This window comes from Agromyces sp. NPDC029043, assembly GCF_055564615.1.
The window spans coordinates 1-56,212 of sequence record NZ_JBVHVX010000013.1 but is presented as its reverse complement, the minus strand read 5'-3'; the positions used below and the strand labels follow the sequence as shown (position 1 = coordinate 56,212).

Annotated in this window: 56 protein-coding genes, 1 tRNA gene and 1 riboswitch (1 of these 58 cut by a window edge); of the genes, 30 read left to right on the top strand and 27 right to left on the bottom strand. The window is 67.0% G+C overall.

The window, feature by feature from the left end; translation table 11 throughout:
• A protein-coding gene (locus ACZ4TW_RS15855) for a nuclear transport factor 2 family protein (RefSeq protein WP_465544083.1) crosses the window boundary here: on the top strand, positions 1-381 show its 3' portion. Its footprint begins 81 nt before the window's first position; only the last 381 of its 462 coding nucleotides appear in the window; the start codon falls outside the window, past its left edge; the stop codon is at positions 379-381.
• A gap of 1 nt (position 382) precedes the next feature.
• Here ACZ4TW_RS15855 and ACZ4TW_RS15850 read toward each other — a convergent pair whose 3' ends face one another.
• The 5 genes from ACZ4TW_RS15850 to ACZ4TW_RS15830 form a co-directional block, all read right to left on the bottom strand.
• The gene (locus tag ACZ4TW_RS15850) at positions 383-1,162 is read right to left on the bottom strand and encodes a hypothetical protein (RefSeq protein ID WP_465544081.1); all 780 of its coding nucleotides are present in this window, start codon (positions 1,160-1,162) and stop codon (positions 383-385) included.
• Positions 1,159-2,097, bottom strand: coding sequence for an ATP-binding cassette domain-containing protein (locus tag ACZ4TW_RS15845; protein ID WP_465544079.1), 939 nt, complete (start codon positions 2,095-2,097; stop codon positions 1,159-1,161). The genes ACZ4TW_RS15850 and ACZ4TW_RS15845 overlap by 4 nt, the downstream gene beginning before the upstream one ends.
• Positions 2,098-2,132: 35 nt before the next feature.
• On the bottom strand, positions 2,133-2,897 hold the full coding sequence (gene thiG / locus ACZ4TW_RS15840; RefSeq protein ID WP_465544077.1) for a thiazole synthase: 765 nt from the start codon (positions 2,895-2,897) through the stop codon (positions 2,133-2,135).
• Positions 2,890-3,087, bottom strand: coding sequence for a sulfur carrier protein ThiS (thiS, locus tag ACZ4TW_RS15835; RefSeq protein ID WP_465544075.1), 198 nt, complete (start codon positions 3,085-3,087; stop codon positions 2,890-2,892). Before thiS ends, thiG begins: the two co-directional genes overlap by 8 nt.
• Positions 3,084-4,196: an FAD-dependent oxidoreductase gene (locus ACZ4TW_RS15830; RefSeq protein WP_465544073.1), complete on the bottom strand. Its 1,113-nt coding sequence runs from the start codon at positions 4,194-4,196 to the stop codon at positions 3,084-3,086. Before ACZ4TW_RS15830 ends, thiS begins: the two co-directional genes overlap by 4 nt.
• A riboswitch (TPP riboswitch) is annotated at positions 4,194-4,302 on the bottom strand. (Overlaps the previous gene by 3 nt.)
• Positions 4,303-4,349: 47 nt before the next feature.
• Here ACZ4TW_RS15830 and thiE point away from each other — a divergent pair.
• From thiE to ACZ4TW_RS15800, 6 genes are all read left to right on the top strand, one after another.
• On the top strand, positions 4,350-5,027 hold the full coding sequence (gene thiE, locus ACZ4TW_RS15825) for a thiamine phosphate synthase (RefSeq protein WP_465544071.1): 678 nt from the start codon (positions 4,350-4,352) through the stop codon (positions 5,025-5,027).
• Between the two features lie 190 nt (positions 5,028-5,217).
• On the top strand, positions 5,218-5,715 hold the full coding sequence (locus ACZ4TW_RS15820; protein WP_465544069.1) for a hypothetical protein: 498 nt from the start codon (positions 5,218-5,220) through the stop codon (positions 5,713-5,715).
• 150 nt (positions 5,716-5,865) lie between these two features.
• Positions 5,866-6,342 carry an NUDIX hydrolase gene (locus ACZ4TW_RS15815; protein WP_465544067.1) on the top strand — a complete coding sequence of 159 codons (477 nt, stop codon included), beginning with the start codon at positions 5,866-5,868 and terminating at the stop codon, positions 6,340-6,342.
• Between the two features lie 237 nt (positions 6,343-6,579).
• Positions 6,580-7,935, top strand: coding sequence for a hypothetical protein (locus ACZ4TW_RS15810; RefSeq protein ID WP_465544065.1), 1,356 nt, complete (start codon positions 6,580-6,582; stop codon positions 7,933-7,935).
• A 29-nt stretch (positions 7,936-7,964) separates the two neighbouring features.
• A complete protein-coding gene (locus ACZ4TW_RS15805) occupies positions 7,965-8,912 on the top strand; it encodes a glutamate ABC transporter substrate-binding protein (RefSeq protein WP_465544063.1) in 948 nt (315 codons plus the stop codon).
• Between the two features lie 3 nt (positions 8,913-8,915).
• Complete coding sequence (locus ACZ4TW_RS15800; RefSeq protein ID WP_465544061.1) at positions 8,916-11,381, top strand: serine/threonine-protein kinase; 2,466 nt, start codon at positions 8,916-8,918, stop codon at positions 11,379-11,381.
• Between the two features lie 39 nt (positions 11,382-11,420).
• On the opposite strand, the gene ACZ4TW_RS15795 is transcribed toward ACZ4TW_RS15800, so the two are convergent.
• The 6 genes from ACZ4TW_RS15795 to fgd all read right to left on the bottom strand — a co-directional run bounded on the left by ACZ4TW_RS15795 (position 11,421) and on the right by fgd (position 19,929).
• Positions 11,421-13,025 carry an HNH endonuclease signature motif containing protein gene (locus ACZ4TW_RS15795; RefSeq protein WP_465544059.1) on the bottom strand — a complete coding sequence of 535 codons (1,605 nt, stop codon included), beginning with the start codon at positions 13,023-13,025 and terminating at the stop codon, positions 11,421-11,423.
• Between the two features lie 175 nt (positions 13,026-13,200).
• Positions 13,201-14,397: an acetate kinase gene (locus tag ACZ4TW_RS15790; protein WP_465544057.1), complete on the bottom strand. Its 1,197-nt coding sequence runs from the start codon at positions 14,395-14,397 to the stop codon at positions 13,201-13,203.
• Positions 14,394-16,568 (bottom strand): phosphate acetyltransferase, encoded by a 2,175-nt coding sequence (gene pta / locus ACZ4TW_RS15785; protein WP_465544055.1) that lies wholly within the window; start codon positions 16,566-16,568, stop codon positions 14,394-14,396. Before pta ends, ACZ4TW_RS15790 begins: the two co-directional genes overlap by 4 nt.
• A 51-nt stretch (positions 16,569-16,619) precedes the next feature.
• Entirely contained in the window at positions 16,620-18,275 is a 1,656-nt protein-coding gene (locus ACZ4TW_RS15780) for an FAD-binding oxidoreductase (protein ID WP_465544053.1), read from the bottom strand.
• 22 nt (positions 18,276-18,297) lie between these two features.
• Positions 18,298-18,843, bottom strand: a complete 546-nt coding sequence (locus ACZ4TW_RS15775) for a TetR/AcrR family transcriptional regulator (protein ID WP_465544052.1) — start codon at positions 18,841-18,843, stop codon at positions 18,298-18,300.
• Between the two features lie 69 nt (positions 18,844-18,912).
• Complete coding sequence (gene fgd, locus ACZ4TW_RS15770; RefSeq protein WP_465544051.1) at positions 18,913-19,929, bottom strand: glucose-6-phosphate dehydrogenase (coenzyme-F420); 1,017 nt, start codon at positions 19,927-19,929, stop codon at positions 18,913-18,915.
• Positions 19,930-20,048: 119 nt separating this feature from the next.
• Here fgd and ACZ4TW_RS15765 point away from each other — a divergent pair, with 119 nt between their 5' ends.
• Positions 20,049-20,687: a class I SAM-dependent DNA methyltransferase gene (locus tag ACZ4TW_RS15765; RefSeq protein WP_465544049.1), complete on the top strand. Its 639-nt coding sequence runs from the start codon at positions 20,049-20,051 to the stop codon at positions 20,685-20,687.
• A 146-nt stretch (positions 20,688-20,833) separates the two neighbouring features.
• Positions 20,834-22,765, top strand: coding sequence for an ABC transporter ATP-binding protein (locus ACZ4TW_RS15760; RefSeq protein WP_465544047.1), 1,932 nt, complete (start codon positions 20,834-20,836; stop codon positions 22,763-22,765).
• Between the two features lie 66 nt (positions 22,766-22,831).
• Here the strand turns inward: ACZ4TW_RS15760 and ACZ4TW_RS15755 are convergent, their stop codons facing one another.
• Genes ACZ4TW_RS15755 through ACZ4TW_RS15740 form a run of 4 tightly spaced genes read right to left on the bottom strand, consistent with a single transcriptional unit; the run spans position 22,832 to position 25,691 of the window.
• A complete protein-coding gene (locus tag ACZ4TW_RS15755) occupies positions 22,832-23,128 on the bottom strand; it encodes a hypothetical protein (protein WP_465544046.1) in 297 nt (98 codons plus the stop codon).
• Entirely contained in the window at positions 23,125-24,312 is a 1,188-nt protein-coding gene (locus ACZ4TW_RS15750) for an acyl-CoA dehydrogenase family protein (RefSeq protein WP_465544044.1), read from the bottom strand. Before ACZ4TW_RS15750 ends, ACZ4TW_RS15755 begins: the two co-directional genes overlap by 4 nt.
• Before the next feature lie 11 nt (positions 24,313-24,323).
• Positions 24,324-24,707: a YidH family protein gene (locus ACZ4TW_RS15745; RefSeq protein WP_465544042.1), complete on the bottom strand. Its 384-nt coding sequence runs from the start codon at positions 24,705-24,707 to the stop codon at positions 24,324-24,326.
• 9 nt (positions 24,708-24,716) lie between these two features.
• Positions 24,717-25,691, bottom strand: coding sequence for an alpha/beta hydrolase (locus ACZ4TW_RS15740; RefSeq protein ID WP_465544040.1), 975 nt, complete (start codon positions 25,689-25,691; stop codon positions 24,717-24,719).
• A gap of 228 nt (positions 25,692-25,919) precedes the next feature.
• Between ACZ4TW_RS15740 and ACZ4TW_RS15735 the strand changes: the two genes are divergently transcribed.
• Positions 25,920-29,897: a Pls/PosA family non-ribosomal peptide synthetase gene (locus ACZ4TW_RS15735; protein ID WP_465544038.1), complete on the top strand. Its 3,978-nt coding sequence runs from the start codon at positions 25,920-25,922 to the stop codon at positions 29,895-29,897.
• Between the two features lie 91 nt (positions 29,898-29,988).
• Here the strand turns inward: ACZ4TW_RS15735 and ACZ4TW_RS15730 are convergent, their stop codons facing one another.
• Entirely contained in the window at positions 29,989-30,414 is a 426-nt protein-coding gene (locus ACZ4TW_RS15730; RefSeq protein ID WP_465544036.1) for a DoxX family protein, read from the bottom strand.
• 255 nt (positions 30,415-30,669) lie between these two features.
• Between ACZ4TW_RS15730 and ACZ4TW_RS15725 the strand changes: the two genes are divergently transcribed.
• Both ACZ4TW_RS15725 and ACZ4TW_RS15720 read left to right on the top strand, forming a co-directional pair.
• Complete coding sequence (locus ACZ4TW_RS15725; protein ID WP_465544034.1) at positions 30,670-32,031, top strand: M1 family metallopeptidase; 1,362 nt, start codon at positions 30,670-30,672, stop codon at positions 32,029-32,031.
• A 21-nt stretch (positions 32,032-32,052) separates the two neighbouring features.
• On the top strand, positions 32,053-33,405 hold the full coding sequence (locus ACZ4TW_RS15720) for a lipopolysaccharide biosynthesis protein (RefSeq protein ID WP_465544033.1): 1,353 nt from the start codon (positions 32,053-32,055) through the stop codon (positions 33,403-33,405).
• Here the strand turns inward: ACZ4TW_RS15720 and ACZ4TW_RS15715 are convergent.
• Positions 33,357-34,205 (bottom strand): glycosyltransferase family 2 protein, encoded by an 849-nt coding sequence (locus ACZ4TW_RS15715; protein WP_465544031.1) that lies wholly within the window; start codon positions 34,203-34,205, stop codon positions 33,357-33,359. The genes ACZ4TW_RS15720 and ACZ4TW_RS15715 overlap by 49 nt on opposite strands.
• A gap of 71 nt (positions 34,206-34,276) precedes the next feature.
• Between ACZ4TW_RS15715 and ACZ4TW_RS15710 the strand changes: the two genes are divergently transcribed.
• Both ACZ4TW_RS15710 and ACZ4TW_RS15705 read left to right on the top strand, forming a co-directional pair.
• Entirely contained in the window at positions 34,277-35,014 is a 738-nt protein-coding gene (locus tag ACZ4TW_RS15710) for a glycosyltransferase family 2 protein (protein ID WP_465544029.1), read from the top strand.
• 7 nt (positions 35,015-35,021) lie between these two features.
• The gene (locus tag ACZ4TW_RS15705; RefSeq protein ID WP_465544027.1) at positions 35,022-35,375 is read left to right on the top strand and encodes a DUF2304 family protein; all 354 of its coding nucleotides are present in this window, start codon (positions 35,022-35,024) and stop codon (positions 35,373-35,375) included.
• A gap of 9 nt (positions 35,376-35,384) precedes the next feature.
• On the opposite strand, the gene ACZ4TW_RS15700 is transcribed toward ACZ4TW_RS15705, so the two are convergent.
• Positions 35,385-36,002: a dTDP-4-dehydrorhamnose 3,5-epimerase family protein gene (locus ACZ4TW_RS15700; RefSeq protein WP_465544025.1), complete on the bottom strand. Its 618-nt coding sequence runs from the start codon at positions 36,000-36,002 to the stop codon at positions 35,385-35,387.
• On the bottom strand, positions 36,002-36,877 hold the full coding sequence (rfbA, locus tag ACZ4TW_RS15695; RefSeq protein WP_465544023.1) for a glucose-1-phosphate thymidylyltransferase RfbA: 876 nt from the start codon (positions 36,875-36,877) through the stop codon (positions 36,002-36,004). Before rfbA ends, ACZ4TW_RS15700 begins: the two co-directional genes overlap by 1 nt.
• Before the next feature lie 97 nt (positions 36,878-36,974).
• Here rfbA and rfbB point away from each other — a divergent pair, with 97 nt between their 5' ends.
• Positions 36,975-37,979 carry a dTDP-glucose 4,6-dehydratase gene (rfbB, locus tag ACZ4TW_RS15690; protein ID WP_465544021.1) on the top strand — a complete coding sequence of 335 codons (1,005 nt, stop codon included), beginning with the start codon at positions 36,975-36,977 and terminating at the stop codon, positions 37,977-37,979.
• 54 nt (positions 37,980-38,033) lie between these two features.
• Here the strand turns inward: rfbB and ACZ4TW_RS15685 are convergent, their stop codons facing one another.
• Positions 38,034-38,930, bottom strand: a complete 897-nt coding sequence (locus ACZ4TW_RS15685; RefSeq protein WP_465544019.1) for an alpha/beta hydrolase — start codon at positions 38,928-38,930, stop codon at positions 38,034-38,036.
• A gap of 152 nt (positions 38,931-39,082) precedes the next feature.
• Between ACZ4TW_RS15685 and galE the strand changes: the two genes are divergently transcribed.
• Positions 39,083-40,102, top strand: coding sequence for a UDP-glucose 4-epimerase GalE (gene galE / locus ACZ4TW_RS15680; protein WP_465544017.1), 1,020 nt, complete (start codon positions 39,083-39,085; stop codon positions 40,100-40,102).
• A 33-nt stretch (positions 40,103-40,135) separates the two neighbouring features.
• Here the strand turns inward: galE and ACZ4TW_RS15675 are convergent, their stop codons facing one another.
• The 3 genes from ACZ4TW_RS15675 to ACZ4TW_RS15665 all read right to left on the bottom strand — a co-directional run bounded on the left by ACZ4TW_RS15675 (position 40,136) and on the right by ACZ4TW_RS15665 (position 44,317).
• Complete coding sequence (locus ACZ4TW_RS15675) at positions 40,136-42,292, bottom strand: DUF6541 family protein (RefSeq protein WP_465544015.1); 2,157 nt, start codon at positions 42,290-42,292, stop codon at positions 40,136-40,138.
• Between the two features lie 67 nt (positions 42,293-42,359).
• Positions 42,360-43,643, bottom strand: a complete 1,284-nt coding sequence (locus ACZ4TW_RS15670) for an MFS transporter (RefSeq protein ID WP_465544013.1) — start codon at positions 43,641-43,643, stop codon at positions 42,360-42,362.
• Positions 43,640-44,317 carry a GntR family transcriptional regulator gene (locus tag ACZ4TW_RS15665; protein ID WP_465544011.1) on the bottom strand — a complete coding sequence of 226 codons (678 nt, stop codon included), beginning with the start codon at positions 44,315-44,317 and terminating at the stop codon, positions 43,640-43,642. The genes ACZ4TW_RS15670 and ACZ4TW_RS15665 overlap by 4 nt, the downstream gene beginning before the upstream one ends.
• Positions 44,318-44,523: 206 nt before the next feature.
• Here ACZ4TW_RS15665 and ACZ4TW_RS15660 point away from each other — a divergent pair, with 206 nt between their 5' ends.
• Complete coding sequence (locus tag ACZ4TW_RS15660) at positions 44,524-45,702, top strand: NAD(P)-dependent malic enzyme (RefSeq protein ID WP_465544222.1); 1,179 nt, start codon at positions 44,524-44,526, stop codon at positions 45,700-45,702.
• Here the strand turns inward: ACZ4TW_RS15660 and ACZ4TW_RS15655 are convergent, their stop codons facing one another.
• Positions 45,703-46,371 (bottom strand): VOC family protein, encoded by a 669-nt coding sequence (locus ACZ4TW_RS15655; protein ID WP_465544009.1) that lies wholly within the window; start codon positions 46,369-46,371, stop codon positions 45,703-45,705.
• A gap of 64 nt (positions 46,372-46,435) precedes the next feature.
• Here ACZ4TW_RS15655 and ACZ4TW_RS15650 point away from each other — a divergent pair, with 64 nt between their 5' ends.
• On the top strand, positions 46,436-47,011 hold the full coding sequence (locus ACZ4TW_RS15650; RefSeq protein ID WP_465544007.1) for an ASCH domain-containing protein: 576 nt from the start codon (positions 46,436-46,438) through the stop codon (positions 47,009-47,011).
• 9 nt (positions 47,012-47,020) lie between these two features.
• On the opposite strand, the gene ACZ4TW_RS15645 is transcribed toward ACZ4TW_RS15650, so the two are convergent.
• Positions 47,021-47,434, bottom strand: coding sequence for a hypothetical protein (locus ACZ4TW_RS15645; protein ID WP_465544005.1), 414 nt, complete (start codon positions 47,432-47,434; stop codon positions 47,021-47,023).
• A 341-nt stretch (positions 47,435-47,775) separates the two neighbouring features.
• Between ACZ4TW_RS15645 and ACZ4TW_RS15640 the strand changes: the two genes are divergently transcribed.
• Positions 47,776-47,851: transfer RNA gene (locus tag ACZ4TW_RS15640), tRNA-Thr, on the top strand.
• Between the two features lie 107 nt (positions 47,852-47,958).
• On the opposite strand, the gene ACZ4TW_RS15635 is transcribed toward ACZ4TW_RS15640, so the two are convergent.
• Together ACZ4TW_RS15635 and ACZ4TW_RS15630 are read right to left on the bottom strand one after the other, a co-directional pair.
• Positions 47,959-49,137, bottom strand: a complete 1,179-nt coding sequence (locus ACZ4TW_RS15635; protein ID WP_465544004.1) for a tyrosine-type recombinase/integrase — start codon at positions 49,135-49,137, stop codon at positions 47,959-47,961.
• On the bottom strand, positions 49,130-49,483 hold the full coding sequence (locus tag ACZ4TW_RS15630) for a hypothetical protein (protein WP_465544002.1): 354 nt from the start codon (positions 49,481-49,483) through the stop codon (positions 49,130-49,132). Before ACZ4TW_RS15630 ends, ACZ4TW_RS15635 begins: the two co-directional genes overlap by 8 nt.
• Before the next feature lie 287 nt (positions 49,484-49,770).
• Between ACZ4TW_RS15630 and ACZ4TW_RS15625 the strand changes: the two genes are divergently transcribed.
• The 11 genes from ACZ4TW_RS15625 (at position 49,771) to ACZ4TW_RS15575 (ending at position 55,567) form a co-directional block, all read left to right on the top strand.
• A complete protein-coding gene (locus ACZ4TW_RS15625; protein ID WP_465544000.1) occupies positions 49,771-49,974 on the top strand; it encodes a DNA-binding protein in 204 nt (67 codons plus the stop codon).
• Entirely contained in the window at positions 49,971-50,399 is a 429-nt protein-coding gene (locus tag ACZ4TW_RS15620) for a hypothetical protein (protein ID WP_465543998.1), read from the top strand. Before ACZ4TW_RS15625 ends, ACZ4TW_RS15620 begins: the two co-directional genes overlap by 4 nt.
• A 96-nt stretch (positions 50,400-50,495) precedes the next feature.
• On the top strand, positions 50,496-50,930 hold the full coding sequence (locus ACZ4TW_RS15615) for a hypothetical protein (RefSeq protein ID WP_465543996.1): 435 nt from the start codon (positions 50,496-50,498) through the stop codon (positions 50,928-50,930).
• Between the two features lie 96 nt (positions 50,931-51,026).
• On the top strand, positions 51,027-51,401 hold the full coding sequence (locus tag ACZ4TW_RS15610; RefSeq protein WP_465543994.1) for a DUF2742 domain-containing protein: 375 nt from the start codon (positions 51,027-51,029) through the stop codon (positions 51,399-51,401).
• On the top strand, positions 51,398-52,378 hold the full coding sequence (locus ACZ4TW_RS15605; protein WP_465543992.1) for an AAA family ATPase: 981 nt from the start codon (positions 51,398-51,400) through the stop codon (positions 52,376-52,378). Before ACZ4TW_RS15610 ends, ACZ4TW_RS15605 begins: the two co-directional genes overlap by 4 nt.
• Positions 52,379-52,490: 112 nt before the next feature.
• The gene (locus tag ACZ4TW_RS15600) at positions 52,491-52,616 is read left to right on the top strand and encodes a hypothetical protein (protein WP_465543990.1); all 126 of its coding nucleotides are present in this window, start codon (positions 52,491-52,493) and stop codon (positions 52,614-52,616) included.
• A gap of 2 nt (positions 52,617-52,618) precedes the next feature.
• Positions 52,619-53,029, top strand: a complete 411-nt coding sequence (locus ACZ4TW_RS15595; RefSeq protein ID WP_465543988.1) for a hypothetical protein — start codon at positions 52,619-52,621, stop codon at positions 53,027-53,029.
• Positions 53,026-53,352, top strand: coding sequence for a hypothetical protein (locus tag ACZ4TW_RS15590; protein WP_465543986.1), 327 nt, complete (start codon positions 53,026-53,028; stop codon positions 53,350-53,352). Before ACZ4TW_RS15595 ends, ACZ4TW_RS15590 begins: the two co-directional genes overlap by 4 nt.
• Before the next feature lie 181 nt (positions 53,353-53,533).
• The gene (locus tag ACZ4TW_RS15585; RefSeq protein ID WP_465543984.1) at positions 53,534-53,758 is read left to right on the top strand and encodes a hypothetical protein; all 225 of its coding nucleotides are present in this window, start codon (positions 53,534-53,536) and stop codon (positions 53,756-53,758) included.
• Entirely contained in the window at positions 53,755-54,027 is a 273-nt protein-coding gene (locus ACZ4TW_RS15580) for a hypothetical protein (RefSeq protein WP_465543982.1), read from the top strand. The genes ACZ4TW_RS15585 and ACZ4TW_RS15580 overlap by 4 nt, the downstream gene beginning before the upstream one ends.
• Positions 54,028-54,343: 316 nt before the next feature.
• A complete protein-coding gene (locus tag ACZ4TW_RS15575) occupies positions 54,344-55,567 on the top strand; it encodes a phage major capsid protein (protein ID WP_465543980.1) in 1,224 nt (407 codons plus the stop codon).
• Positions 55,568-56,212 lie beyond the last annotated feature (645 nt).

The following is a 56,212-nucleotide window of genomic DNA, read 5'->3' as shown; positions in this document are numbered from 1 at the left end:
GAGGGCTTCGCACAGACCCTCACCCCGGATGTGACCGGCGACTACGGTGAGAGCCTCGCCTTCACCGACCGGGATACCCTGGTGGGCTTCATGAAGCGATCCGTCGGGCCGGGGGTGATCACCGAACACCGCGTCGCACATCCCGAGATCGAGATCGATGGCGACGTCGCAACGGGACGCTGGTACCTGCAGGACCGCGTCATCGTGACGGAGTTCTCGTTCCTGCTGTTCGGCTCGGCGTTCTACTCCGACAGCTACCGTCGCACCGACGACGGCTGGCGCATCAGCGGCACCGGCTATGACCGCACCTACGAGGCGACAGTGAATCTTGCCGACCTGCCCGGTTTCTCGCTGAAGGTGGGGCCGTCGGTCTCCCGGTAGTTCACGCGTCGCGCCGGCTGACGGCCGCCAAGCCGGCGCCGAACAGGAGAAGGGCGAACGCGGCGAAGTACACGGCCGAACCGATCGGACCCCAGTGGAAGTCGACGGAGGTCGGCGACGTCGGGTCCAGGAAGCGACCGGCATTCGCGAACGGCAGGAACGGTGCGATGTGGCTGCCGACCTTGGGCAACAGGCCGATCACCCCTTCGAGCACGAGCATCCAGAGCAGCAGGATCGCGATGGCTCCAGCGGTGTGGCGAAGCAGCATCGCGAGGGACAGGCCCACCACCACGCACAGCAGGGCGTCAATCGGCGTCGCGTAGAGCTGGCGGACCACGTCGGCATCGGTGAATGAGATCCCCAGCGATTGTCCGCCCAGTGCAATCGCGACGAGCAAGCACAGCGCGGTGAGCACGACGGTGAGGATCACCGTCATGGCGCCGTACACCAGTGCCTTGGCGATCATCACGACCTCACGACGGGGAACCGCGAGGAACGACGTGCGGATCGTGCCGAACCGATACTCGTTGGTCACGGCGAGCACCGCCATGATCATCAGCACGATGACACCGACCTGATTCAGCCCGGCCAGCACGACGCCGGCGATACCGTCTGTGCTGCCTACCTCGTCGACCTCACCGACCTCTCCGACGGAGTTGCCGGCAACCTGCCCGACCACGGCTGCCACGGCAAGCGAGAGGAGCACCACGATCCCCACACACCAGTAGGGCGAACGGGTGGAGGCGAGTTTGATTCGCTCAGCGTTGAGTGCGCCGATCATCGGGCATCTCCTGTTCCGCCGGTGTACTCGACGGCGCCGGCCGTCACCGACATGAACACGTCTTCCAGCGACGCGGACTGGGAGGTGAGTTCGTGCAGGGGCACGCCGTTGGCCGCGGCGATGTCACCGACCTGATCCGTCGACACGTCGTCGACGAGGAATGCGGGCCGGCCATCTGGGTCCGTTACCTGGACGACGGGGAGGCCCGCGCCGACCAGAGCCTGATGCAGCAGGTCCATCCGCGGGCTGCGGACGCGGGTGCGGTGGCGGGCGAGTGCCATGAACTCCCCCACCGAGCAGTCGGCGATGAGCCGGCCCTGCCCGATCACCACGAGATGATCGGCGGTCAGCGACATCTCGGTCAGCAGGTGGCTGGACACCAACACGGTGCGCCCCTCGGCAGCGAGGCTACGCATGAACCGTCGAATCCACACGATGCCCTCGGGGTCGAGACCATTGACCGGTTCGTCGAACAGCAGGATGCCCGGATCACCGAGCAGCGCGCCGGCCAGGCCGAGCCGCTGCGACATCCCCAGGGAGAAGCCGCCCGCCTTCTTGCCGGCGACGGCGGACAATCCGACGAGTTCGAGGACCTCGTCGGCACGGCGTGCGGGGATGCTGTTGCTGGCCGCCATCCACCGCAGATGTGAACGGGCACTGCGGTTGGGATGCACCCACCTGGCGTCGAGCAGCGCACCCACCTGACGCAGCGGATGGTCGAGGTCACGGTAGGCGCGGCCGTTGACCGTGGTCGTACCCGAACTCGGGCGGTCCAGCCCCAGCATCATCCGCATCGTGGTCGACTTTCCCGCGCCGTTGGGTCCGAGGAAACCGGTCACCACACCGGGCCGCACGCCGAAGGTCAGACTGTCCACGGCGCGTACCGTGCCGTAGTCCTTGGTCAGGTTTATCGCCTGCAGGGTGCCGTCAACCACACCCCGACCATAGACAGATCCGGTCTACCGCGCCGTCACGACTCGCGCTCGGGCGAGGACGCACGCGCCCAGAACCGTTTGGGTATCCGCCCCGCTCGAGCGGCGAGGCGCCCACCGATGACCGCATGCGCCATGGCTGCCGCCATGGCGACGGGATCGTCGGCGCGAGTGACCGCCGACGCGAGAAGCACTGCGTCGCAGCCGAGTTCCATCGCGAGCGCGGCGTCGCTGGCGGTGCCGATCCCTGCGTCGAGGACGACCGGGACACCGGCCGCCGCGACGATCATCTCGATGTTGTGCGGGTTGGCGATACCCAGCCCCGTCCCGATGGGTGAGCCGAGCGGCATCACCGCCGCGACGCCCACATCCTCGAGCCGGGCGGCGAGGACCGGGTCGTCGTTGGTGTAGGCGAGGACGACGAATCCGTCGGCCACCAGAGTCTGGGCGGCGTCGAGGAGTTCGATGGGGTCGGGCAGCAGCGTGCGATCGTCGGAGACGACCTCCAATTTCACCCAGTCGGTGCCTATCGCCTCGCGTGCGAGTTGCGCGGTCAACACGGCCTCCGCGGTGGTGTGACAACCCGCGGTGTTGGGCAGGATCGAGATGCCGAGACGAGTCAGCAGGTCGATCACCCCGGCGCCCGACGCCGCGCTCACTCGACGCATGGCCACGGTGGTCAACTCGGTTCCCGACGCCTGCAGAGCACGTTCGAGGACATCGTGATTCGACGCACCGCCGGTACCCATGATGAGGCGGGAACCGAGGTCGCGGTCGGCAATGCGCAGTAGGTCGTCAGCCACCCTGCACCGCCGTCACGATCTCCACCGCTGCGCCCGCGGTGATCGGCCGATGCCAGCTGCTGCGCGGCACCACCGCGCCGTCGACGGCCACCGCGACGCCCTGGTCCGGATAGCCGAAGGTGGCGAGCAGGTCGGCGATCGACAGGTCGTCGGCGGCCGTCTGCTGCTCGCCGTTGATGATGAGGGTCACGGTGCCACTCCTTGTTTCTCCGGATCGTGCTGCGTGTTCAGGTCGTGGGACTCGTGGTGGGCGACACCCTGGTCGAGGATCTCGACGACGCGGTGCGCGGTCCACGGAGCGAGCAGGATGCCGTTGCGGCCGTGCCCGGTGGCCACGACAATCCGTTCGTCGACGGCCCGCACGACGGGGACGCCGTCGGCACGGGTGGGCCGAAATCCTGCGGCCACCTCGACGAGGTCGTAGGTACTCAAGCCGGGCATCACCGCCACCGCGTCGGCGAGCAGGTCGGCGACCCCACCGGCCCGGGGATGACGGTCGGCGGCCTCGGCCGGCTCGTATTGTGTTGCGCCGACGACGATTCCGTCTTTGCGCGGAACCAGATACACCGATCGCCCGTCGAGGCGTGCGCGGACGACGTGTCTCGGCGGCGGCACGGACCAGGAGTTCGCGGCCAGCCGAAGGATCTCGCCTTTCGTCGCGTACAGGTCCAGGCCGTCGACGAGGGCCGACGATCCGAGTCCGGCGGCCACCAGCACCCGATCCCCCTCCAGCTCCGCGAGGTCATCGACGTGGCGTTCGGTGATGATCGCGCCATCGCGCAGCACAGTGGCGCGCAGGCTGCGTAGCAGGTGCCGGTTGTCCAGAGCGGCTTCGCCGGAGGCGAGATAACCTCCGATCAGTCGGGAACTCAACGCGTTCTCCAGCGAACGGATCTCGCGTGCGGCGACGGGACGCAGGTCGCTGCCGCCCTGGGTCCGGGCCTGGGTCGCCCACACGAACTCGGCCAGTTGACGCAGGTGCGCGGCGTCGGCGGCCGTGCTCGCGACGAACAGCGAGTCGGCGGCGGCCACGATCAGCGGATCATCGAGACGGTCGATCAGCGTCGGCCACCGACGCACCGAATCGGAGGTGATCCCGAACAGCTCCTCCTCCCCGGGATGCCCCTCGCCCAGGGAGCCGAGCATCCCGCCGGCGACCCAGCCCGCCTCCGCGCCGAACGGGTCGTCGACGATCGTGACACGCCATCCGACGTCGAGGGCGGCCAACGCACAGGTGAGTCCCACCACTCCGCCGCCCACGACGGTGAGGTCTCCGCGGTACGGATTCGAGGTCGGCATCGACTGCCACATCCTTCCTTCGCCGGCATTACCCGGATCAGGTCCAACGGTCTGCGGGAGCGGCCCGCACTCTCAGCCCGGCGTCCCCGGGCTCCCGTGTGCTCTGCCCTCCACCCTACGTCGTGCCTCCGTGGCGTCACTAGGCTGGCGACGGTGAGCACCTCTGACCTCCGCGAGCGACTGGCCGCAGCCCGCCTCTACCTCTGCATCGACGCAAGACGGGAGCGCGGTGATCTGCTCGACGTGGTGGCCGCAGCAGTCGAGGGTGGAGTTGACATCGTGCAGCTGCGCGACAAGGGGTCGGTCGGCGAAAGGCAGTTCGAGACACTCGAGGCGGTCGAAGAACTCGACATCCTCGGCGCCCTCGGCGAAGTGATCCGGGCCCGCGGGGCGCTGCTCTCGGTCAATGATCGTGCCGATCTCGCACGCCTCGCCGGCGCCGATGTCCTGCACGTCGGACAAGGCGATCTGACACCGGCGCAGGCCCGCAGCATCGTCGGACCGGACATGATCATCGGGATCTCCACCCACGACGAATCGCAGGCACGGGCCGCGTTCGCAGACGGCGACGTGGACTACTTCTGCACCGGTCCGTGCTGGTCCACGCCCACCAAACCCGGGCGCGCAGGCACCGGGCTGGACTTCGTGCGGGCCGTCGCCGCGCTGGACCCGACCACGCCATGGTTCGCCATCGGCGGGATCGACGCCGAGCGGCTACCTCAGGTCACCGCGGTCGGCGCGCGACGGGCCGTCGTCGTGCGCGCCATCACCGACGCCGACGACCCACGTGCGGCCGCCGCCGAACTTGCCGCGGGTTTGCGGCAGGCCTGACGCACCGCCAGGCCGTCGAACCCGGTTGCCGTGATTCCGAGGGCGGGTCTATGGTGGTCGAATCATGATGTGCATGAACAACGCGCTCGTAACCCGCCGCAGCGGGGTCTGACTCTGACCGACCCCCCGCTGCGGGTCGGTCGCGCGTTTCTGTCGGTCATCTTCTCTTCGACCGAAAAGACCACGCACGATGCACACCATTCACTCGACCCGGCCATCCTGGTGCGGTGACCAGCAGTTCACCACCACGTTCGACGACCCATGGACCGCGCATGCGCTCCCCGCGGGCATCCGTGCGGAGGCGACCGGCATGACCTGGCAGAACTTCACCGACACCTTCGCACCGACAGGGTCGATCCGGCTCGGCGCCTTCAGCGTCGCGCCCGCCCGCGGTGACCTTGTCGAATGCCAGGCGACGCTGGCCGTCGCCGACGAGATCATGTCCCTGCATGCCACGGCGTCCGGACCGATCGGCGCCATGACCTCGATGCTGTACGAGATCGGCGCGCCCGTCGCCATCGTCGCGCTGCACCAACGTCTGGCGGTCGACGGCCAGACCACGACCTACCTGCTCTGTGAAGACGACAATCGACAGTGCTGGGCGTACGGCACCGGCGACACCGGGGACATGGCCAATGTCAACGCCCTGATCGCAGGGGCGAACCGACTGCGACTCACACACACCTGAGCAGTATCCGACCGAATGCGGCTCCAGCCCGTCCAGCCCGTCCAGCCCGTCCAGCCCGTGCGATGTGTTACGCCCACCCCGGGGTCAGCTCTGGTCAACGCGCCCACAGGTCACATACGGTGGAGTTTCGGATGGAGTCGAGGAGGCGACGTGCGCGGAGACGGTGACGGGTGGGTTTTCGACCCGGACGGCGCGCGGTACTGGGGCCTGCACGGCGCCGCGGGCCTGTTGCTGCGCGCACCCCTCCACGACGAGTCGATGGGCGTACTGCTGCAGCACCGCGCGGCGTGGTCGCATCAGGGCGGGACGTGGGGGTTGCCCGGTGGTGCCCGTGACTCGCACGAGAGTGCGGTGGACACCGCGATCCGGGAAGCCGATGAGGAGGCCGGGATCGGAAGTGCCGAGTTGCGCGTCGTCGCCGCGCTCGTCACCCACTCGACCCCCAACGGTTGGACATATACGACGGTGATCGCGGAGACAGATGAGCCCGTCGCCACCATCGCCAATGGCGAATCCGCCGAGCTGCGGTGGGTACCCGAGGCTCAGGTCGAGACGCTACCGCTGCACCCGGCATTCGCCGAGGCGTGGCCGGGACTGCGTGAGCGCATCGTCACCCTCGACATATGACGCTGATTTCGCCGTCACCGATCCACTCGGGTCCGGATTCAACACGGTCGATGCTTCTGCGCGCCGGGCGTGACCGGTGGGACTACGCTGAGCCACAGAAGGCGGACACCGTCCGCATCAGTTCCACGGGGCGTTCAGGAGGAACCCGAGGTGACCGGCGGCCACGCATCCACCATGCGGACCGTACTCACCCGCGCCGGACGGGCTAACCCCGTCCCTCAGCTTCCGCTGCGCCGGATGCTGTCCGAACAGCGGGAACTCGCCGCCGAACGGGACCGGACCTCCCCCCTGGCGACACTGCGCCACTACGCGGTCACCACCCCCGGCAAACTGGTGCTGATCATGGTGGCTCTGGTCATCGCCTGCCTGTCCACCGGGTGGTACGCGTCGAGCGTGTTGGATCGTCGAACGCAGACCCTGCAGTTGATGGTCGACCGCGCCGAGCCCCTCGCCGAGGCCGCGCAGGTCCTCTACAGCTCTCTGTCGGTCGCCGACGCCTCCGCGAACTCCGCTTTCATCTCCGGCGGACTCGAGTCACCGGAACTGCGCACGCGCTACTCCGATGCCATCGCCACCGCATCGTCGTCGTTGATCATCGCCTCGGGCTCGCTGATGGCTGCCGACGCCGCGAATGACCAATCGTCGGTCGACGACGCGACACGGGCCGACGTCCAGACACTCGCCACCTCGATACCGGTGTACGCCGGACTCATCGAGACCGCGCGCACCAACAACCGGCTGGGTAATCCCGTCGGCTCGGCATATCTCGGCCAGGCGTCGACGTTGATGCAGGATCATCTGCTTCCGGCTGCACAACGCCTCTACGAGCAGCGGTCTGCGGCCATCGCGGATCCGCAGCGCACACTGACGGTTCCGCCATGGGGTGTGTACACGGCGCTGATCGTGCTGATCGTCGCGCTCGTGCTGACCTCCCGGTACCTCGCCAAGCGCGTCCGTCGCCGGTTCAACATCGGAGTGGTGGCGGCGCTGATCGCCGTCGTCGTCGGCACGGTGTGGCTGCTCGCGTCGGGGCTGATGTCTGTTGCGGCGACCAACAACGCAAAGGTGCAGGGCGCGGATCCGTTGCGCGACCTGACCTCTGCGCGCATCCTCACCCAGCAAGCCCGCTCGGCCGAAACCCTGTCGCTGGTACGCCGCGGCGATCAGACAAGTCTGGAACAGACCTTCACCCAATCGACCGACGAGATCGACAAGATCCTCGCGTCGCTACGCAGTTCCGCGGCCGCCGACGGCGGATCGTTGACGCAGACGCAGTTGACCGCAGCGGCCGATGCGCTCGGGCGATGGAAAGACGCCGATGCCGCGGTGCGCGCAGAGATCCAGTCCGGCGATTTCGCCACCGCGCGGATGCTCACCGTCGGCACCGACGCCATCAGTTCTGCGCGCAGTTTCGGCGAGGTCGACGCCGCGCTCGTCGACGGCATCACCACCACCCGCGCGGCGTTTCGCGACGACATCAACACCGCGCAGCGGGTGATCGGGTTCACCGGCACCGGCATCATGGTGCTGGCGGTGTTCGCCGCGCTCGCCCTCGCCGGCGGACTCATCCCCCGCATCCGGGAGTACCGATGACGATGCGTCGAGGTCTGTGCTGCGCCGTGATGGCCGCCGTCGTCGCGGTCACGGCATCGGCGTGTGCGGACTTCCCCGCCCCCAACTCACCGCCACCAAGCGCCACCGCCCTGGTCCCGACCCCGGCCGGGGCGTCGTTCGACGTGGCCCGCGAACCCGCCCCGAATTCCGAGACGTGCGATGCGACGACCAGTCTGCGCCCCGGCGAGATGCCCGAACCCGGCCAGATGCCCAACCGCACGACGATGGCCGACATCCTGTGGCGCGGCAGGCTCATCGTCGGCCTCGATACCGGCAGCAATCTCTTCAGCTTCCGTGATCCGGTCACCGGCGACATCCAGGGATTCGACGTCGATCTCGCCCGGGCCATCGCCCAGGCGATCTTCGACGACCCGTCGCATATCGAGTATCGCGTGCTCAGTTCAGGTGAGCGCGTCGACGCGCTCAAGAACCGCACCGTCGATGTCGTCGTGAAGACGATGAGCGTGACCTGCGACCGCCTGCATGATGTTGCGTTCTCGAGCCCGTACTATGTTGCTTCCCAACGCATTCTGGCGTTGCGCGGCTCCGGCAACACCGACGCCGCGGACCTCGCCGACAAGCGGGTCTGCGCCGCTCGCGGCGTGACGTCCATCGGCCGGTTGCAGTCGATTGCACCGCGGGTGAAGATGGTGACCACCAGTACCTGGGCCGATTGCCTGGTGATGATCCAACAGGGGCAGGTGGACGCCGTCAGCACCGACGACACGATTCTCGCCGGACTCGCCGAACAGGACCCGTGGGTGCAGGTGGTGGGGCCCAGCCTCGGCACGGAGTACTACGCCGTCGGGATCCCCAAGGGGCAGGATGACATGGTCCGCTTCGTCAACGGTGTCCTCGCCCAGGTACGTGCCGACGGACAGTGGCAGCAGTGGTACAACCGGTGGCTCTCGATCCTCGGTCCGGGCTATCCACCGCAGCCGGTATACCGGGATTAGGCGGTGAGCGACACGAACCCCGATACGCATGAGCCAACCGACGTCGATGCCGACGCCGGCGCCACCGACGAGTCCGATCAGCCGGTCGGTACTCAACGAGCGTCGCTCACCGATCTCGACATCGGGACGCAGCGCGCAGCGGCGGACGATCTCGATGTCGGCACGCAGGCCGTTACGTTCGATCCATTCGCCGACGATCACGAGGACTCGACCGACCCGGTCATCCGCCGGACCAGTACGACCTCGATCCCGACCGACAACCTGAACTCGGTCGGCCAGACCCGACGGCTGGTACCCCGCACCCGGTCTCAGGTGCACGATCTGCGACTGGGCAGCGGGCTGGTCGAACTGCCGAAGATCCACGACATCGAGCCGGCCGACGCCGTTCTGACGAGTCCGGTCATCGCGGAGAAGAAGCGCACGTGCTGGCGGTGCGGGCGGCCGGTTGGTCGCAGTTCCGGAAAGTACCGGGGAGACCTGACTGGCGAGTGCCCGAACTGTGGTGCGCGGTGCTCCTTTGTGCCCGGACTGGTGAGCGGCACCCTCGTCGCAGATCAGTACGAGATCGCCGGAGCCATCGCGCACGGCGGACTCGGCTGGATCTATCTCGCGGTGGACCGCAACGTGTCGGATCGTCCGGTGGTGCTCAAGGGCCTGCTCAATTCCTCGGACTCGGAGGCGCAGGAGGTGGCTCTGGCCGAGCGCCAGTTCCTCGCGTCGGTGAATCACCCAGGGATCGTGAAGATCTACAACTTCGTCGAGCACACCGACGATCGCGGGCAACGCATTGGCTACATCGTGATGGAGTACATCGGCGGTCGCACCCTCAAACAGATGACCTCCGAATCGGAGGCCGAGGGCGACCTGCTGTCCATCGAGCAGGCGATGGCCTACATTCTGGAAGTGCTTCCGGCCGTGGGATATCTCCACTCGGTCGGCCTGGTGTACAACGACGTCAAGCCGGAGAACATCATGGTCGGGAGCGACGAGGTGAAGCTCATCGACCTCGGCGCTGTCTCGGCGATCAACGGTTTCGGACACCTCTATGGGACGCCCGGTTTCCAGGCGCCGGAAATCGTGTCCACCGGCCCACAGATCGCCACCGACATCTACAGCATCGGGCGCACATTGGCCGTCCTGACGGTTCCGATGCCCATGCGCGACGGCCGGTACCTCGATGGTCTGCCGTCGGCGGAGGACACCCCGGTCTTCCGCGACAACCCGTCGTATCACCTTCTGCTGCAACGGGCGACGGCGGTTGATCCCGACGAGCGGTTCTCCTCGGCAGAGGAGATGACGACGCAGGTCCTCAACGTGCTACGTGAGGTTGTTGCCCTGCACACCGGCGTTCCGCGTCCGTCGTTGTCGACGGTGTTCACGCCACAGCGCTCGACCTTCGGCACCGAACTGCTGCTCGGCCCGGTCGATGGTTTCTTCAATCCCGACGAGGCAGCGTTCTACGATCCGGTCGACATTGCGCGGGCGCTCCCCGTGCCGCTGGTCGATCCGACGGATCCCGCTGCGGCAGTGCTGACCTCTGCCGCCCTCTCCGATCCACGACAGACGTTGGACTCGATCAGCGCGGCCCGCGCAAACGGATTCTCGTCGTTGCTCGGCACATCGGTCTCCGGCGATCACCCGTCGCTGGAAGTCGACCTCGCCGAGGCCCGCGCACACCTCGAACTCGACGACGTGGACACCGCGCTGGAGTTGCTGCGCGACATCTCGATTCACCACGGCGATTCGTGGCGGGTGCAGTGGTACATCGGGATCTGCGCGCTGATGAACAGCGAGCCCGAGCTGGCGTACATGCGGTTCGACGGCGTACTGCAGGCGATGCCCGGCGAGATCGCCCCCAAGTTGGCGGTGGCGGGCACTGCTGAGCTCATCGGCCGGTGGCTGGCCGACGAGGAACACAGCACCCCTGAGCACACCGCGAAGATCGCGGAGAGCGTCCAGGTCGCCGAGCATCTCTATCACGATCTGTGGCTCACCGACCACGGAATCGTCACGGCCGCCTTCGGCCTCGCGAGACTGCATGCGGCGCAAGGAAACATCGGACAGGCTATCGAACCGCTCGACGAGGTACCACCCACCAGTCGACACTTCAACACCGCCAGGGCGACCGCCGTCCTGGTTCTCGTTCACGGCCGACCACCCGCTCAGGTCAGCCGCGACCAGATCATTGAGGCCGCCGAACGACTCGACAGGATTCCCGACGAAGATCCCCGCAAAGCCCGACTGACACTGATCGTGCTCGGCACCGCGCTGGGCTGGATCGACGCACATCCCGATGCCGAACCACTACCCAACACCAAACTCCTCGGTTTCCCGTTCACCGAACTCGGCCTGCGACGCGGCACCGAGCAGTCGCTGCGGCAGTTGGCACGCCAGACCAGGACCAACCGTGATCACCGATTCATGCTGGTCGATCTCGCGAATTATGTTCGGCCCGAGACGTTGTTCTGACTCCGAGGTTGGTCGACGACACGCATGCCGACCACGCACTCAGTACGCATAGGTGGCGAGCGTCAGCTTGGTGATGGGGTCGTACCACGAGACGATGCGCTCCTCGAGAAGCGTGGGAATCAAGAGTCCCATGTGTTTTCGTTGATGATCCACGGGGCACAGCGGTATCAGATTGTCCGAGATGGACCATCCGCCGCGCCGCGGGTCGAGGTGATCGAACCGCACGACGTGATCGAGTTGGCAGTCGGCAACCCGTCGGTCGCACCACGGGTAGCGACAGATGTCATCGGTCGAGTAGACCTGCTCACGCACGGCTTTGGACGGATGGTATGTCAGCGCGCCGGGTGGTGGCGCGCTCAAACCCCCATGCCCGGAGGAATCGACGGCACGGGGTGGTCCGGCGCGTTGCCCGAGGAGTATCACCGTCGGTGTGCGCCGAGGTTGCTTGACGATGGTCACCTGTTCGGCTGCGAATGCATCCCCGGAGGTCAGCGCGACGGCGTGCGCCGGGTCGATGGGGCCGTAGCCGGACAGATCCGGTGCCAGGTCGCCGGCCGAGTCGGCAATGATCGTCAGACCGTGCCCGGTCGGAGCGGGATCGTGCCGGGTCTGAGCGGAGCCGTCGGTGTCGGTGTCGGTCTCGGTGACGACCGGATCGATGGCGTCCGGATCGATGGCGGCATCGCACTCGGCCAGTTCGGAGTCGTCCACATCGGGCTCGGTCGGCTCAGTCGGTACGGCCGGCTCGAAGGAATCGGCGGCCGGCGGAACGGCATCGGCGGGAGTCGCTGCAGGATTGGCACTTTCTGCTGCTGCGGGCTGAGCATCAACCGTGGGTTCAGCAGCGGATTCAGCAGCCGCCGGAACCTCGGGCTCGGCCGGACAGCTAGCGTCCCCGCACCGGCAGGCGAGGTGCGCGCCGGGAACCCCATTCACCTCGGCCAGAGCATCGGCACGCCGCTGCCCGAAGGTTCGTGGATCGCCTCCGCACAGGCGAGCGGTGATCAGAGCGGTGATCTGTTCGTCCAACCACACCCCGTGCTCGGCGGGGACGGTCGCCGAGATGCTCGTGTGTCCGTGGACCTCGTCGCGGATCACCACATTCGAGCGCTGCCGTGAGAACTCTTCGCGCGCTTGCGGCGCGCGCTCGGGGGCGCGGCTGAGTACGTAGTCGGCCAGTTGCCGGCGCAGTATCTTGTCTGTGGTGGCGCGGTCGACAAGCGTCAGCGCGTCGACTTCGCCGCCGGCACGCATCTCGTCCGGGAGAACGGCGAGTTCCTCGGCAACGATCCGTGCGCGATCGACCGAGAACCGTCCCTCCAGAAAAGCCATGCGGACGCGTGGAAGATCCTGCAGCTGAGCCCCGAGCCTCACCCACTTCCGGGCGATGGGGACGCTGACGCCCAGACGTCGCGACACCTGCCCGATGGCGGTCTTGTCGGGACCGTCCTTCACGCGACTCGCCGTCGGCGACTCCTGCATGTCTGCCGCGATAACGACGTGCGTTCGGTACGCGCACAGAACTTTTCGCGCGGCCGCCTGCTTCTCCAACCGCACCGCATCGTTGGCGGAGGCGATCAGCGCCAGATCATCCGACGTCGACAGGAGCCTGTCGTCGGCGGGTGAATCGGTGTAGCTGAACATGGTGCGCCCCGGTGCCATCGGTCGACGGTCGAGCCGCCATCGACACCATCGGCGATGTCGATACGGGCACCGTAATCGCGACAACCGCGTCCGAGCAGAATTCATCCACAGCCGGGTTCGCATCCCTCATCGGGCCGCGCCGCACCATCGGTCAGCGCACCATCGATCCAGCGCGTCAGCCGCCGATGACCGCGGCCGCCTGGCGGGCGATGGCGAGCTCCTCGTTGGTCGGCACAACGAGTACCTCGACAGCGCTGTCATCGGCCGATATCCGGCGGATCTCCTTGCTGCGCACAGCATTACGCTCCGCATCGATGACCATCCCGAACCCCTCCAGGCCCGCCAGAGCGTCCGCGCGGACCGACGCCGCGTTCTCACCGACGCCCGCGGTGAAGGTGATCACGTCCACCGATCCGAGTTCCACCATGTAGGCGCCGATGTAGTGCCGCAGTCGATGGATGTACACGTCATACGCGCGACGCGCTGACGTATCGCCGGCCTCGATCTTCGCGGTGATCGCCCGGAAGTCGTTCTCCCCGCAGAGCCCTTTGAGGCCCGACTGCTTGTTCAGCAGGGTGTCGATCTGATCGACGCTCAACTTGGCGACGCGGTTGAGGTGCAGGATCAGACCGGGATCGATGTCGCCGCTGCGGGTACCCATGACCAATCCCTCGAGCGGGGTCAGCCCCATCGAGGTATCGATCGGTGATCCGTGGTGCACCGCCGACGCCGACGCCCCGTTACCGAGGTGCAGGACGATCTGGTCGAGGTCCTCGCGTCCGAGGAACTCCGCGACCTTCCCGGACACGTACTCATGGCTGGTGCCGTGAAACCCGTAGCGCCGCAACGCATGGATGTCGGCCACACCCCTGTCGATCGCGTAGGTGTACGCCTCTTCGGGCAGGGAATGGAAGAAGGCCGTGTCGAACACCGCCACCGACGGCACGTCAGGTAGCAACTCCATGGCCGCGCGGATACCCACGAGATTCGCCGGATTGTGCAGTGGCGCAAGCGGAGAGATCCGTTCGATCTCCGCGATGACCTCGGCGTCGATGAGCGTCGGCTCGTAGAACGTGCGGCCGCCGTGCACCACCCGATGACCGACGGCGCTCAATCCCGCATCGACGAGCGACGTGCCGTTGGCGGCGAATAGTTCCGCCGCGCGCTCGATCGCCGCCTTGTGATCGGGCAGCGCCACCTGCTCGGTGATGACCTCCCCGTGCTGCTCGTGGGTCAGCGATGCTGCTTCCTCACCGATCCGTTCGGCGATACCCTGCGCGATGACGTCGCCGGAATCCGGCTGGACCAGTTGGTATTTCAACGACGACGACCCGGCGTTGAGCACCAGGACAGCTCCGGTCGCGGCGCTCATCCGGCCGTCTCCACGGAGTTCGCGGAGTTGGCAGAGTGAGCGGCGGCCGTCTCGGCACCGGCGACGTTCTGCGCCTGGATCGCGGTGATGGCCACCGTGTTCACGATGTCGGAGACGAGCGCTCCACGACTGAGGTCATTGATCGGCTTGTTCAGGCCCTGCAGCACCGGCCCGATCGCCACGGCGCCGGCACTGCGCTGCACCGCCTTGTAGGTGTTGTTGCCGGTGTTGAGGTCCGGGAACACCAGCACGGTCGCGTGGCCGGCAACTTTCGAATCGGGCATCTTCGTCTCCGCGACCGACGGTTCGACGGCGGCGTCGTACTGAATCGGCCCTTCCACCAACAGCTCCGGTGCCCGTTCGCGCACCAGATCGGTGGCGACGCGCACCTTGTCGACATCGGCACCCGACCCGGACGCGCCCGTCGAATACGACAGCATCGCCACCTTCGGATCGATATCGAACTGCGCCGCGGTGTCTGCCGATGAGATCGCGATGTCGGCGAGTTGTTCGGCGGTCGGGTCCGGCACGACGGCGCAGTCGCCGTAGGCGAGGACCTTGTCGGCGAGGCACATGAAGAACACCGACGACACCGTGGAGACGCCCGGTTTGGTCTTGATGATCTCGAACGACGGACGAATGGTGTGCGCGGTGGTGTGCGCCGCGCCAGAGACCATTCCGTCGGCGCGGCCGGTATGGACCATCATCGTGCCGAAGTAGGACACGTCACTCATGAGGTCACCGGCGGTCTCGAGATCGACGCCCTTGTGTTTGCGGAGTTCGTGATAGATCGCTGCGAACTCGTCGCGCAGCGGATCGGTCGCAGGATTGATGACGTCGGCCTCGGAGATGTCGATACCGAGTTCCTCGGCGCGTTTACGCACACCCGCCGGGTCGCCGAGCAGGGTCAACCTGACCACGCCGCGCCGCAGCAATTGGCCTGCGGCGCGCAGGATTCGGTCGTCGTTGCCTTCGGGCAGCACGATGTGTTTGAGGTCGCGACGGGCCCGCGCGATGAGCCCGTACTCGAACATCTGCGGTGTGACCACCTCGGGCACTGCCACATTCAGCGGTGCCATCAGTTCCACCGGATCGACGTGACGTTCCATGAGTGCGAATGCGGCGTCGATCTTGCGGGCCGATCCGAGCCCGACCCGGCCCCGTGTATGAGCGGCGGTGCGCGCCGTCTCGTAGGTTCCCTGCTCGCAGGTGATGATCGGCAAGGTCGGGCGCAGGCCCTTCACGAGCGCCTCGATCATCGGATGCGGGCGCAGCCCACCGTTGAGGATGATGCCCGACAGCCGCGGAAACCCCTGCGCGGAGTTCGCGTTCACCAGCGACAGCAGCACGTCCGAACGGTCGGCAGGCGTGATGACCACCGTCGAGTCGGTGAGACGTTCGAGGATGTGTTCGACCGTCATGCCGCCGACCATGACGCGCAGCGCCTCGCGGTCGAGGAGTTCGGGATCACCGCTGTAGAGCTCGGCGTCGAGCGCCTCGGCGAGCTCTGCCATCGTCGGGGCCACCAGAATCGGCTCCTCGGGCAACGCCCATGCGGGAACCCCGGTCTCGCGCAGAGCTATCCGGATCTGGGTGAGTTGCTGCGGGTCGCATCGGTTGGCGACGACGACGGCGGTCGTGGCGTGCGCGGAGGCGATCTCGGCGATGAGGAGTTCGGCGATGCCGCGGAGTTCGTCGGGAGTTCGGTCGACGGCCTTGATCGCCAGCACCACGGGCGCCGACAGGTTCGCCGCGATCCGCGCGTTGTAGTACAGCTCCGACGGGTTGCCCACGTCGGTGTAATCGGATCCGATGATCAGCACGGCGTCGCATCGGGATTCCACCGCGTGATAGCGGGCGACGATCTCCGCGATCGATCCCTCCGGGTCGGCGTGGACCTGCTCGTAGGTGACGCCGATGCTGTCCTCATACGAGATGTCCGCCGAGGAGTACTCGATCAGCAGGTCGAGGATGTAATCGCGTTCCCCGGCGGCTGCGCGGGAGATGGGTCGAAAGACTCCCACCCGGCCGCGGGTCGCCGACAGCAACGTCAGCATGCCCAGCGCGATGGAGGATTTCCCGGTGTCGCCCTCGGCCGAGGCGATGTAGATGCCGATGCCTCCGGGGGTCGTCGGACTCGATGGATGCTCGTCGTCGGGCGTCTGCGCCATGGCATCAACCCTAAACGGTCGATCCCTGCCGCGACGGCTGTCCGGCGCACTCTAGAGCAGAATCCCCGGATTGCAGACGCCGCCCGGATCGAGCGTCTTCTTGACCGACCGCAGCGCCTCGAGCGCCACCGGCCCGATCTCCGCGTGGTACGCGTCGCGGTGATCGCGTCCGACGGCATGGTGATGGGTGATCGACGCGCCCTGGGCGCGGATGGCGTCATTGGCTGCGGCCTTCGCCGCACCCCACTGTGCGAGCGGATCGTCGGCCTGCGGGCAGACGACTGTGAAGTAGAGCGACGCCCCGCTCGCGTACACGTGGCTGATGTGACACATGATCAACGGTGGCGTACCGGATGCCGCCAGCGAGGTCGTCAACGCGTCGGCGACCGCGGCCTTCAGGCCCGCGATGCCCGACCAGAACGTGACCGTCTCCAACGTCTCCACCAGGATTCCGGCGTCGAGCAGCGGGTCGCGCAGGTACGGCGCACCGAATCGGCCGGCGCGCCACGCCTCACCGGGCCCGTCGCCGACGGCGATGCCGCTACACGATTCGAGGATCTCGGTCACCGCGGAGCGTCGCCGGTCGACGTCGGCGGCGGTTCCCTCGTAGCCGACGACGGCCAGGCATCCTCCCGAGATCTCTACGGATTCCTCGAGCTGATCCGACCCGGCATCGTTCGACCCGCTCCCCCCACCGGACAGGTTGATCGACGTCTCGATCTCATCGGACAGGCGCAGCACCGTCGGCATCGGGCCATCCTGGGCGAGCAGGCGCAGCGCCGTCGACCCGGTGGCGAAGTCAGGAAAGCGGAACCCTTCGAAGACACGACGCTGCGGTCGCGGTCGAATGCGGACGGTCACGCTGGTGATGACTCCGAAGACACCTTCGGATCCCAGGATGAGCTGTCGGAGATCGGGTCCCGCCGCCGACCTCGGCGCGGTACCGACCTCGATGGTGCCCGCCGGCGTCGCCAACACGAGCCCCTCGACCATCTCGTCGAATCGGCCATAACCCGCCGACGACTGGCCCGCCGACCGGGTCGCCGCGTAGCCGCCGAGGCCCGCACCGGCGTAGGACTGTGGGAAGTGCCCGAGCGTGTAGCCGCGGTCTGCGAGGATCGCCTCGGCGGTCACCCCGCGGGTCCCTGCGCCGAACGTTGCGGTGCGGGAGATCTCGTCGATCGCGACGACGCCGTCGAGTCGTCGAAGGTCGAGGGAGATGACCCCGGCGAACGGCGCGGCGTCGTCGGTCAGATCAGGGGCGAGTCCGCCGACCACCGATGTGCCACCGGTGAACGGTACGACCGCGACGCGATAGGTGGTGCAGATCCGCAGCAGGGTGGCGACCTCGACATGATCGGCAGGCGCGACGACGAGATCGGGGGCATCGGCGACGTCGCCGGCGCGCATCCGGAGCAGATCCGGCATCGAGTATCCCCGGGTGTGCTGAGCGCGAGCCGACGGCGAATCATCGACATGGTCGACACCGACGAGTTCCTCGATCGCGGATCGCGCCGTGACCGACAGCCCCCGATCAGGGAAGGCGAGGATGTCGACGTCGAACTCGGGCGGAGCAGCGTCGGTGACACCGAGCAACGCGGTCGCGGCATCGGGCAGATGCGCCGACACTCCCGGGTCACCCCAGCGCGGACGCACCATGTCGATGAGCGGGAGGTCGGTTTCGCGCTCGTCGTCGGTGCCGGTCATCGTGTCATCGTGTCATGCGTCATCAGCGGACGATGGCACGGACGATGAGGTCGGCGACCTCATCGTCGGACATCGAACTCTCCGGGATCAGCATGATCGAGTAGATGACGCGCACCATGAACTCGGCCGCGGCCCGTGGATTCGGGTAGAGGTCGGCATTTGTCTCGGGTTCGACGTCGGGCAGCGTGACGTCGACGACCTGCCCGATCAACGTGGGAGTGCCCGCGTCGGTCGCGACGAGCGAACGCACGATCTCCTCGGGCTCGTGTCGCAGGATGTACTGCAGCGCCTCGTGCTCCCGAATGTAAGGGAGGACATGCAGCACCTGCGACCGGATCTTGGACGGGGTGTCGGGCGCCGCCTTACCCCACCCGATCAGCTTGCCCTGCAGGGTGGTGACCTCACGCTCGACGATGGCAGCGATCAACGCGTCCTTGCCGCCGAACATGCGGTACGCGGTGGCCCGTGCGACACCCGCGGTGCGGGCCACCGACGTCAGACTCAGAGCCTTCGCGCCGAAACGCGAGATGAGCGAGACGCCCACGTCCACCATCCGGTCACGATCCATGTCCGAAACGGTAGCCCACACGCGTCGTCCGTGCGGCAGGGTGTGTGCCGAGCTCCGTGCGGGTTCGGCTCAGACGCCGAGCGCGCGCAACCGGGGCGCGAGATCCTTCGAGAAGTTGTCGAGGAAACGACGCTGATCATGCCCCGGGGCGTGGAACACGAGGTGATTGAGACCGGCGTCGGTGTAGGCCTTCACCTGCTCGACGGCGTCGTCGGGATCCGAGGAGACGATCCAGCGTTTCGCGACCTGCTCGATCGGCAGTTCGTCGGCGAGGCGTTCCATCTCCGTAGAGCTGTTGACGCTGTGCTTCTGTTCCGGTGTCAGCGAGAGCGGCGCCCAGAAGCGTGTGTTCTCCAGTGCGAGTTCGGGATCCGGATCGTAGGAGATCTTGATCTCGATCATCCGGTCGATCTCGTCGTACTCCCGCCCGACCTTCTCCGCACCTTCCTTGACGGCGGGGATCAGCTTCTCGGTGTAGAGCTCCATACCCTTGCCCGAGGTACAGATGAACCCGTCGCCGGATCGCCCCGCATACCGCGCGACCACCGGTCCGCCGGCCGCCACGTACACCGGCACCGGCTTCTCCGGGACGTCGTACATGTAAGCGCCCTGCGTCTTGTAGTACTCGCCGTCGAAGTTCACCTCTTCACCCGTCCACAACTCGCGCATGAGCGCGATCGCTTCGCGCAGGCGGGCAAAGCGCTCCTTGAACTCCGGCCACTCGCCCTGGAATCCGGTGGCGTACTCGTTGAGGGCCTCACCGGTACCGACGCCGAGCATGATGCGTCCCGGGTACAGGCACGCCATGGTGGCGAAGGCCTGGGCGATGACGGCTGGGTTGTACCGGAAGGTCGGGGTCATGACCGACGTCCCGATCTGGACGCGCTCGGTGCGCTCGCCCACCGCGGCCATCCAGGCCAGCGAGAACGGCGCGTGGCCACCGTTGTGCCGCCACGGCTGGAAGTGGTCGCTGACGGCCACCGAATCCATGCCGTGCTCTTCGGCCGCGACGGCGATCTCGACGAGTTCACGCGGATCGAACTGCTCTGCCGATGCCTTGAATCCGAGCTTGAGTTGCTGTGCCACGTCGTCTCCTCTTCACGCGCGATGCGTACCGAACGATCACTCTGCTTCCCAACCTACCGATAGCGGCTGTTCCGGTGTCGGGTGGATCACAAGGACCCGGCGCATGGTTGTCTGGGCGCGTGACTCCCCCGCAGGATCAGCCCGGTTACGACGCCCTCGCAGACCTGTACGCCGACACGTTTCCGACGCCGTTTCAGAGCGATCTCGAACGCCACGTGGTCGACTGCTTCGTCGACATGGTGCAGGACCGGGAGATGGAATCGACGGTCGTCGACATCGGCTGCGGCCTCGGCCATGTGGCCGCCCACATCGCCACTCACGGATGTCGGGTCGTCGGCGTCGACCCGAGCCCGGCGATGCTCGCCCACGCACGACGGACGCACCCGACGCTCGAATTTCTCGACGACGACGCGCGCGCGGAGTCCGCACCGCTGGAGTCGTGCGCCGGAATCCTGGCACGCTTCAGCCTCATTCACATCGCGCCCGCGCTGGTGCCGGGCATCCTGTCCGGATGGCGTCGGCGGGTGCGGCCCGGCACGCTGCTGCTCGTCGCAGCCCAGTCGGCCGACGAGCGAGGCGCTCACGAATTCGATCACGTCGTCGCCAGGGCGTGGCGATGGCATCCCGACGCCCTGGCCGATGTCCTGCGCGCCAACGGCTTCGACGAGGCGTTCCGTACCCTGGCCCGCGCCGATCAGAGCAGTCGGTTCTCGACGGCACATCTCGTCGCCCGAGCCGGTGACCGGCCGCCCAGCTGAGGGAATCGCCGGTCGAATGACGTAGAGGTCGTAACTCACGGCGCCTCCCCTGTCTCCCGTGGCGCATCGGCCTGTCACACCCCTACGACTCGTCGTCGCCTGTTCGACTGGACTTCAACCTCACTTCAAGTTCTACCGTGGAGGTCATGAGTATGGAATCGGTCGCCTGGGACACCATCTACAAGGCGACGGCCTCGCCGACGGACCGGACGTTGCGCCACGACCGACGTACGACGATGAAGCGCATCTGGTCGTTCGCCCGACCGCATCGCGGACGGATCGCGGCCTTCCTCGTCCTCTCGGTCCTGACGGCGGTCCTCACCGTCGCCACACCGCTCCTCGCCGGGCGGGTGGTCAATCTGATCACCGAGGCCGACGCGCATCCCGCCGACGGCGTCGGCGGGCAGATCGTGGGACTCGCCGTCCTCATCGCGGTGATCGCGGTGATCGACGCGGCCGCCGGCCTGCTGATCCGCAAGTTGTCGGCGACCATCGGGGAGGGGCTGATTCTCGACCTGCGTCGCGCGGTGTTCGATCACGTCCAGACGATGCCGGTGGCCTTCTTCACCCGTACCCGTACCGGCGCCCTGGTGAGCCGGCTCAACAACGATGTCATCGGTGCGCAGCGGGCCTTCTCCGACACGCTGTCCGGAGTGGTCGCCAACATCGTGACGTTGCTGCTGACCCTCGTCGTGATGATCGCGATCAGCTGGCAGGTCACGCTGCTCGCGTTGATCCTGTTGCCCGCCTTCCTGATTCCCGCACGACGCATGGGCAGACGGATGGGCGCGCTGTCCCGCGAGGCGGCCGATCACAATGCCCGCATGTCCACCCAGATGACCGAACGGTTCTCCGCACCGGGCGCAACCCTGATCAAGCTCTTCGGTCGCCCCGACGTCGAGTCAGCCGAATTCGCCGGTCGCGCAACAGCTGTCCGCGACATCGGCATCTCCCGCGCAATGCTGCAGGCCTACTTCATGACCGCCCTCACGCTCGTCTCCGCGCTCGCCCTGGCCCTCGTCTACGGGCTCGGTGGATGGTTGGCGGTGACCGGAACACTGTCCGCCGGCGCGGTGGTCTCCCTCGCACTGCTGTTGACCCGGATGTACGCACCCCTGACCGCACTGGCCAACGCCCGCGTCGAGATCATGAGTGCGCTGGTCAGCTTCGAGCGGGTCTTCGAGGTACTCGACCTCGCGCCCCTCATCGCTGATGCGCCCGACGCCCGCGATGTCCCGCATACCGATTTCGGCGTCACCCTCCGGTTCGACGACGTCTCGTTCGCCTACCCGTCGGCCGACAAGGTGTCACTGGCGTCGCTGGAAGAGGTGGCGCAACTCGATTCGCGCGGAGGCGAATCCGTGTTGCATCACATCGATCTGGACGTCGCGGCCGGGTCGATGGTGGCACTCGTCGGCAGCTCCGGCGCGGGCAAATCGACGATCGCGAATCTGGCGACACGGCTCTACGACGCGGACTCCGGGTCGATCACCCTCAACGGCGTCGACCTGCGCGACCTGCGCGGCTCGTCGGTCCACCGCACCGTCGGCCTGGTCACCCAGGACGGCCACCTGTTCCACGACACCGTCCGTGCGAACCTCAGTCTCGCCGCGATGGACGCCACCGACGACGAGATCTGGAACGCATTACGACGGGCCCGCCTCGACGGCCTCGTCGCCTCGCTGCCCGACGGCCTCGATACCGTCGTCGGCGAGCGTGGTTACCGGCTTTCCGGCGGCGAGCGCCAACGGCTCACCATTGCACGCCTGCTGCTCGCCCAGCCCTCGGTGGTGATCCTGGATGAGGCCACCGCACACCTGGATTCGACGTCGGAGGCTGCCGTGCAGGATGCGTTGGCCGAAGCCCTCGAAGGCCGCACCTCCGTCGTCATCGCCCACCGACTCTCGACGATTCGCGCCGCGGACGAGATCGTCGTCCTCGAATCGGGGCGCATCGTCGAGCGCGGCGATCATGCGACGCTCCTCGCGCGAGGTGGACGCTACGCCGAGCTGTACCGAACGCAGTTCGCCGACGACACCACCGCCGATGGCGAGAAGTGCTGTGCGGCAACGTCCTGACCGACCGCATTCCCTGCCCGACCCCGGTAACCCCGCGAGTGACTGCCGGTCCCGTCCCGCGGGTGACTACTTCTTCGGATCGTCGAGGTCGTCGAAGGTGTCGATGATCTGCCAGCGGCGCTTGGGGTTGCCGGACTCGTCGGCCGGAGGTGTCGGCGCGAGCTTGCGCTTGCGGAACTGCAGGAAGATCAACGCGATGTTGACGACGATGATCGCGATCCCGACGACGACCCACAGCCACCGCTGCTCATTCCACCAGTTCACCGTCAGCAGGGTGACGCAGGCGATGAGGATGACCGAGCCGACCACGGTCATCCACTCCGAGAATCCCTGTGCGGTGCGCTGCATGTTGTTGAAGCTCATCGGAACGCGTCCATCCCGGTGAGTGCCTTGCCGATCATCAGCTGATGCATTTCGCTGGTGCCCTCGTAGGTCAACACCGATTCCAGGTTGTTGGCGTGCCGGATCACCGGATACTCCAGGGTGATGCCGTTGGCGCCCAACAGGGTTCGGGATTCACGGGCGATTGCGATGGCCTCGCGGACGTTGTTCAGCTTGCCCAGACTGATCTGCTCGGGCCGGATGCTCCCGGCGTCCTTACGGCGGCCGAGGTGGATCGCGAGCAGGAACGCCTTGCCCACCTCGAGCGCCATGTCGGCAATCTTCACCTGGGAGATCTGGTACCCGGAGAGCGGCTTGTCGAATACCTCGCGATCGGCGGCGTACGAGATCGCCGCCTGCAGCGAATCACGCGCTGCGCCAACAGCTCCGAACACGATCCCGAACCGCGCCTCGTTCAGGCAGCTCAGCGGCCCCTTGAGTCCTTCGACGCCGGGCAGCATCGCGTCGGCGGGCAGGCGCACATCGTCGAGTGAGAGCTCGGCGGTGACCGAGGCGCGTAGGGACATCTTGTGTTTGATCTCGTTGGCGGAGAAGCCGGGAGTATCGGTGGGCACCACGAAACCGCGCACCCCGCGCGAACCCTCACCGAGGTCCGTCTTGGCCCAGACCACCGCGACGTCGGCGACGCTGCCGTTGGTGATCCACATCTTGGAGCCGTTGAGGATCCAGTCGTCGCCGTCACGCTTGGCGGTGGTGCGCATGCCGGCCGGGTTGGAGCCGAAATCCGGCTCGGTCAGGCCGAAGCAGCCCAACGCCTCACCCTTGGCCATCCGCGGCAGCCACTCCTCGCGCTGCGCATCGCTACCGAAGGCGCGGATCGCGAACATCGAGAGCGAGCCCTGCACGGAGACGAAGCTGCGCAGGCCACTGTCCACGGCTTCGAGTTCCATGCATGCGAGCCCGTAGCTGGTGGCGGAGGTATTGGCGCAGCCGTAACCCTCCAGATGCATACCGAAGACACCGAGCTCACCGAGTTCGGCGGCCAGTTCACGCACCGGCAGTGTGCCGGACTCGAACCATTCGGCCACCTGCGGCCGGAGCCGTTTGGTACCGAAGTCGGCCACCGTCGACGCGATGGCCCGCTCCTCGTCGTCGAGGAGGTCGTCGAAGGCGAACAGTTCCGCGATGCTCTGTACCGAGCTCATAGTTCCTCTTCTCAGCTCTGCTGGATCAGGATGGCCATCACGATCATGACCGATAAGACCACTATGGCAGCGACGACGAACAGGACGGAGGACGGCCCCGGCATCTCGCCACCGGACCGCAACACCCGGGTCGTCCGGCGCCACCGCAGCCCGCCGGTGATGGCGATGGCACAGCCGAGTAACACCATCACCGCACCGAGCACGGCCTCCAGCCACGATTCGCGCAGGTCAGGGGCCACGTAGACGATCGCGACGCCGCCGGCGATGAAGCCCAGCGCCGTGCGAATCCAGGCCAGGACGGTGCGTTCGGCGGCCAGTGTGAATCGGGCGTCGACACCACCTGCGGGTACCGACGACGAGCCGGACGGTTCACCGCCGCGCGCGTCGCCGTGCATCGATTTCGGTCAGCCGGACTGGCGTCGGGAACGGGCCGATACGGAATGCTCGCCGTGCATGACGCGTTCGGCGAAGTCCGCGGTGACCTCGATGGCGTCGAGCGTCTCGGGATGATGCCCGGTCATGGCCGGGAAGGCGTGGACCTGCCACGCGTAGCTGTGCAGCACGGCCTCGACACCCGCCTCGTCGAGATTCTCGACGAGTTCGATGGCGTCGGGCTCGAGCATCTCGCCTTCGGCGGTGATGATGACCGTCGGCGGGAAGATCGTCGGATCGAGGTTCGGAATCCGTCGCGCACCGGGCAGCGGAGTCGGACCCTTGTCGAACTGCGGCGCGAGCTTGGCCATCTTGGCCTTGGGCAGGTACGCGTCGGACCTGCTGGATCGGTCCGGGTTGGTACCGAGGTCCAGATCCAACAGGGGCGAGAAGCCGATGTAGGCGGCCGGCCGGGCAAGCCCCGCCTGCGGCGCGAGTTCGGCCAGTTTGCCTGCGAGGAAACCGCCGGCGGAGTCGCCGGCGACGATGATGTGCCGGTACCCGCGCTCGTTCATCAGTTCGCGGTAGGCGTCGAGCGCGTCGGTCACCGAGGTTCCGACGCCCGCGGCAGGCAGCTGTCGGTACTCGAGCGAGAAAACCGGAAGTTCGACGGCCCTCGACAGTCGGGCGGCAACGCTGCGGTGGGTTCCGACGCCACAGACGACGAAAGCACCGCCGTGCAGGTAGAGCACCGCGGTATCGCTGTCTCGCCGGGTGGGTCCACTCGGCATGATCAGCTCGACCTTGCGACCGGCCAGGCTCATCTGTTCCCGTACGACGCCGCGCGGCTTCGGCCCGACGGAGGCGAGGCGGTCGATGAGGAAGAGCCCGGCGAGGCCGCTGCGGTTGATCGGCCACAGTGACAGCGTGGGCCGGATCAGGGCGCGGCACGCGAACCACAGGGGATACGAGCGCTTGCTGGGTTTGCGGTGATGCACGACCGGCATGTTCGATCCTCTCGCGGTACACGGGCACACGGGTACACGTTCGGCGGCGTCGTCCGAGACGAAACTACACCGCCGTCCTACACCTTGGCCGGATTTGTCGGCGATTCGTGGCAACCTCACCGAGTCGTGACCAACGAGACCCAACGCACTGCGGCGAAGAGGTGTTGTGGTCAACACCAGTTCACCACGTGGGGCTATATTCTTCGACGTGCCGACCAGCAGATACGCATGAGCGAGACCGGGCCCTCGACCCCGCCGCCCACACCCGCAGCCCACCGCATTCCGCCGCAGTATCTGTTGGCGGCGGAGGCCGCGGTGCCCCGCACCCTGTGCGACATCCTCGACGACACCGCCGGTCGATTCCCCGACGCCCCCGCCATCGACGACGGCGATCTGACGCTCACCTACGGCGAGCTGATCGCCGTGATCCGACGCGGCGCGGACCGTCTCGCCGAACTCGGCGTCCGACGCGGCAGCCGCGTCGGCATCCGGATGCCGTCGGGCTCGCGGGACCTGTACGTCGCGATCCTCTCCACGATTTATGCGGGCGCCGCCTATGTGCCCGTCGACGCCGACGATCCGGAGGAGCGCGCGACGCTCGTCTTCGGTGAGGCCGACGTCGACGCGGTCATCGGCGCCGACGGCATCGAGCCACGCAGGTCGTCGCGCGCCACTGTCGACGGCGTCATCGACGACAACATCGCACCCGGCGCGGCGGACCCCTCCGGCGATTCGGGTGGCACGACTGTCACGGGGCAACGCCCCACCGTCGACGACGACGCCTGGATCATCTTCACCTCGGGTTCCACCGGGACACCGAAGGGTGTCGCCGTGCGGCATCGCAATGCGGCGGCCTTCGTCGACGCCGAGGCCCGGATGTTCCTGCAGGCCGAGCCGATCGAACCCGGCGACCGTGTGCTCGCCGGGCTCTCCGTCGCCTTCGACGCGTCGTGTGAGGAGATGTGGCTCGCCTGGCGCAATGGCGCCTGTCTGGTGCCCGCGCCGCGGTCGCTGGTGCGCAGCGGCATGGATCTGGGTCCGTGGCTCGTCCAGCGCGACATCACCGTCGTCTCGACGGTGCCGACACTCGCGTCGTTGTGGCCGCCGGAGGCACTCGAGGCGGTGCGACTGCTGATCTTCGGCGGCGAGGCATGCCCACCGGAACTCGGTGAGCGCCTTGCCGTTCCCGGTCGCGAGGTGTGGAACACCTACGGCCCCACCGAGGCGACGGTCGTCGCGTGCGCCGCACCCCTGCACGGTCACGGGCCGGTACGAATCGGATTGCCGCTGCCCGGGTGGGATCTCGCCGTCGTCGACGCGGAATCTCAGCCCGTTGCCGAGGGCGAGATCGGCGAGCTGGTCATCGGCGGTGTCGGACTGGCACGGTACCTCGATCCGGCGAAAGACGCCGAGAAGTATGCGCCGATGCCCACGCTCGGCTGGGAAAGGGCCTATCGCAGTGGCGATCTCGTGCGCCTGGAACCCGAGGGCCTGCTGTTCCAGGGTCGTGCCGACGATCAGGTGAAGGTCGGCGGTCGACGCATCGAGCTCGGTGAGATCGACAACGCCCTGCAAAACCTCCCCGGAGTCGGTGGTGCGGCGGCCGCGGTCCGTAAGTCGGCTGCCGGCAACAGTGTGCTGGTCGGCTATCTCGTGTCGACGGATCCGGAGTTCGACGTCGCCGCCGCCCACGCCGCGCTCGTCGAGCAGCTGCCGGCGCCGATGGTCCCACGCCTCGCCCTCGTCGACGAGTTGCCCACGCGCACATCGGGAAAAGTGGATCGCAACGCGCTGCCGTGGCCACTGCCCAGTACCGACACCGACGCCGACACCTCCGATCTCACCGAGACCGAGGCGTGGCTCGCCGGACTGTGGACCGATGTCCTCGGGGTGAGTGTCTCGAGTCCGCACACCGATTTCTTCGCCGAGGGTGGCGGATCGCTCTCCGCCGCGCAGCTCGTCACCGCGATCCGTGCCCGGCATCCCGAGGTCACCGTCGCCGATCTCTATGATCACCCGCGCCTGGGTTCGCTGGCCGATCATCTCGGGGAGAACCTCCCCGAGCAGGCCATCGAGCCGCGCACCGTGATCCCCACCCCACGCAGCGCCGGTGTCGCGCAACTGCTCATGTCGATCCCGTTGACGACACTCACCGGTTTGCAGTGGGCGACGTGGCTCGGCGTCGTCAACAACATCGCCGCGCAGATCGCCGAACGGACCGGCCGGACCATCGAGTGGCTGGTTCCCATCAACTGGTGGATCCTGTTGGCCGCCTTCATCGTTTTCATCACCCCTCCCGGACGTATGGCGATCGCGGCACTCGGCGCGCGGCTGCTGCTGCGCGATGTGGCGCCGGGCAGCTATCCGCGCGGCGGGTCGATGCACATCCGGCTCTGGATCGCCGAGCGGCTGCTCGACGCGAGCGGTGCGGCAAACCTGTCGGGTGCGCCGTGGATGAGTTACCTGGCCCGCGCGATGGGCGCGTCCATCGGACACGGCGTCGACATGCACACCATCCCGCCGGTCACCGGCCTGCTCACCGTCGGTGAGGGCGCATCGGTGGAACCCGAGGTCGATCTGGCCGGCTGGTGGATCGACGGCGACGTCGTGCACATCGGTGAGATCGTCATCAAGCGGGGCGCGTCGATCGGCGCCCGGTCGACGGTGATGCCCGGCGCGGTCGTCGGCCGCGACGCCGAGGTCGCCGCGGGATCTGCGGTGTTCGGTCGGGTGAAGGCCGATCAGCACTGGGCAGGTTCACCGGCGGTCAAGGCCGGCAAGGCCGAGCATCCGTGGCCCGACCACCGACCTCCGCGCCCCACCCGCTGGGTACCGATCTACGGCGTGTCGTCGTTGGCCCTGGCGGCGGTTCCGCTGATCTCGCTGGCCGCCGGGCTCGCGGTCATCGGCTCCTGGGCCGTGTCCGCCGACCGGCTGCGCAACGTCGCGATGCGCGCGCTGATCCTGCTCCCCGCAGCGACCATCGTCAGCCTGCTGGTCTACGCGATCATCACCCTGGTGGCCGTACGACTACTGTCCATCGGCCTCACCAAGGGCTATCACCCGGTGCGCTCCCGGGTGGGCTGGCAGGTGTGGATGACCGAACGACTCCTCGACGCCGCTCGCACGTACCTCTTCCCGCTGTATGCGAGTCTGTTGACACCGATCTGGTTCCGTCTGCTCGGCGCGAACATCGGCAAGGGCACCGAGATCTCCACGGCTCTCGTCTTGCCGAAGTTCACCACGGTGGGCGACGGCGCATTCCTCGCCGACGACACGATGGTCGCCTCCTACGAACTCGGCGGCGGCTGGATGCACATCGACGACGCCAAGATCGGGAAGCGCTCGTTCCTGGGGAACTCCGGCATGACCGGTCCGGGCCGCAAGGTGCCCAAGAACAGCCTCGTCGCGGTGCTCTCCGCGACTCCGGAGCGGGCGAAGTCCGGATCGAGCTGGCTGGGTAGCCCGCCGGTCCGCCTGCGCCGCACCGCGGCCCGCGTCGACAGCTCCCGCACCTTCGATCCGCCCACGCGCCTGAAGGTGGCACGTGGCGTCGTCGAGACGTTGCGGATCGTCCCGGTGATGGTCTCGTTCGGCCTGGGCATCTTCATGCTCCTGGGCCTGCAGTACATCGCACTGCACACCAGGTGGTGGATCGCCGCACTGGTCAGCGGGCTAATGCTCCTGGTGGCCGGCGCTGCCGCGTGCGCGATCGCGGCCTGCGCGAAGTGGGTCGTCGTCGGACGTATCCCGGTGTCCGAGCACCCGCTGTGGAGCTCGTTCGTGTGGCGCAACGAACTCTCCGACGCCTTCGTCGAGACCGTCGCCGCACCCTGGTTCGCCAACGCCGCGACCGGTACACCGATCCTGAACTTCTGGCTCCGCCTGCTCGGCGCGAAGATCGGCCGCGGCGTGTGGTGCGAGACCTATTGGCTGCCCGAGGCCGATCTGGTGACCCTCGGCGACGGCGCGACGGTCCAGCGCGGCTGCGTGGTGCAGACCCACCTCTTCCACGACCGTGTCATGCAGATGGATCGCGTCACCCTCGAAGCGGGTTCCACCCTCGGACCACACTGCGTGGCCCTACCGGCCTCCGGCCTGGGTGAGTCGGCGACGGTCGGCCCGGCGTCGTTGGTGATGCGCGGCGACGTCGTCCCCGCCCACACCCGCTGGCAGGGAAACCCCATCGCACCCTGGACCACCTGACACCGAGTGGGCACAGATCCACGTCGAGTGGGCACGCGGCGCCCGCTCGACGCCAGACCGTGCCCGCTCGACGCCAGGCTGCGGTGAGGGATCAGGCGTACTCGTTGACCCGGTTGCGGCGTCGGAAGATGTAGCTGTCCGCGGCTGCGGCGCCGGCGACGGTGAAGCCCACGGCGAGAAGGCCGGCGATCAGCGCCAACGGCAACTCGTAGCCACCGTCGGTGCCCCAGAAGCCGGCGTCCCAGTGGACGTAGATGATCGCGCCGAGCATGTCGATGATCAGCAGCGTCGACACCAGCGGCAGCATCAGGCCGAGGATCAGGAGCACACCGCCCACCAGCTCGACCCAGGTGGCGAACTGCGCGGAGAACTGGGGTGCGGGCACGCCCATGGCCTCGAAGGCCTTACTGGTGGCGTCGATTCCGTTGGTGTTCAGCTTCTGCCAGCCGTGCATGATGAAGATGAAGCCGAGAATCAACCGCGCCACGAAATGGGCAAGGCTCCGAATACCGAACATGTGGGGTTCCTTCCGTTGTCGACCCTGTCCTCAGGGTGTCGTGCCGGTGGTCCCCCGCGCAGCGTCGAACATGAAACGTTGCCGAAGGGAACTCACACCGTGACCCGAGCATAAACGGACCGCAGTCCACTTGCGAACCCGACACTCGGCATTCCGGCAGGGCGGGGCGTGAGCCTGCCGGGTAACGTAGGGATCGCTGCGCGGGGCGGGGCACGCATCCCCTACCGAACGACAATCGACGACGAGGACGAGGAGATGTGGGTGCCGGGTAAGTCGACCAGGAGCGATCCCGGCCCGGTCCTCGGATCGCCATCCGACGCCATCGACCCGTACCTCCCCAACAACGGCAACCTCGGGTTCCGGGTATCGCGCTATGACCTCGATCTCGAGTACAAGGTGTCCAGCAATCGGCTCGACGGCACCGCCACCCTCACCGCGACGTCGTACAAGGAGTTGCGCCGCTTCACCCTCGACCTGTCGTCGAACATGAAGGTGCAGCGCGTGTCGGTGAACGGTAAGCGGGTCCGCTACTCGCACCGCAACCGCAAACTGTCGATCACGCCCGACGCCTCCATCCCGCCCGGCGGCGCCATGACCGTCGTCGTGCGTTACGGCGGTAGCCCCCGCCCGATCCGTGGTGACTGGGGCGAGGTCGGCTGGGAGGAACTGACCGACGGCGCGCTCTGCGCCAATCAGCCCAACGGAGCGGGTTCCTGGTTCCCCTGCGACGATCATCCGAGTTGCAAAGCGCCCTACCGCATCTCGATCACCACCGACAGCCCGTACTACGCACTCGCCAACGGCGTCCTGGAGTCCAAGCGGGTCCGCGCCGGACGAACCACCTGGGTATACGAGCAGGTCGAACCGATGTCGACATATCTGGCGTCCATCCAGATCGGCCAGTATCAGCGAGAGCAGCTCGCGCAGAAGCCTTTTCCCGTCGCCGCCATTCTCCCGGCCCGCCTCAAGCCGACGTTCCGCGTCGACTTCGGCCGCCAACTCGAGATGATCGAGTCGTTCGTCGAGATGTTCGGCCCGTATCCGTTCCCCCAGTACACCGTCGTCGTCACCGACGATCCGCTCGAGATTCCCATTGAGGCACAGAGCTTCTCGACCTTCGGCGCCAACCACTGCGACGGCTCGGGGCGCGCGGAGCGCCTCGTCGCACACGAGTTGGCCCACCAGTGGTTCGGTAATTCCGTGACCGTGGAGCACTGGCGCGATATCTGGCTGCACGAGGGATTCGCGTGCTACGCGGAATGGCTGTGGAGTCAGCGTTCCGGCGGACCGTCCGCCGACGAGTGGGCACGCAAGTACTACGAGAAGCTGCGCGCGTCACCGGTGCGGGTTCCGCTCGCCGATCCGACCCCGTCGAAGATGTTCGACGATTGGGTCTACAAGCGCGGCGCCATCACGCTGCACGCTCTCCGCTTGCGCATCGGCGACGGCAACTTCTTCGCCCTCCTCCGACGCTGGACCGAGAAGTACCGTTACGGCACGGTCACCACCGAGGACTTCACCACTCTCGCAGCGGGTTTCGCCGACAGGCCGCTCAATGATCTGTGGGAACAGTGGCTGTTCACCCCGGCCCTGCCCCCGTATCCCGGCCCGCGCTGAGCCGCTGACCCACCGACGTCGATGATCCCCGACCCGGATTCCGCCGAGCACGATTCCACCGACCGGGACTCCACCGACCGGGACTCCACCTCAATCACCTCCACCGGCGCGGCGATCGGACGGGTCGCCATCGCGACCGTCGTCGCCGCGGCGTCGGGATATCTCGTCTTGCTGCTCGCCGCACGACATCTCGGCGCGGCCGGGTACGGCGTGTTCGCGGTGTTCTGGGCGTCGTACGGCATGGTGACCGGAACCCAGAACGGCCAACTCCAGGAGACCGCGCGCGCCATCCGCGCGCGGACCGACACGCGCAATGACCTCGCCGGCAACCCGACCGAGGACATCGGCGACGACTACAGCCACGCCACCGCCAGCCGACCCCTGCCCGTGAACGTCCTCATCGGCATCGGGATCGCCCTACTCGTGGCACTCAGTTCACCCCTCTGGGCGGGCCGGATCTTCACCGATCAGGCCATGCTGTCGGTTGCCCTGTTGGCCGTCGGGGTCGCGAGTTTCGCTGTGTACGCGCATCTTTCGGGCGCGCTGTCCGGACTGGGTTCCTGGACGGTGTTCGCCGTCCTGCTGTGCTGCGATGCCCTGATCCGTCTGGTCGGCGCCGTTGTCGCCGTCGCGGCCGGATGGGGGCTGACCGCGTTTCTGATCATCACGGTGATCGGGTCGGTCTCGTGGATGGTGATCCTCGCGTCGTCGTCGACGGCCCGGCGGATCATCGGATTGCCCGGCGATGTCGACACCCGCACATTGACCACCAACACTCTCACCGCGATGGCCGCCGCCGCCGCGGCCGCCGTCCTGGTGATGGGTTTTCCGGTGCTCATCAACCTGACCGGCCACGCCGACGACGACGCCGGCGTGCTGGGTGCGGTGGTCCTCGCGGTGACCCTGACCAGGGCTCCGCTTCTGGTGCCGCTGAACAGCTTTCAGGGCTTCCTCATCACCCGCTTCGTCGACGCCCGGCACCGGTTGTTCGCGGCGCTGGCGGCGCCGGTCCTCGTCGTGGTGCTCATCGGCGGTCTCGGCGCGGTACTCGCGTGGACCGTCGGGCCGTGGCTGCTGACCACCGTCTTCGGCGGCGACTTCCGCCTCGCGGGCGTGACGGTCGCGGCGCTGACCGTGGGGGCGACGACGCTGGCCGTCCTGACGATCACCGGCGCCGCCGCCATCGCCGTCGGCCGGCATCGTTTCTACGCCGCCGGATGGTGGGTGGCGACGGCCGTCTCGATCATCGTGCTGATGCTGCCGCTCGAACTCACCGCACGCGTGTCAGTAGCCCTGATCGCGGGGCCCGTCGTCGGCGTCGCGGTTCATCTGTGGGGGATGAGGCGGGCGAGTATCGCACCCGCGCGCGCCTGAGCACAGTGCAAGCGTGAGGTGAGATGCCAGCTCGCGGCGCGGGCGGCACGTGGCCAGCCACGCTCGGTGCAGCGGCGGGCTTCGCCGGCGAAGAACTCGGACTCCTCGTCGAACCGTCGGCCGTCGGTGGCGCGGACCGAGCTCACCGACGCCGCATGCCGCCGATACGAGAACACGACGGCCGGGTCATAGACCAGCGAGCCACCGTCGGCGGCGAGATCGACGAGCAACGCCAGATCGAGCACCACCTCGAGTCCGGGCCGGAACCCGACGCGCCGCACCGGCTCGGTGCGCCACAGCAGCGACGGGAAGTACGTCCAGTTGCCGTGATAGAGGCTCGTGGCCATCGCCTCCCCGGACAGGACGGTGGCGTGCCCGGGCGCGAGCCGCGCCTTGATCCGGTCGCCGAGCGGGGTGATCACGGCACCGGCATCGTCGATGACCTCGACGCCGGGCTGGATCACCGATGCCTCCGGATGCGCTGCGGCACGTTCTGCGACGGTGGACAGATAATCGGGGTGCATGATGTCGTCGCAGCCCATGACGACGAAATGCTCCGCCTCGACGAGGTCGACGCAGCGTCGGAAATTGCCGTTGACCCCGAGGTTCGCCTCGTTGCGCAGGTAGGTGACGCGCGGATCGTCGAGGTCCGTGAGCCACTCACGCGGCGTCGGATCGGGATAACAATCATCGACGACGACGAGCCGTAACTCGCCATGACTCTGCCCCAGAACGCTGCGGACGGCCTGCTGGAACTGCGCGACATCGCCGTAGAAGGGCATCATCACATCGATCCGCACGGGTCCACCCTAATGGGATCACGCCGGTGGCCTCGCGCACCGGCTCGCGTCCGGCCGCTAGGGTTACCGGCATGGCCGACCGTCCCCGTCCCGACGACGCCGCGTCGTCGAACAGCGATGTGTGGCTGGTGATACCCGTGTACAACGAGGCGTCGGTGATCCGCGACGTCGTGGTGGCCGCGGCGCAGACCTTCCCCAACATCGTGTGCGTCGATGACGGCAGTTCCGATGGATCGGCCGAGCAGATCGGCGACGCGCGCCGCGACGCGCCCGGGGTGCGGTTGGTGCGGCACCCGGTGAATCTCGGTCAGGGTGCGGCGATCCAGACCGGCGTCGAGTATGCGCGACGCCAACCCGGCGCCGCCTACTTCGTGACCTTCGACGCCGACGGCCAGCATCGCGTCGAGGATGTGTCGGTGATGATTTCGCGGCTGCGGACCGAGCCGGTGGACATCATCGTCGGCACCCGGTTCGCCGAGGGACGCAGCGAGTCAGTGCCCCTGGTCCGTCGAATGGCGTTGCGCACCATCGTGTTCCTCAGTCCGCGCACGCGACGCCTGGGCCTGACCGATGCCCACAACGGGTTGCGCGCGTTCAATCGGAAGGTCGCCGACGACCTCGATCTGCTGATGGCGGGGATGAGCCACGCGTCGGAGTTCGTGGCGTTGATCGATCACCACGGATGGCGTGTCGCCGAGCAGCCGGTGACCATTCTGTACACCGAGTACTCGCGGGCCAAGGGACAGTCGTTGATCAACGGGGTCAACATCGTCGCCGACGGTCTGTTCCACACGCGGATGAGGAAGTGAGCGATACATGATCTGGTTTCAGATCCTCGCGATCGTGGTGATCCTCGGGCTGGTCGGGTTCTTCATCGTCAGCCGCGGGACGGCGCGGGCGTCGGCCGGCGTGAAGTTGTTGTTCGTGGCGTTCGTGGTGTTCGGCATCTACGCCATGCTCCGACAGGACGACGTCACCTGGGTCGCCAACAAGCTCGGTATCCAGCGCGGGCTGGACCTGGTGTTGTTCCTACTCGTGATCGCCTTCGCGTTCACGACGGTGTCGACGTATCTCCGGTTCCGGGATCTCGAGGTGAAGTACGCGCGCCTCGCCCGTGCCATCGCGCTGCAGAATGCCGACCTGGAGAATCGCACTCCGCCCGCCCCCTGAGGCGATCGCCTACTCGGCGAGGGACCTCAGGTACGCTCCCACCTCACCGTAGTCGGGGAGCAGCCCCGATTCCTTGGCCTCGGCCAGCGTGGGAGCCGCGGTGTCCTTGGCGGACAGTTCAAAGGTGAGCGGCGAGCCGTCGCGGGCCGTCGTCGGCCATTGGATGCCGACTTCCTCGTCGAGCGGATGGATGCCGTGTTCGGCGGACGGGTTGTAGCCGGTCGAGCAGAGGTAGGTCACCGTCGACCCGTCCTCGAGCGCACAGAACGCGTGGCCGAGCCCCTCGGACAGATAGACCGCGCGGCGGTCGGTGTCGTCGAGCAGGACCGTGTCGTAGGTGCCGAAGGTCGGTGATCCGACCCGGATGTCGACGATGACGTCGAGCACCGCACCAGTGGGGCAGGTCACGTACTTCGCCTGTCCCGGAGGCACATCCGCGAAGTGGATGCCGCGCAGGACACCGGCCGCAGATACCGAGAGGTTCACCTGGGCGAGATCGAACCGGTGGCCGATCACCTCGGCGAGAACGTCCGCCTTGAAGGCTTCGGTGAACAATCCGCGCGAATCCCCGTGCAGGACAGGGGTGATCTCCCACGCGCCGTCGACGGACAACGGGCGAACCTGCATCAGAAACCCTTTCCACGGGCGAGGAGTTCGAGGAGATAATCACCGTATCCGGACTTACGCAGCTTCTCCGCACGAGCCGCGAGTTCATCATCACCGATGAACCCGCGACGCCACGCAATCTCCTCCGGCACAGCAATTTTCAAACCCTGACGCTGCTCCACCGTCCGCACGAAATTCCCCGCATCCAACAACGAATCAAACGTGCCCGTATCCAACCACGCCGTCCCCCGCGGCAACACCTTCACCTGCAACTTCCCCCGCTGCAGATAATGATCGTTGACATCGGTGATCTCATACTCGCCACGCGCACTCGGCGTGAGACCCTTCGCGATCTCCACCACATCGTTGTCATAGAAATACAACCCCGGCACCGCGAAATTCGACTTCGGCACCGCGGGCTTCTCCTCCAACGAGATCGCCACCCCCGCATCGTCGAACTCCACCACGCCATACGCCGTCGGATTGGCCACCCAGTACGCAAAGATCGCACCACCGTCGACCTCCCCGAACCCATGCAACTGCGACCCCAACCCCGGCCCGTAGAAGATGTTGTCACCCAGCACCAGCGCCACCGAATCATCACCGATGTGATCAGCACCCAGGATGAATGCCTGCGCCAGACCATCCGGACTCTGCTGCGTCACATACGACAGATTGATCCCGAACTGCTCACCGTTGCCCAACAGCCCCTGGAACGCCGCACTGTCCTGCGGCGTCGTGATGATCAAGATGTCCTGAATCCCCGCCAACATCAACGTCGACAACGGGTAATAGATCATCGGCTTGTCGTACACCGGCACCAGCTGCTTGCTCACGCCCTGCGTGATCGGATGCAACCGCGACCCGGTCCCCCCGGCCAGAATGATTCCGCGCATGGCAGCAGAATAGGCCGCACATCACGTCGTCGCGACCAGACCAGGTCGTCGCGGGGCCGGTAGGGTTGCCCGGGAAGACGGATAAAGGGGACTCACGATGCGTATTCTCGTCACCGGCGGTGCCGGTTTCATCGGTGCGAATTTCGTGCTGCGGACCCTTGCCCGACGGCCCGACGCGCAGATCACGGTGCTCGACAAAATGACCTACGCCGCGAACCCGGCCAGCCTGGATTCCGTCGCCGACCGCATCGAACTCGTCACCGGCGACATCGCCGACGCCGGGCTCGTCGATGATCTGGTCGGGATGTCGGACCTGGTGGTGCATTTCGCCGCCGAGTCCCACAACGACAACTCGCTCACCGATCCGTCCCCCTTCGTGCAGACAAATCTCGTGGGCACGTTCACGCTGTTGGAGGCCGTTCGACGCCACGATGTGCGCTATCACCACATCTCCACCGACGAGGTGTACGGCGATCTCGAACTCGACGACCCGGCTCGCTTCACCGAATCCACCCCATACAACCCGTCGAGCCCCTACAGCTCCACCAAGGCCGGCAGCGACCTGCTGGTACGCGCATGGGTCCGGTCCTTCGGCGTGAACGCGACGCTCTCGAACTGCTCGAACAACTACGGCCCGCACCAGCACGTCGAGAAGTTCATCCCACGGCAGATCACCAACGTCCTCTCCGGCGTACGCCCCAAGCTGTACGGCGACGGCCTCAACGTGCGCGACTGGATTCACGTCGACGATCACAACGACGCCGTGTGGACGATCATCGACAAGGGCCGGATCGGCGAGACCTACCTGATCGGCGCCGACGGCGAGGTCAACAACCGGACCGTCGTCGAAACCATCCTGGAACTGCTCGGGCAACCCTCCGATGCCTTCGACTTCGTCACCGATCGTCCCGGACATGACCGGCGCTACGCCATCGACTCGACGCGGCTGCGTGAGGAGTTGGGTTGGCAGCCAACCTATCTGGACTTCCGTTCCGGTCTTGCCGCCACCATCGACTGGTACCGCGACAACACCGACTGGTGGCAGCCGGGCAAGGATACCGTGGAGCAGAAGTACGCGGTCAGCGAGCGCGTCACCGGCTGACGGCCAACCTCGCCGCCCTCACCGGCCTCGCAGTCCTCACCAGCCTCACCGCCCTCACTCCGTCAGCGGCACAACCTGATCGAGGAAGTCGACCTGATCGGCGACGACCTCCTCGAAGGCGTCCCCGAGGTAGATGTCGAAGTGACCCTCGTCGTAGTGCTTGAGCGTGACATGCGGATTACCTTGTGCCGCACGGATAGTCGGCCCGGGTGGGGCCACCGAATCGCGATCACAGACACACACCAGTGTCGGAACGGAGAGCGACCTCAACGCACGTGCCGGCGAGTGCAGCGGGATGGCGAGCCCGATTCGCGCGGCGACGGCGTTGGTGAACGGCTGGCCTTCGGGCACCAACGCCAGGTATCCGGGCACCACGTCGGGTGCGGTCATCAGTGCCGTCGAACCGGGGTCACCGGCCAACTCGACGCGGACCGGGTCCCGTCGTCGTAGCCGGGCGAGCAGATCGGCGACACCGCGCACCGTGACCTTCGCGGCGACGATGGGTTCCATCGCCAGCGTCGACGCCACGCCGCTGGTGAACGGGCATTGCGCGATCACCGCGGCCACCCGCCCGTCACGCTGCCCGGCGATTATCACGTGACCACCGGAGAACGACGTCCCCCACAGCACGACGCGGCTCCCGTCGACCTGCGCCAGCGAGCGCGCGTAGGCGATGGCGGCGGCCCAGTCCTCGAGCTGACGGCGGATGGACAGCAACCCGCGCGGCTCGCCATCGCTGTCACCGAAGTAGCGGTAGTCGAAGACGAGGCAGGCGTATCCGGCGTCGGAGAATCGATCGGCGAAGGCGTCGAGCCGCATCTGCCGGATGGCGCCGAGGCCGTGGGCCATCACGATGATCGGCGGCGTCGACGACGCACCGTCGGGGAGATACAACCAGGCACGACACGTGACACCGCCGGAGGTGAACTCGACATCGGAACGCGTGGTCATCGCTTCGAAACCCCTTATCGTCGTCAGCCGTATCCGCCCCGAACCGTATCAACGCGCAGTGCTTCACGACAGGTCGACGACGAAGCCGCATGTCACCGGCCTCACAGGGACCGCGCGGGCACCTCGCAGGCGCGGTGCCTAGGCTTGGGTCCATGCGTGTACTGGTGAGTGGCGGAGCCGGCTACATCGGCTCACATACGGTGATCAGCCTCGTGGAGGCCGGCCACGACGTGATCGTCGTCGACGATTTCAGCAATGCCAAGCCGACGGTGATCGGCCGTCTGGAGGCGCTCACCGATCGGTCGATCCCGGTGCACGCGTTCGACCTGACCGACGTCGACAAGACGGAGCACTTCTTCGCTCACGAACAGATCGACGCCGTCATCCACTTCGCCGGTTACAAGGCCGTCGGTGAGTCCGTCGCGAAGCCGCTCGATTACTACCAGAACAATCTCGACAGCACGTTCTCCCTGCTGCGCGCGATGGCGCGCCACGGCGCCTTCACGCTGGTCTTCTCGTCGTCGGCGACGGTGTACGGCGCCGAGCCGACCCTGCCGATGACCGAGGACCTGCCGACCTCCGCCACCAACCCGTACGGCTGGACGAAGGTCATGATCGAGCAGGTGCTGCGCGACGTCGCCGCCGCCGACGACCGGTGGCGGATCGCCGCGCTGCGCTACTTCAATCCGGTCGGCGCGCATCCGTCGGGTCGGATCGGCGAGGACCCGAGCGGCATCCCCAATAACCTGATGCCGTTCGTCGCGCAGGTCGCGGTGGGGCGTCGGGACAAGCTGTCGGTCTTCGGCGACGACTATGACACGCCCGACGGCACCGGCGTCCGCGATTACATCCACGTCACCGATCTCGCCGCCGGACATGTCGCGGCACTCGACCGCATCAGCACCTCCGATGCACCCATGTCGACCTGGAACCTCGGTACCGGGCAGGGGGTTTCGGTGCTCGAGGTGATCCGGGCCTTCGAGCGAGCGAGTGGCCGGGAGATCCCCTTCGAGATCGCACCGCGTCGAGCCGGGGACATCGCGGCGTCGTATGCCGATCCGACGTTGGCCAACACCGAACTGGGCTGGTCGGCGGACAAGACGATCGACGACATGTGCGCCGACACCTGGCGGTGGCAGTCGGGAAACCCGAACGGATATCCGGACGCCTGAGCAGGCCACGGGACGGGCGGGGCAGCCGCGGCGTCAGCGCGCGAGCACGGCGTCGTCCACCCGATAGACCGTCACGTTCCCCTGTGTGAACACCGGGGTGAGGCCCGGTGCACCGTGCTGTCGCAGGTACAGGAACGGGTCACCCTGATGTCCACGGGCCGCATCGGGGGCGCCGCGCTGGAACGCCCAGTAGCTCGGCGGGCTGTCGATCACGTAGTGCCCGTTCATATCCCGCACGATCTGATCGATCTTCTCCGACGATCCGATCTCCGCCACTCCCCAGAAGAGGTCGCGTTGGCGCTGGGAGAAGTCGTTGGCCCGGTAGAAGGGGAACATCGGTGTCAGTCCGGTGACCGGATACAGCCAGCCGGTCCCCTGATCCAGATTATTGAGGATCAGCGCGTCGTGGGCGTCGGGCTGCTCGGCGAGCCAGTGATAGGCGGCGAGGTCGTCGGGCCCCACCAACCTGCCGTCACGCTGCTTGGCCGCGATCTGCGCGTTGGTCGGGTACCGCACCACCGCACCGGCGCCGATCAGCAGCAGCACCACCGCGAATGCCGCGGGGATCGCCCAGCGCAACGCCCGGGGCTGAATGTGCGTGGACCCCGTCACGGGGTCAGCTGTGGGTCCGACTGTGGGTTCCGATGAGAACCGACGCGCCACCACACGACCCGCCCACAACGCCGCGAACCCCAGCGCCAGGCTGGCAGCGGCCGCCGAGAACATCGCCGTGACGAAGGTCAGCCGGTGTCCGGAGTTGTAGAAGTAGCCACCCAGTGCGCCGAGCGCCCGCGACAGCGGACTCAACTCCACCACCGAATTCGCGGTCACCAGGATCATCACGAGCCACGTCGCGATTCCCGCCCAGCACCGCATCCACACCATCACCAGCAGGCCGAGGAACGAAAGGATCACCAACCACCACACGGGATAGCTGCGGTCCAGCGGGACGGTGCCGTTCAGCGCACCCTGCTTGAGTGCCTCGAGGACCGTTGCCGTCTCGTCGCGGAAATCGAAGCCGCTGAGCTCGTTGTTGTCGGCGATCTTCACGGTGCCGTAGATGACCGGCCCTATCAGGATCAGCGCGATGGCGCCGGTCACCAGCGGCGACAGCAGATCGCGCAGCCGCCCATACGCCGGATGCCACAGACCCTCCAGCACCCACCACAGCCCGACGATGACCGCGATGAGAACCAGACCCGACGGATGCGTCGACGTCACGCCGGCGATCGCGAGGCCGGCCGGTATCACCCGGCGACGGTCGGTGACCGCACTGATCGTCAGCACCGCCGCGATCGGCGCCATCGAGACACCCACGGCATTGGGCACGGAGGTCAGCTCGATCTCTACATACGGCAGCGACGGGAACAGCGCCGCGACCGCACCGGAGACGCCGGCGATCAGCGCGGCGTGATCGGGTGCGAGACGGTGCCGCGCGAACCAATACGCCAACGAGGCCACGCCGAACGGCACCGTGATCGCGAGCACCGCGGGCGAATACGTGTTGTACAGCTCCACCGGATTGGCACCGGTGACGGGGAACAGCAACGCCCCCAGTGCATGCCAGGTGTTCGGGTAGTAGTTGAACCCGGCGGTGTCGTAATTCATCAGCTCGCCCATGCGCAACGACGACCCGACGCCGGTCTCGTGAATCCAGCGCAGCGAACTGGCGTGCCACAACGAATCCCAGATCTGCGGGATGTTGTCGAGCCCTGCGAACGCGGTCGTGGCGATCGGACGGATGCAGGTCACCGCGATGATCACCGCGCCCACCGCGAGACCAATCGCCGCCCCGATCACCCCGGTGCGCCCCAGCGGGGCGTCCACGGCAGGATCGCCATTCTCGGCACCGTCGGGCACATCGTCGACAACAGCATCGTCGACGACGGCATCCTCGACGACGCCTGGCGACGCGGGCAACCATCGTCGACCCACACCCGTGCGGAGTCCGACGGCGATCACCCAGGCGAGCAGCAGCGTGATGATGAGCGCGAGCAGCGCGGTGATGAGGTTCCACTCGAACCCGATTGCGCCGTAAAGCACCGTGAACAGGCCCACGATCACGAAGGTGAGGGGAGGCCCCGCGGCGATGGCGACCGGCCACGGCAACGCGAGGCGTCGGCCGACGAGTGCGCCGGGGACCACCAGGAACACCGCGGTCACGATGGTGACCCACGCGCCCAGCATCATCGGCGCCTACCTCCCGCGTTCTCCCATGAACCGCCTCGCAAGCAGGTTACCCGGTACGACGCGGGCCTCAGTCGACCAGCGTCGGGCGCTCGCCGTCCTTGTAGGCCGGATCGGTGTGATGAGCGATCAGCACCACGACGAGGCACACCAGCGCTGCGACGACGCCGAAGCCGAACATCATCGGGTAGGTGACCGACCGCCACGTCTCCGAGGTCCAGGCCAGGACCGCGGGCACGGCGAAGCCGAGGTAGGTGGCGCTGTAGAAGACTGCGGTGAGGCCGGCGAGGTTATCTGGATGGGCCATCCGCTGGACCTCCAGTAGCCCGGCGATCATCGCCATGCCGTAGCCGCAGCCGAGGACCGCGGCGGCCAGCAGTGCCATCCAGATCGTCAGGGTCATCGCCGACGCCACCGACAGCGCCATGCCGATGGCCAGCAGCACCAGCGCGACGACCGGTCCGCGAACGCTGCGCGGGTCGTCGATGCGACGGCCGACGGACTGGATGGTGAAGCCCGCGGCCAGCCCGATGACGCAGCAGAGCCCGGCGAAGGCGATCGGTGCGCCGGAGGTCCGCGCGGACATCAGGGCCGGGATCACCGCGTAAGCCGAGGCGCAGGCACCGAAGACCCAGGGCGCGATGGGCAGCACGACGAAGAGGAAGCGGCGTTGAAAGATGCCGGGGATCTTGAGGTCGGCCAGCAGCGGCTTGGGATCGACCGGCCGCAGTCGCGTCTCCGGCGTCCGCAGCAGAAAGCCGAGCGCGATCACCGAGAGAGCGATGTTCACCGCATACGGCAGCACCTCGGGCCACGGCCCCCACTGCGCGAGGACGCCGGCGAGTCCGGCGCCGATGCCGAAACCGGCGGTCAGGCTCATCGCGGCGCGTTTGGCGCCGGCGGCACCCGACGATCCGGCGCGGGTGCTGAGTTCGGCGACCCAGCTGCCGCCGACGGCCATGGACAGGCCGAGTGCGACGCCGGACAGGATGCGGCCGGCCGAGAGCATGCCCAGTGAATCGGGGCCCAGTGCGAGCAGCAACGAGCCGAGCGCGGCGAAGATCGGGGCGGGCAGCATCAGCGGACGGCGGCCGAAGCGATCCGACAGCGGACCGCCGATGATCAGGGCGGGCACGATGCCGACGACGTAGGTGAACAGCAGACTGTCGACCGCCACGGCCGAGAGTCCCCCCTGCTCCCGGTACATGACCAGCAGCGGGGTGAACTCGTTGCCGCCCCAGGCCGCGGCGAACATCGCCAGCGACACCGGCGCCCACGCCGTCGTGGCCAGCCGTCTGCCGTGTGCGGGGTGGGACTCGGAGGCCTGCGCGGTGGTCGTTGCGGTGCGGTTCATCGCGGTTCTCCGTTCCGTGGTGAGAGGTGATCCGGGGGCTGCAGGTCGTGGACCGCGGCGAGGTGGCGCGCGAGCGCCACCCGGAACCGATCGGCGTCGCCCCGCTCGATGGCGTCGAGGAGATCGGCGTGATCGGCCAGGATGCGCGACGCCACGGCGGCGTCGCGATGCACGCTCGCGATCGTCATCCGACGATGCCGCTCGCCGAGGCTCACATAGAACCCCGCGAGCAGATCGTTGCCACCCGCGGCGGCGATCAGCTGGTGAAACTGCGCATCGTGGCGGGAGAAGGCGTCGACGTCGTCGAGATCGGTGTCCTGATGGGTCGCGAGATTCTCGCGCAGTTGCGCCGCGAGTCGTCGAACGCGGTTGTCGTCGGCGGCGATGACGTCGACGGCGTGCCCTTCCAACAGAATCCGGGCCTCGACGACGTCACCCACCTCCCGATCGGAGATCGGGACGATCAGCGCACCACGCTTGGGATACAGACGCATCCACCCCTCGGTCTCGAGGCGGAGGAAGGCCTCGCGAACAGGGGTGCGGCTCACGGCGCAGCGCGAGGCGACCTCACCCTCGCTGATGAGTTCGCCGCCGACGATGCGGTTGGTCAGGATCAGCTCCTTGACCTCGTCATACACGCGCTCGGCCGCCGACCCGGCGGATGCATTCAACATAGACACAAGTTGTATCTTAGGGCAGCCTCGCGGCGCTTGGCCACCCTCCTTGCTCGCCGAGAGTGGCCGGTGGGACACTTGTCGGGTTCCGTGCCCGGCGTCACTCGCCTTCCGGCGCGGCGTCGAAGTCACCAGCTCAGCGAGCTGACAGCGCAGGAGGAGACACCGTGACGAGCACGGAAGGCAAGAATTCGGCCGACAGCCACATCGATCAGCCCACCATCGCCGATCTCCCGATCACCGACGACGAGATCTTCCTCGCCCATGTCGGAGGCAAGCTGTCGGTGGAGCTGCGCTCACCGATCGACACCCAGCGCGACCTGTCGATCGCGTACACCCCCGGTGTGGCGCAGGTGTCCCGCGCGATCGACCGGGAGACCGAGCTGGTCAACAAGTACACCTGGACCGATCGGCTCGTCGCCGTCGTCTCCGACGGCACCGCCGTGTTGGGCCTCGGCGACATCGGCCCGCGTGCATCGCTGCCGGTCATGGAGGGCAAGTCGGCACTGTTCCGTTCCTTCGCCGGCCTCAACTCGATCCCGATCGTGCTGGACACGACCGATCCCGACGAGATCGTCGAGACCCTGATCCGCCTGCGCCCGAGCTTCGGCGCGGTCAACCTCGAGGACATCTCCGCACCCCGATGCTTCGAGATCGAGCAGCGCGTCATCGAAGCGCTCGACTGCCCCGTCATGCACGACGATCAGCACGGCACCGCCATCGTCGTCCTCGCCGCGCTGCGTGGTGCGACGAAGGTCCTCGAGCGTGACCTGACCAAGCTGCGCGTCGTGATCTCCGGTGCCGGCGCCGCCGGTGTCGCCTGCGCGAAGATCCTGCACGCCGCCGGTGTCGAGGACATCGTCGTGCTGGACTCGAAGGGCATCGTCAGCTTCCACCGCGACGACCTCAACGAGATCAAGCAGGAGCTTGCCGAGTTCACCAACCCGCGCGCCCTGTCGGGGACGGCCGCCGACGCACTCGCCGGCGCCGACGTCTTCCTCGGGGTGTCCGCGGGCAAGATCGCCGAGGACCTCATCGCGTCCATGGCCGCCGACCCCATCATCTTCGCGCTGTCCAACCCGGACCCGGAGATCGCACCGGAGATCGCCGCGAAGTATGCGTCGGTGGTCGCGACCGGCAGGTCGGACTTCCCGAATCAGATCAACAACGTGCTCGCCTTCCCCGGCGTGTTCGCCGGAGCGCTGGACGCCGGCGCCAAGCGCATCACCGAGCGCATGAAACTTGCTGCCGCAGAAGCGATTCTGTCGGTCGTCGCCGACGATCTCGGCGTCGACAAGATCGTGCCGAGCGCGCTGGACTCCCGCGTTGCACCCGCCGTGTCCGCGGCGGTGGCGCAGGCTGCGCGCGCCGAGGGAATCGCGTAGCTAGTCGCGCTCCTGCCAGGTGCACAGGCAGATCTCATTGCCCTCGGCGTCGGCGAGGACCCAGAACGACGGCGCGTACTCGTCGGTGAGCAACTGACCGCCGGCGCCGATCGCGGCCTGGAGTCGCTCGTGCACGACGTCGTGCGGGACCCACAGGTCGACGTGCATGCGGCTGCGCTGCGGGCGCGGTTCGTCCATCTGCTGAAACCACACCGACGGCAGGATGCCGTCGGTGTCGACGAGATCGTGCAGCGCGGCGTCGGGCTTCTCCTCATACCCCAGCACCACCTGCCAGAAGGGCCTGATGGCGTCGATGTCGAGCGCGTCGATGGCCAACTCGAACCGGGCGGGCGGGGCGTCGGCGGGTTGGAGGTCCATCTCGCGCGCGATCTGAGCGATCCGATTGGCAAGGGCCACATCGGCTTCGGTGAGCCGGTGGGCGCTGTGCGTGGTGAGCGTGAGATGCACCGAGCCGTACCGTAGATCGATGTCGGGGTGATGCCCGGCCTCCTCGGCGGCGTCGATGATCTTCGCGACGAACTCGCCGCCGGTGACCATTCCGCCGGTCCGGTACGTGGCGAGGAGACTGTCATTGATCACCCGCCACGGATCGGATAGTGCTTCGGTCGCCTGAGCGCCGCTGACTGGGGTTCCACTGGATCCGGTCATGGACCCGACCCTACGCCGCCCAACGGCGTCGTCATCGACTCCGACCGGCGGTAGATTCACATCTGTGCTGCTTCCCAAGCCGATCGCCGAGGGTGTGGCCACCGGGACGGTCGATCTCGCGTTCCGCCGGTGGACTGCCCCGCGCGTCGCGGTGGGCTCGACCTTCATCACCGGCGCGGGCGTCGTCGAGATCACCTCGCTCGACGAGGTCGACAGCATCTCCGAGTCCGACGCCCAGCGGGCAGGGTTTGCGACGGCGGCAGCGGCGTCGGCGAAGCTCCGCAGAAACGACGACCCGATCTTCCGTGTCGGGCTGCGGTGGGCCGGCCCCGACCCGCGGGTCGCCCTGCGCGCCGACGATGCGCTCTCCGAGGATGACATCGCCGACCTGCGCACGCGCCTCGATCGTCTGGACGCCCGGTCATCTCACGGCCCGTGGACGCGGGCGGTGCTCGACATCATCGCCCGACGCCCCGCCGTCGTCTCGACCGAGTTGGCCGGTGAATTGGGCAGGGAGAGAGCCGATTTCAAGCTCGATGTCCGCAAGCTGAAGAAGTTGGGGCTGACGCACAGCCTCGATGTCGGCTACGAGTTGTCGCCGCGGGGACGTGCGCTGCTCGCCGCGCTGGACGGCGGATGACCGTGCGGCCTATCCGATCTGAGGCACCACGGCAGGGGCGGTCGCCCGCCGCCAGGTGATCTCGCGCAGGATCACCGCGATGAACAGGACGACGAAGTCCAGGAGCGGCCGCAGGTCGACCTGACCGAAGCCGTTCGCAGCGAACTCGACGAGAAAGAACGACACCACAAGTGCGGCCAGCGCCATGACGGCCGGCAGCGAACGGCGCCGCAGAATCGCCGCGACCCCGGCACCCACCGCAGCGACGAGCCCGACGGCCGCAACCAAACGCAGCGTGTTCACGTCGTTCGCGTCCGTGAACATCGCATTCGCCTCATCGAGGGTCTGTGGGTCCGAGGTGTACATCGCGGGCCCGAAGTCCGTCACGGCGGGACTGAAGGCGTCGCCGATCTGCCACACACCGCAGGACACGATCGCGCCCACCAGATAAACCCACCACCCGACCGTGCCGATCGCCGCGATGAGCCCATCGTTATCCCTGCGCCTCCCCATGGACGAAGGTTAACCGCCCGCCCTCGCCTTCTGACGTGGCGACCTGCGTGGACCGGGCTGGCAATGACATCGAACGTCCCGATTTCGAGCTGGTTGAGCCGATCTTGGTGCGAAAAGCCCCCAGAATCAGGACGTTTGATGTCGTCGGTGAACCCGCGCGACCACTGGGCCCGAGGCTTGGGGTACCCAAGCGTCGATGCCCGGTCGCCGGACCGATTTTTGTTCGCCCCCGGACAGTCGCTACACTCGTGACCGCTGCTTTCGGGTAGCGCGCCGCCCTAGCTCAGTCGGTAGAGCAATTCACTCGTAATGAATAGGTCAGGGGTTCGATTCCCCTGGGCGGCTCCACGATTACCAGGTCAGAGCGGATTTCTCGATGCTGAGAAATCCGCTCTTTCGCTTACTGGGCACGCTTTGGGCACGGAATGGTGGCGGCTGGGCACGCTTTGCCGTGGTCAGGCGAGCTTGTCGAGTGCGGTGCGAGCGTCTGGCGCGTCGACGGCACGCACGACGTAGTGACGTTTGGTGACAGCCGTCGCGGAGTGGCCGAGCTGGACCGATGCCGCGCCGATGCCGAGCTCCCGCTCGACGAGCGTGGCGACCGTCTTGCGGAACGTGTGCGGCTTGACCCAGGCGTAGTCGTCGCCGCGGACCTTGCGCCATGCGGTGCGAAAGTTGGACGGCCACCGGGCCGATCCGGTCCGCGTCGGGAAGATCAGGCCCTCGGCCGACGGGATACCGCGGTCTCGCTGGCGCCTGAGTGCCTCGACAGCGAACTTCGGCAGGATCACCGTGCGCCAACCTGCCTCGGTCTTGGGATGGTCCTGGCGCCAGCAACCGTGCCCCTTGGCGGTGACGACGGTACCCGCGATGGTCACCGCGACCCGGTCGGCGTCGAGGTCGGTGCAGTCCTGCCAGCGAAGCGCGAGCACTTCCCCGATCCGCACGCCGGTACCGAGCATCACGTCGATGACCTCGACGAGGTCGTGCGCGCGCCGTGGACCACGGAGCTGCTCGTCCTGCCACTCGCGGATTCGGCGGCGCAACTCCTGGACGTCGTCGACCTCAAGGTTGCGCGGCTTCGAGCGGGACGCCGGCGGGACGTGCGCACTGATGACCGGATTCACCCGCACCTGTGTGTCGTCGCCGTAGCGGGCTGCGAGCGCGAACGCCTGGCGCAGCACGACTCGGGCGTCACGCTTGGCCGACACCGATGGAATCGAGAGTAGGAATCGGTCGATCGTCTGGGTCGTCGCCTCGCGCAAAGTCACCAGACCCAGCCCCGGCTTGATGATCTTCTCGACGGCGCGCTCGTAGTAGGCGATGGTGTTCTCGGTCCGCGGCCGGCCACCCTTGCCGACGCCGTTGCGGACCTCGTCGAGCATCCACTTGTCGAGCAGCTCACCGACGGTGCTGTCGGCGCAGAGCGCAGCATCTCCCCTGCTGTATCGGCGGTCTTTCAACGCATCCTTGAGCGCGGCCTCGGCCTTAGCGCCCGTTGCACCCCGCGCCTTGACTTGCCTTGTGACACCGTCGAAGTCGCGATATCGAGTACGCGCCATCCATCGGCCGTCTTCCAGTTCGGTGCGCTTGATCGCGCCGTATGTCCCGAGCGCGAGACGTTGCCTACTCATCGGATTCGAACATCCTCTCGTAGAACGCCACCCTCTCAAGCCAGAGCGAGACTAGCTCTCGATACTCATCTCGATTCTCATCCGATGAGTGCTTGAGCGCGTACTCCGCACGCGCCAGACCTTCACGCGCTTCCTGCCAGTCACGGGAGCGCCTTAGGAGGTCCGACTTGGTTCCCGGTACCAGACAGTCCTTGCCCTGAGATTCGCCCGAAAACCATTGCACCGCTTGCCAAGAGGTAGTTACCCGGCCCGGCAAGGCCTCGACTTCTCCATCAGGAAGATCGGGGAACAGCAACTCAACTGGCGGCACTTCAAGCGCCGCCGCCAAGACCATGACCTCCTGCACCGTGATTGTTGCCCGCCTCCCGTTCTCCGTCTCGGAGATCGTCGTTCGCGGAATCGGATGCCCGAGATCCGCAGTCCGATCCGCGAGCCATTGAGCTGACCGCTTCCCGCGGAGTCGTTTAACCGTGGCACCGATTCGAGCAGTGAGTTCAGGAGACCATGACGCCATGCCGTCAGATTACACACTTCTGGACGGATAGCCGACGCCATGCTAGAACTGACTGTGTTCAGTCGAACTAGCCAGTATTTGACGAACACCAGTCAAACCCACCAGACGAGGAGTTCACCATGACACCCGAACAGATCGACGCCCTCGGCGTCTCGACAGATCTCACCACCGCAGCTAAGGCACTCGGCATCGGCAAGAGCACGGCATACATCGCCGCCCGCAATGGCACCTTTCCGCTCCGCGTGATCCGCGTCGGATCTCGGTATGTCGTGCCGACTGCCGAACTCAAGGCGGCACTCGGACTGACGCCGGACGCGGCATGATCCCGGTCGATGAGTTCCTCGCCTCGGCGTGGGATCTGCATGACGACGCGCGTGCCCACGGCCTGAATGTCGACGATCTGAGGGAGCGTCTGCACTGGCTCGAGGACAAGCTCGACACCGATCCGGCCGAGGTCGATCTTGCGCACTCCTCGGCGAATCTCGTTGTGGCACAGATACGTGACGCGCTTACGGCGGTGAAGGGTGCCGGGCACGTCCAGGCGGTCGCGGACCGTTACGCCGATTTGAACGCCCACGCCGACGCCGGCCTGGGCGCCGACGAGCTTGGCACGCGCCGATTCACGCGGATCTGCGAACGCGCCGAGTTGCGGCGAGACAGCAAAAAGCCCCCGACGCATCCCGCCAAGAACGCCGTCGAGGGCACCACCAGTACCCACGAAAGGACTACCGATGTCCCCTCAGAGTAACTGCCGATTGACGTTGAGCGCCGTCGCCCTCTTCGCCCTCGCGTATCCCGCTCCGCTGGCCGCGCTGTGGCTCGCCGTTGAAATGGGGTGGCACGCATGACCGGCACCTGGCGCGACTTCTCCGACGGACTGACCGAGAAAGCCCGGCGGCTGTTCGAGATTGCCGAGCGTCGCGGCGATGACCCGGCAGAGCTGCGGCGGCACGCCGAGGACATGCTCGACTCAGAGAGCTTCCAACTCGCGTGCGAAGCGATCTCCGTCGACCCGAGGCTCACCACGGTCTCGCGGACCGCGTGGGTGCGGCCCGACGACCGCCACGACGAGACGTACTGCGAACTGGTGACTGCCGAGGCGAAGGTCGGGAAGGTCGAGATCTCGACGATGGCCGACGTGTCGCTCGACGGCTCGGTTCTCAGGCCGTTCATCTACCTCGACGCCGATCTCGCAACGCTGTCCGCCGAGGACGCGCGTCACATCCTGGCCGAACTGCTCGCCGCGATTGAGCGGGTCGACGCACTCGGGAGCGAGTAATGCGACTGGCCGGACGCCGACCCAGCCATCGCCCCCTTCGGGGCGGGTGTCCGGCCAGTTACCCCACCCCATCACCTCAGCAGACAAGGACACACTGTGACCACACCACCGACCAATCGGGCCGAAGCCCCGAAGGTCATCACGGCGGGAGCTGGGCCCCGCGAAACATCCTGGGCGGCAACACACGAAGCTCTATGGCCCGTTATCGAGCGCGCACTGAAGAGCGGCCCTTTGCCGATCATCGGAACCTGCGAGTGGCTCGCACTGGCGCCATCAGACCCACGTCGTGTCGGCGCGATCCACTTCGCCGCGGAGCAGTGGGCGCTACACCTGGAGAACCACGCGACGGCCATGATCGAGGCTTCACACGAGACCTCGGGGGCGCTGCCCTGGGGAGACCTCGGTCGCGCCGAGGCCTCACGGATCGCGTGGCTTGAGGCCAATCCGTGGGCGAAGCGGGTGGTCGCATGAGCCTCTCGGTTGTCCGACTCTCCGACGTCACCCCAGAGCGTGTGAGTTGGCTATGGCCCGGGCGCATCCCTGCGGGAAAGCTGGTCACCCTCGATGGCGACCCGAGTCTCGGAAAGTCCACCCTGGCACTGTCATTCGCCGCACACGTCACCACCGGCCGCACCTGGCCCGACGGCACACCGTGCGAGCACGACGGCGCGGTGATCCTGCTCTCGGCCGAGGATGGCCTCGCTGACACCGTGCGGCCAAGGCTCGACGCGGCCGGCGCCGACGTCACCCGAGTGATCGCTGTCGAGGGTGTCACATGCACCGAAGATGACGGGACCCGCTACCTTCGGCCGCCGACGCTCGCCGACGTCGACGAACTCACCGCCGCGGTCATCGAGCACGGCGCCCGACTCCTGGTCGTCGATGTCCTGATGGCCTACCTCCCGGGCAAGGTCGACTCACACCGCGATCAAGACATCCGCCGTGTCATGTCGAGGTTGTCGACGATGGCCGAGCAGACCGGCTGCACCGTGCTCGTTCTGCGGCATCTGAACAAGGTGAAGGGTGGCGATCCGATGTATCGCGGTGGTGGATCGATCGGCATCGTCGGCGCCGCACGTGCCGGCATGCTCGTCGCTGCGGATCCCGAAGACCCAGATACCCGTGTCCTCGCGGGTGTGAAGTCCAACCTCGGGCCGATGCCTGGAGCGCTGACTTACCGGCTGGAGTCGGTCGACGGGTCCGGTGTCGCCCGCGTCGTGTGGACCGGATCGAGTGACCACGACGCGCGGTCGTTGCTCGCCGACCGGTCCGAGGAGGACGGCCGGGAAGATGGCAACGACATCGCGTCCATCATCCGTTCGTATCTCGTCGAGGTCGGAGGAAAGGCGCCCGCCGCCGAAGTCCTCAAGCACACCCGCGCGGCCGGCCTGAGTGACAACGCCGTCAAGAAGGCGAGGACTCGGAATGGGCTCGGGAATCACCACTGAGCGCGTCGGATTCGGCAAAGGGGCGTCGTGGCTGTGGTCCATAGATTCCCCCATAGATTCCATAGATTCCAGCACTCAGAGTGTGGGAACCAATGGAACCTATGCGGAATCTATGGTGCCCAGTTCCGACGGTTCCGCGCCGCGCGATCCGGTCACCGAGTGCCCGATCTGCCACCACCCCATGAGCTTCGCCGACGACATCGCCGCCGGCCACCACTACACCTGTCAGGAGAGCTGACCGTGACCCGATCCCCGAACATCACCGTCGACATGCTGATCCACGCGGCGCGTTGTGCCGTCGACTGCCACGAGCACGTAGCCGACCGTCTCGGCGAACACGGTGTGTGCGACACCTTGCCTGACGAGACCGACTGGCTCGCCGACCGCATGAGCACGCTGCGTCTCGTGGCGCGCGAGTTCACCCACTACAGCGATGGTCGGCCGGTCGCGGCGTGCGAGGTCGTCGACGGCGGCGTGCACGTCCATCACGTGTTCCCAGCGATCATCGAGCACCGGAGCGAGCGACTGATCTACACCTGCGATCGTCTGCGCGACCCGGGCACACCGCACCGCGGGCACTTCCGTGTCTACGCCGACGACGCCGAGGCAACCCTGCGCGTCGAAGTCTACGGGCCACTGGAGGCGGTGTGAACCGGCACGTAGCGCGGCTCGACGGCGGCCTGGTCGACCTGGTGTCCGCGATCCTCGAAGGTTCGTACCCGTTCCTCAAGACCGATCCGGCATGTGTCGGGTCCGAGGTGCTGTTCGAGCCGGGACCGGTTGGCGAAGATCCCGACGACCGCCGCTATCGCGGTGACGCCGCATTCGCGTTGTGCCAGCTATGCACCGCGATCGAGGCCTGCCAGGAGTGGTTCGCGGGCCAGCCTCCATACCGGTGGGGCGGCTGGATTATCGCGGGCCACCGGGTCAACCAGACCTACCCGCGAAAGAAGAAGGGAGACAACGCCGCATGACATCACCACCCACCCATCCGAGGTATCGCACCGAGACCCCGTTCGTCTGCCGGGTCTGCTCGGGACCGTGCCGAGCGTTCAAGGGCGACGTACACGGCTGGACGTGCGCGGCGTGCCTGGCCGAGTACGTCGGCCGCCAGAAGTCGCCCACCAGTGCGCGCAACCGAGGAAGGAAGAAGTCATGAGCGACAACAGGAACGGGACCGCCGACGAGCATTGGTCCGAGGACGGACGCGTGTGGCGGGAGAACATCGGCGATCTGCTCGGCGCCGACGGCCGCACGATGAGCGCGAGTCGGTTCCGGCCGCGCACGAGCATCGGGAAACGCGCGGCGACCACCATCACCCGCGTGATCGGCCGGCGACCGGCGCTCAAGAGCGAGACACCGGAGGACGATGTGCTGTGAGTGAGGACGAGCACGAACTCAACGAGATCCGTCCGCTCGACGTCGGGCGTGCGGCACGCATGGCACTCGCCAGCCAGAACCACGACAGCATCGCGATGGGCCTGGTGCTCGACGAGGCGGCCGCCGAGGACACCGAGACCAACGAGGGCATCATCCGACTCATCTCGGCACTCGCGGCCGGGTACGGCGTCATGGCCGCGTCGGTGTCACCTGACGACACGCAAGCTCCACTGCTGAGATTGATTGCAGCGGTGCAGGATCTAGACTGAGGGGGACTCTCCTTCGGAGTCGTGGTTAGGAGACCAACCGCAGAAACCGGGACCGCGTGTGATGGTCCGCGAGCCCCGACGGTGCCCCGTTCGGGCCGCCAGCCTCCCGGTCCCGGTTTCCGCACTCGGTGTCGTAGTCGCCGCCAGGCCGCATCCCGCGACCGCCAGGAGCCACCCTCACGGGTCGAAGCGCTCCCCGCGTAGCTCGCCAGGTGCAGCGCCCCGCGAAGCCGACAGCACCGATTCACCATCATCGCGCCGCCGCATGTGCGGAATCCGTTGCATGCGCGGCACTCTCACAGAAACGAGAACACCCATGAATCTCAAGGAACAGCGCGCGGCGATCGTCGCCCGCCTCAAGGAACTCCGCTCGATCACCCGCGACTTCACCGCTGCCGAGGTCGCCGAGATCGAGAAGCTCGCCAAGGACTTCGACACGATCAACGACCGCATCGCCCGCAACGACAAGACGACCAAGGCGCTCGCGGAGTTCGCCTCGGGACCGGCCGACGACGATTTCGACTTCGAACTCGACGAAGACGGCGACGTGGTGCGCGGCCTGTTCGCCGGCGGCGCCAAGCAGGGCTACGCGACCGGCCTGGCACGTCCCGACGGCAAGGGCGGACTTGGCCGCAAGCTCGCGGTGAAGATGGCCAAGACAGCCAACGGCAAGAGCCTGGCCGCCAGCGGCTCGGTCCTCGAATCGGTGCAACTGCTCTCGGAGACACCCGTCGAGCAGGGACGCGTGGCGTCCTCGATGCTCGATGTGCTGCCGCTGATCGGCGTCGAGGGCGGCCGGTACGCCTACCTGCGTCAGACCTCGCGTGAGAACAACGCCGCGCGGGTTGCCCGCGGTGCGGTCAAGCCCACCTCCGAGTACGAGATCGACCGCGTCGAGGCAGAGCTCAAGGTCGTGGCCCACCTGTCCGACGGCATCGACAAGTACATGCTTCAGGACTTGCCGAGCCTGGGCATGTTCGTCAGCGCCGAACTGCTCTACGGTCTGAGCCGGGCGCTGGAGGACCAGGTACTCAACGGCACCGGTGTCGGCGCCAACCTGCGCGGGTTCTTCCACACCACCGGCGTGCAGGCTCAGATGTTCGTCGAGGACGACGGCCTCACCGACTCGTGGGTCCGTACCGCACGCGCCGCGATCACCAAGCTCGAAGCAGAAGGCGGCACACCCGCCGCGTTCTTCGTCAGCCCCGGTGACTGGGAGCTGGCCGAGACCATCCGGACCAGCGACGGCACCCTCGACCTGTCGGTGCGACCCATCGACGCCGCGACCCGCCGACTCTGGTCGGTGCCGGTCGTGGTCTGCCAGACCCTCGACGACGGCGCCGGCGTCCTGCTCGGCGACGGTGCCGAAGCGCTGGCCACCGATACCCGCGGCGTCGAGATCCGGTGGTCGGAGAGCGTCGGCGAGTCGTTCGAGCGCAACGAACTGCGAGCCCGCTGCGAGGGACGGTTCGAGCTGGCCGTCGCCCGCCCGAGCAACGTCGTCACGTTCGAGACCGTAGAGGGCGGACTCGGCTCCTGACACCCCACGACGAGCCCCGGTCGCGCACTGGCCGGGGCTCCGTCGTGCCCAGGGGGAAGGGGCGTCGGCATCACGGAGCGGAGCCGCCCGGCCCATACCTCCGAGGTATGGCGTCCTCCCTCCCCGCGACGCACAAGGGGGAGTTGAGCAGGGAAATGGTGTCAGCGGGCGACTCGCGTCGGCTCGCATGTTTGACGACTGTCGGACCCCTAGTGTCTACTGGGTGGTGCCGGTGACAAGTCCGCCAAGGGTGGACTTCCTCGCACAAGCGGGGATAGCCGGCACTACTCTTTCTGCCCCCAGGGCCTGTAGAAGCTGCATAGCGTCGGCTCGACCGAAGACCGGAACCAGGTGCAACGTTTCTGCTCAAGGGTCCGCTGCGTCGCCCAGAGCCCGTAGTCAGCGGCCTGTAGTCCCCAAGACGAGACCGAGCGCCAGACACACAGAGTGATTCGTCGGTTCACCTGACTGCAGACGTCCTGGAGCGCGGCTTTGGCTTGTGTGCGCCGCTGCGCTGTCCCGAATTCACCGACGATCACGTACAAGTGGTGAGATATTGTCAAGATCTGTGGATGAGGTTGTTTCAGGCAGCCTCCTGCTGGTCGGGTGAGGCGGTGCCGGGTTCGACGAGTTCGCCGTTTTTGA

Excerpts from the sequence above, each read along its gene's own strand:
- ACZ4TW_RS15780 (WP_465544053.1), bottom strand. The coding sequence starts at position 18,275 with ATGACCGGCACCGACGACGAGCGCGAAACCGACCTCCCGCTCATCGAC.
- ACZ4TW_RS15725 (WP_465544034.1), top strand. The coding sequence starts at position 30,670 with ATGTGGGTGCCGGGTAAGTCGACCAGGAGCGATCCCGGCCCGGTCCTC.
- ACZ4TW_RS15850 (WP_465544081.1), bottom strand. The coding sequence starts at position 1,162 with ATGATCGGCGCACTCAACGCTGAGCGAATCAAACTCGCCTCCACCCGT.
- ACZ4TW_RS15735 (WP_465544038.1), top strand. The coding sequence starts at position 25,920 with ATGAGCGAGACCGGGCCCTCGACCCCGCCGCCCACACCCGCAGCCCAC.
- ACZ4TW_RS15755 (WP_465544046.1), bottom strand. The coding sequence starts at position 23,128 with ATGAGCTTCAACAACATGCAGCGCACCGCACAGGGATTCTCGGAGTGG.
- ACZ4TW_RS15665 (WP_465544011.1), bottom strand. The coding sequence starts at position 44,317 with ATGTTGAATGCATCCGCCGGGTCGGCGGCCGAGCGCGTGTATGACGAG.
- ACZ4TW_RS15620 (WP_465543998.1), top strand. The coding sequence starts at position 49,971 with ATGATCCCGGTCGATGAGTTCCTCGCCTCGGCGTGGGATCTGCATGAC.
- ACZ4TW_RS15760 (WP_465544047.1), top strand. The coding sequence starts at position 20,834 with ATGAGTATGGAATCGGTCGCCTGGGACACCATCTACAAGGCGACGGCC.
- ACZ4TW_RS15775 (WP_465544052.1), bottom strand. The coding sequence starts at position 18,843 with ATGGATCGTGACCGGATGGTGGACGTGGGCGTCTCGCTCATCTCGCGT.
- rfbA (WP_465544023.1), bottom strand. The coding sequence starts at position 36,877 with ATGCGCGGAATCATTCTGGCCGGGGGGACCGGGTCGCGGTTGCATCCG.
- ACZ4TW_RS15635 (WP_465544004.1), bottom strand. The coding sequence starts at position 49,137 with ATGAGTAGGCAACGTCTCGCGCTCGGGACATACGGCGCGATCAAGCGC.
- ACZ4TW_RS15605 (WP_465543992.1), top strand. The coding sequence starts at position 51,398 with ATGAGCCTCTCGGTTGTCCGACTCTCCGACGTCACCCCAGAGCGTGTG.
- ACZ4TW_RS15685 (WP_465544019.1), bottom strand. The coding sequence starts at position 38,930 with ATGACCACGCGTTCCGATGTCGAGTTCACCTCCGGCGGTGTCACGTGT.
- ACZ4TW_RS15820 (WP_465544069.1), top strand. The coding sequence starts at position 5,218 with ATGCACACCATTCACTCGACCCGGCCATCCTGGTGCGGTGACCAGCAG.
- ACZ4TW_RS15705 (WP_465544027.1), top strand. The coding sequence starts at position 35,022 with ATGATCTGGTTTCAGATCCTCGCGATCGTGGTGATCCTCGGGCTGGTC.
- ACZ4TW_RS15750 (WP_465544044.1), bottom strand. The coding sequence starts at position 24,312 with ATGAGCTCGGTACAGAGCATCGCGGAACTGTTCGCCTTCGACGACCTC.
- ACZ4TW_RS15575 (WP_465543980.1), top strand. The coding sequence starts at position 54,344 with ATGAATCTCAAGGAACAGCGCGCGGCGATCGTCGCCCGCCTCAAGGAA.
- ACZ4TW_RS15600 (WP_465543990.1), top strand. The coding sequence starts at position 52,491 with ATGGTGCCCAGTTCCGACGGTTCCGCGCCGCGCGATCCGGTCACCGAG.
- ACZ4TW_RS15790 (WP_465544057.1), bottom strand. The coding sequence starts at position 14,397 with ATGAGCGCCGCGACCGGAGCTGTCCTGGTGCTCAACGCCGGGTCGTCG.
- ACZ4TW_RS15655 (WP_465544009.1), bottom strand. The coding sequence starts at position 46,371 with ATGACCGGATCCAGTGGAACCCCAGTCAGCGGCGCTCAGGCGACCGAA.
- ACZ4TW_RS15805 (WP_465544063.1), top strand. The coding sequence starts at position 7,965 with ATGGCCGCCGTCGTCGCGGTCACGGCATCGGCGTGTGCGGACTTCCCC.
- rfbB (WP_465544021.1), top strand. The coding sequence starts at position 36,975 with ATGCGTATTCTCGTCACCGGCGGTGCCGGTTTCATCGGTGCGAATTTC.
- galE (WP_465544017.1), top strand. The coding sequence starts at position 39,083 with ATGCGTGTACTGGTGAGTGGCGGAGCCGGCTACATCGGCTCACATACG.
- ACZ4TW_RS15615 (WP_465543996.1), top strand. The coding sequence starts at position 50,496 with ATGACCGGCACCTGGCGCGACTTCTCCGACGGACTGACCGAGAAAGCC.
- ACZ4TW_RS15625 (WP_465544000.1), top strand. The coding sequence starts at position 49,771 with ATGACACCCGAACAGATCGACGCCCTCGGCGTCTCGACAGATCTCACC.
- ACZ4TW_RS15795 (WP_465544059.1), bottom strand. The coding sequence starts at position 13,025 with ATGTTCAGCTACACCGATTCACCCGCCGACGACAGGCTCCTGTCGACG.
- pta (WP_465544055.1), bottom strand. The coding sequence starts at position 16,568 with ATGGCGCAGACGCCCGACGACGAGCATCCATCGAGTCCGACGACCCCC.
- ACZ4TW_RS15745 (WP_465544042.1), bottom strand. The coding sequence starts at position 24,707 with ATGCACGGCGACGCGCGCGGCGGTGAACCGTCCGGCTCGTCGTCGGTA.
- ACZ4TW_RS15720 (WP_465544033.1), top strand. The coding sequence starts at position 32,053 with ATGATCCCCGACCCGGATTCCGCCGAGCACGATTCCACCGACCGGGAC.
- ACZ4TW_RS15730 (WP_465544036.1), bottom strand. The coding sequence starts at position 30,414 with ATGTTCGGTATTCGGAGCCTTGCCCATTTCGTGGCGCGGTTGATTCTC.
- ACZ4TW_RS15585 (WP_465543984.1), top strand. The coding sequence starts at position 53,534 with ATGAGCGACAACAGGAACGGGACCGCCGACGAGCATTGGTCCGAGGAC.
- ACZ4TW_RS15675 (WP_465544015.1), bottom strand. The coding sequence starts at position 42,292 with ATGATGCTGGGCGCGTGGGTCACCATCGTGACCGCGGTGTTCCTGGTG.
- ACZ4TW_RS15670 (WP_465544013.1), bottom strand. The coding sequence starts at position 43,643 with ATGAACCGCACCGCAACGACCACCGCGCAGGCCTCCGAGTCCCACCCC.
- ACZ4TW_RS15710 (WP_465544029.1), top strand. The coding sequence starts at position 34,277 with ATGGCCGACCGTCCCCGTCCCGACGACGCCGCGTCGTCGAACAGCGAT.
- ACZ4TW_RS15810 (WP_465544065.1), top strand. The coding sequence starts at position 6,580 with ATGCTGTCCGAACAGCGGGAACTCGCCGCCGAACGGGACCGGACCTCC.
- ACZ4TW_RS15700 (WP_465544025.1), bottom strand. The coding sequence starts at position 36,002 with ATGCAGGTTCGCCCGTTGTCCGTCGACGGCGCGTGGGAGATCACCCCT.
- ACZ4TW_RS15740 (WP_465544040.1), bottom strand. The coding sequence starts at position 25,691 with ATGCCGGTCGTGCATCACCGCAAACCCAGCAAGCGCTCGTATCCCCTG.
- ACZ4TW_RS15830 (WP_465544073.1), bottom strand. The coding sequence starts at position 4,196 with ATGCCGACCTCGAATCCGTACCGCGGAGACCTCACCGTCGTGGGCGGC.